Genomic DNA, 57,671 nt, shown 5'->3' with positions numbered 1-57,671 from the left:
ATAATGGTTGCCAACTATGATGTTTATCCCACATTGTTGAGCTATTTGGGAATGCAGGACAAAATTCCCACTCAACCAGTAACTCCCGGTCGAAACTTTGCACCGGTTTTGAAAGGTAAACAGGTTCCCTGGTCTGAAGTCGTCTTTTATGAGTTTGAAAATGTGCGTGCCATCCGTACGAAAGACTGGAAATACATCGAACGTTTTCGCGAGAGTCCTAACGAGCTTTATGATCTGACGCAAGACTCCGGTGAACGAACAAATTTGATTATAAATTCTAAATTCAATAGGACTCGCAACGAACTCAAACAGAGAATGGATCAATTCTTTGCGAAATACGCAAATCCTCAATGGGATATCTGGAATGGCGGCAATTCAAAAACAATACTGATGACCAAAAAATTATTCCCCGAGTCATCTCTGTACCTACCATCCAAAAAGTAATGACCATCGGGATGGCATCAATCCTTCGTACCTGAAGAATGTCATGTCATCATTTCGGTGTTTTAATCACTGAAATCGATATAATCGGCAATCTTTTTGCACGCTCTATTAATTATCTGTTTTGTTTGAGTGTTTCAATTATGCATCACTCCTTTACCGACTTACTTTAGTAGTATCGGGAAGTTTGAGTGAAGAAACTCAAGTCTGGTAAAACTCAATGTGAACCAGGCAAAATGTTGCATTTCCCCTGATGGAACATAGGCTCCCCTTTCCGATACGTATTTTAACGAATCGTTTTGAAAGTTTGAGCACAACCAGGAGGTACGTGCCGTGTCTGTTACTCATTACACCGCCAAAGAGATCAGCGATCTCGAGACGAAGTCAACGACTCCCCGTTTTTTACATTCCTTGTTTGGCAGTGCAGCGATATTAGCATTGGCCTTTCAATGGCCCACTAGTGCCTGGTATTTCCAGATAGGGTGGACGCTTATCGCCGCGTATAGCATGTTTTGCTGGTCGAGCTGTTTTCATGAAACGTCCCATCAGGGAATATGTGGAAAACCCTGGGTTAGCATCTGGTTAGGTCGCGCCATTGGCACCATGCTGTTTGTTTCCTATACCGCTTATCGCGAAGCTCATATTCGTCATCATGCTTACTTGAATAAGCCAGGTGACTGGGAATTATGGCCTTATTCCGACCCTAACACGTCGCTGAACTTCCGTCGTATCTTCTGTTGGATGGAATTTCCGTTTGGGTTTATCACTTCCCCTTTAGTTTACAGTCGCCTATGTTTCAGTAAGAACACACCGGTGAAAAAGCCAGATATCATGAAAGCCATGCGGATGGAATACACTGCCATGGCTGTAGTCTGGGCGTTGATCTTGGGTACGGTTGCCTGGTTCTCTCTCTGGGTTCCTTTTCTCGTTGCCTGGGTCATTCCTCATTGGGTTGCCAGCGTCATTCAGACATTCCGTAAATTCACAGAACACCTGGGAATGCAAAGTTACGATCCTTTGCTGGGAACACGAACCGTCATCGGTTCTAATCTGATTACTCGGGTTTGCACATATATCAACTTCGACATTTTCGTACATGGTCCCCATCATCGACACCCCAAAATTGCTCACAATAAGCTTGTCGAGAAAATGGACTCTTATCAGGATGAGAATCCTGACACAAAGTACCCTGTCTTTACAACCTATATGTCTGCCATTAGACATACCTTGCCCGCGCTCTGGAATCCGGGAGTCGGTATGAATGCGGGAGCTCCTGCTCCCAAAAAAGAGAAATGGTTAGGTGCAGATAACTTTGTGACAGACGTAGCCAGAGAAATTCTTTCTGATCGCGATGTCGCGAAGCCTCATCAGGCATAAGAGTGTGTCTGATATTTGACAAATCAAAACGCCCCATACGAATTAGAATGTATGGGGCGTTTTTAATTCTCTCTATAGACGTCCGAAATCGAGCTGTCTTATCTTCTAAAACGGCGATTGCGGAACAGGCCACGTCTGGTGCGACCACAACATTCTTCCTGCACAGGTTGAGGACAAGGTTCAGCAACCGGCGTCAGTTCATCGCGCACTTTCAACAACAGTTTTTTACTGGCCCTGATTCCCGCGTATTCGTCGAGCTTCCTGCCTTCATACTCAATGCCAACATATCCATGATAACCGGCGTCGAGAACGATTTTCATCATCTTCACATAATCGGTGTTGATCTCATTACCGTCTTTGTCAAAGTCGTGAGTTTTGGCACTGACTGCTTTCGCATAAGGCATCAGTTCTTTGACCCCTTTATAGCGATCATATTCTTCACCGGTTTTGCGGTTGATCACAAAGTTTCCAAAGTCAGGCAGTGTTCCACAGTTGGGAAGATTGACCATTTTCATGACACCCGCCAACCAGGCACCGTTTGATGACAGGCCACCATGATTTTCCACAAGTACATTAATATCATATTGTGTTGCAAATTTAGTGAGGCGACGTAATCCGTCGGCAGCCAGTTTTTGTTGTTCTTTGTAGCTGCCATTACTACGAGCATTCACTCGAATCGAATGGCAACCTAATGTTTTAGCAGCTTTTACCCATTGATGGTGATTTTTAATTGCCTGCGTTCGCTTTTGGGGATCAGGGTCGCCGAGTGCCCCTTCTCCATCGATCATGATTAGTAAATTTTTCACACCTGCATCAGAGGCCCGCTGATTCATCTCGGCGAGATACTTTGCGTCTTTGGCCTTGTCTTTGAAGAACTGATTGACATACTCGACAGCCGAAATTCCAAACTCTTCTTTAGCAACTTTCGCAAATTCCAGGTTGTCCATTTTGCCGCCTTTGAGTGCGCGGTGCAGAGACCATTGCGCCAGAGAAATTTTGAACAACGGCTGATTCAGTGAAGTAGAAGCAAAGGCAGAACCCGCCCAACTGGAAAACGCAAGTCCAGCAGAAAATGCGGTAGTTTGTTTGAGGAAGTCGCGGCGAGAAGAAAAGGGAGTCATAAAAGGATCTTTCTTTGTGATTAATGGAATTGCAGGATAGATGCTCACATCAAAACAGATTTTGGATTATAAAAACTCAATCTTCAGGAAACAATCAAAGTGCTGAAAGCATTAAAAAAACAAAACCTCCGAATTACCAGGATGGCGATTCGGAGGAAATTCAATTCTAAAGCTTACAAAACAGACTCGCTTTTAATAACGATAGTATTCTGGTTTGTAAGGTCCTTCGACGGGAATACCGAGATAATCAGCTTGTTGATCGGAGAGTTTCGACAGCTTTACTCCCAGTTTATCCAGGTGCAAGCGGGCAACCTCTTCATCCAACTGTTTGGGAAGCATGTAAACGCCGACTTCATATTTATCTGATTCGTTCCAGAGTTCAATCTGTCCGATCACCTGATTGGTGAAGCTGTTTGACATAACAAATGAAGGATGGCCGGTCGCACAACCCAAGTTCACCAGACGACCTTCTGCGAGTACGATTAATGCTTTGCCGTCAGGATAAACGAACTTGTCGACTTGTGGTTTGATTTCAATCTGCTTGATATCTTTTCGCTCTTTGAGGTAAGCGATTTGAATTTCCGAATCGAAGTGCCCGATGTTGCAAATGATGGCTTCGTTTTTCATTTGATCCAGATGTTCGCCACAGATCACATCACAGCAACCAGTGGCGGTAACAAAGATATCGCCACGGGCAGCCGCCTCTTCCATTGTGGTGACTTCAAAACCTTCCATCGCGGCTTGCAAAGCACAGATAGGATCGATTTCTGTTACCAGAACACGTGCACCCAGACCTTTCATCGCATCGGCACAACCTTTACCGACATCGCCATAGCCGCAGACCACAACCACTTTCCCGGCGATCATGATATCGGTGGCACGTTTGATTCCGTCTGCCAAAGATTCGCGGCAACCATACAGGTTGTCAAATTTGCTCTTAGTGACTGAGTCATTGACGTTAATGGCGGGGACACCCAATTTCCCTGCTTCGTGCATCTGATGCAGACGATGTACACCGGTAGTTGTTTCTTCGGTGAGGCCTTTAATGCTCTTAAGAAGTTCGGGATACTTCTCATGCACCATGACAGTTAAGTCACCACCATCGTCGAGAATCATATTGAGTGATTCGCCGTTAGGCCAGAAGAGCGTTTGCTCGATACACCAGTCAAACTCTTCTTCATTCATCCCCTTCCAGGCGAAAACCGGTACACCACTTGCGGCAATTGCAGCGGCGGCATGGTCTTGTGTGGAAAAGATGTTACAGCTTGACCAGCGAACTTCAGCTCCCAAGGCGGTCAATGTTTCGATCAATACAGCAGTCTGAATGGTCATATGCAGACAACCGGCAATACGAGTGCCTTTGAGTGGTTGATCTTTGCCATATTTTTCCCGCAACGCCATGAGACCAGGCATTTCGGTTTCTGCGAGTTCAATTTCCTTACGACCCCAGGCAGCTAGTTTTTGGAATTCCTCTTCGCTGTAGTCCTTTACTTTATACGGTAGGGAGTTAGTTTCGGTCGACATTCTCAGTCCTTTTTTTGTTCAATTGGAAAAGGGGGGTTGAATTTAATTCAAGCAGAAAACGACTTGAATCTTGGTATTATAGTTGATTTATATCGGCTGACAAAATTGAGACACAAGAAATACCATGGGATTTACAAAATATCCCAGAAAGCCTTTTCAGTCCTGTAGTTGGTTTTCTCTGATGTTTTACAGCGAACCTAAGGCTTTTGCCTCTCTCAATGATGGTATCAAGCTCTGTTTATCAGCGGGTCTTTGATTTGCTTCGCAATATACCTCAGGCCAAGAGGCTTTACCTATGACAAGTAATCTGGTACCTCTGCTGAATGCAAGATAGGTAAATCGAATCATACTGGCAATAGAAAATCCAGATTTGTTGACCTGCAAAATGCATAATTTATACACTATGTCTGTCTCTTTCACTATGATTCAGCCATGGTTTGCTCATTTCAAACTCTCAATATGAATAAGAAAACAAAATATGACTCGGATCAGTGAATTATATCAGTCAGGAACATTCGACCTGTCTGTGGAAATCTTTCCGCCCAAAAGTGAAAAAGGTGATGCTAATCTCTTCAAGACGCTGGAAGAGTTAATTGGCTATCAACCAGCGTTTGTCTCTTGCACTTATGGTGCGGGTGGATCAACCAGTAAGCGGACCATAGAATTATGTAAAATTATTCAAGATCGCTTCCAAACCCCAGCCACCGCACACTTTACTTGTGTGGTTTCTACGCGTGAAGAACTAATTGAGTGGTTAAAAAATGCTTCTGAAGCCGGTATCAACAACATCATGGCTTTACGTGGCGATCCGCCTGAGGGGCAGGAAACCTTCATCCCCGCAGACGGAGGCTTACGTTATGCAAATGAACTCGTTGCTTTGATTCGGGAGCACTTTCCTAAGATGGGAATAGGTGTCGCCGGCTATCCGGAAGTTCATCCCGATGCAGTAGATGCGAAAACGGATCTAGCAAACTTGAAACGAAAAGTCGATGCGGGAGCAGACGCCGTTTATACACAGCTCTTTTTTAATAATTCCTGTTTTCATGATTTTCGCGAACGATGTGTACAAGCGGGAATTCACTGTCCTATTATTCCCGGTATCATGCCCATCACGGAATTCAAACGAATTCAGCGTATCACGGCGATGTGCAATTCAACGTTACCTGTGGAACTTAAGGGCAAGCTGGAGTCTGTAAAGGACGACGCTACAGCACAATTTGAAATCGGCGTCGAATACGCCATCAAACAGTGCCAGGAGTTAATTGATGATGGCGTGCCCGGAATTCATTTTTATGCTCTGAATCGATCACCCGCCTGCAAACGTATTTTTGAGGCACTCGGTTTCCACAAGCGATAAGAGCAACACTGTTATCAAGTAAGTTAGACTCAATCAAGAAGTAGATAAATAAGGAACAGCATGAGTGAGCCGCTTAATTTCAAACAAGAACTGACTTGTGTATTCGGGCAACCCATAGCAGAAAACCCATCGCAGTGTATGATGGAAGCAGCTTACAAAGACTGTGGTCTGGAGTGGCGTTATCAAACCATTGAAGTCGCACCGGAAAATCTGGAGCAGGCTATCGGCGGTTTAAGAGCGATGGGATTTCGCGGTGCGAATTTAACAATTCCGCACAAAGTCGCTGTGATTCAATATCTGGATGGTGTGAGTGATGCCGCCGCCATGATGGGAGCCGTGAATTGTATCGTGCGAAAAGATGATCAACTCATTGGCGAGAATACGGATGGCAAAGGTTTTGTACAATCGCTAAAAGAACTCACCGATCCGCAAGGCAAAAAAATTCTGATGTTTGGCGCCGGTGGTGCGGCCCGCGCGATCGGCGTCGAAACGGCATTATCGGGAGCCGCTGAAATCACGATCGTGAATCGGAGTACACAGCGAGGGGAAGAACTCGCTGAGCTGTTAAAAGAAAAAACCGGCATACCTGTGACCTTTGTGCCATGGGAAGGAAACTACTCAGTTCCAGAAGATGTTGATGTAGTGATTAACGCTACATCCATCGGCTTGTTTCCTGATGTGGATGCCGTTTTCCCCATCGATTATTCCTCTCTCAAACCAAATATGATAGTTTCAGATGTGATTCCCAATCCACCCCAGACTCATCTGCTCCGCGAAGCCGCCAAAGCAGGCTGCCCTACCCTCGATGGACTGGGCATGCTTGTCAACCAGGGAGTGATCGGTTTCAAGCTTTGGACCGGCGTCGACCCTGACCCACGTGTCATGCGCGCCGCACTCGAAGAGGTTTTTGGAGTTTAACAAAATTTGGCGCGAGAAAATTTCATTCTTGAGTACAAATTTGATGTCTGATATTGTTAAGTTACTGTTTCTTGTGACGATGAGGAATTAGATCAGCACGTTCAAATAAGTCGGGCATCTGTAGAGGGAATGAAGTAATGGCAGACACTACCCGCTTCATAGAAGTGATCGCTCACTCAAAAGTAGTCCGTCATGTTGAATCTTATCAAACGGAAATAGAAATTGTTGTATCTAATCGAAAAAAGAATCAGCATTCTTGTCTTGAAGATTCATTGAAGCTGCGTGATGAAGTTATCGCTGCATTGAGAAAAGCAGGAATCACTGAAGAAAATATACAGGAAGGCGGAGGAGACCGATCTTGGTTCTACAATACAGATTGGAAATCAGTAAGCCATCAATTAAAGGCCAGTCATGCTGATATTTCAACCTTGATTAAAGCAATGGCTAAGATTGAAAAAATCTATACGACAACGAAACAGTCTTTTTTCTCACCTATCAAGAAATCGCTATCATTAAGTGCTCCTCAACCAAAATTCTCAATCAAAGATAATGTAGTAGATCATTCACTCAAAATGGTCATTACTGAGGCGAAAGAAAAAGCAAGCATTCTGGCATCAGAAGCAGGCCTGAAATTATCAGGTGTTTTAACAATCATTGAGGAACCTCAATCGAGTTCTGTTAAGAGTAGAAGTGCAGGTGAAATGCTTTCCGACGTGGTCGATGATGAAATGTTGAGTACCGAAATGGGAGAAAATTATACTACGGTATCACCTCAGCGTAGGTCGACAAGCCGACGATTTCGCGTACGTTTTACTGTTAATGATAGTGAGGCCAGTGAATTCAATTAAAGTTACTGCAGAGGTTAGAGCCAGTGAACTGGAAGCTATTCTCACATGGCTTCGTGATTTCAATTATCAGCAGAATGGTGAATTCATGGAATCACTTGATCGAGGGCAAGAGCTTCCTTTGTTTCTATCTGCACGGGACGTTCACGACGAGGTTATTGGAGGCTTGCAGGGTTCCTTTCTACATCAATGGTTGAGAATAGACGTCATGGCGGTATTGTCCAATTATCGATCAATGGGCGTAGGTTGCCTCCTTGTTACGGAAGCTGAGCGTATGGCCGTTGATCGCGGATGCAGATCCTCCTATGTAGACACCATGTCTTACCAGGCACCCGATTTTTATCGTCGACTTGGATACCGAGAAGTAGGATGTTTGCCCAATTGGGATTCGCACGGACATGACAAGCACTTTTTCATGAAAGATCTTTCATAACGAGAAGGGGTCCAGCGATCATTTTCAAGTTTGGTTCAGTTCAATGTGTTTGACACTTTTACCTTTTTCAGAAGATGATTCCGTTGAAATTGCAAGCTGGCCTCGCGATACCAACGAACTCAAGACATGGGCAGGAGCAGATGCTGTTTTTCCTCTCAAATTGGAGCAATTTCGTATCTGGCATGATGATCCTGAGACGCACACTTTCATTGGCCGACATAAAGGTCAATTAGTCGCATATGGGGAATTATGGATCGATGAATCAGAACAGGAGATCGAACTCGCTAGAATCATTGTACATCCAGCATCTCGGAACAAAGGAATTGGTCAGATGTTTGTGACAGCATTAGTCGCTCAGTCAGAAACATTTGGTTTAGTGGATCGTTTTCTGCGAGTCTTGCCTGAAAATACCATTGCAATTCGTTGCTATCAAAAGTCAGGCTTTAAGGTCCTTCCAGCTGATGTGCAGAAAACATTTAATCAGAGGCAACCGGTAGAATATGTCTGGATGAAGTATCAGTCAATCAGTTAAAATATTGAATAAATATGTTATTGAGGACGAGATGAATGATGAATAATTACCAAATTAATAGTAAGCAGCACTGGGTTTTCCTGATGGTATTCGGTTTCTGTGCCCTGCTTGGTTTTTCCGGAGTGCTTGTCGCAGAGATATTTATGCCAGACAATCCTGGTGGAAACCTTGGTCGATTGGCGATGTATCGATACATGGGAACGACGTCTATTGCCTGGGCTTTGATCGCGCTGTGGTCGGGTTACAAGCTCAGAGTATCGCATTTGACGAATGACAAGTAAGTCAGTACCGGTGCTCAGTCAGCTTCTGACGAGGGGATAGTACTTCGTGTCACCAAAACGTATCACTTCTGGTTTGCTTTCGCTGATTTTGCTTGTCTTGTTCGGTTGGACTTTCGTTGGTGGTGTTGATGACCTTCGCATTCAGGTGATGTTGTGTATTGGTGTTGTGCTGGGAACCGTTTATACGATCTATGGTGAACTCCCTAAATGGCTCATCATTCTCAGTGGTGGAAAGATCGTTGCCGACGAAGATCCCTCAAATATCTCTCCTCGTATCTATATCCCAATTCTGATGGTAGCGATCTTGATTGCCATCGTCGCTTTGATGCTGGTTATTTTCGAAATATGGTAAGCATAAATACTCTGGCGCCTCTCTGAAAACGAACATTTTTTAAGATTTTGTGTCTAAGAGTGATCACATTTGAAAAAGATATGCGAAATCATAGATGTAGTAGTAAGAAAAATGAGTATTACAGTTAGACAAATTGAATTAAAAGATGCAAAAGGTTTCTACAAGGCGCTCTCAAGTGTCGCTGCTGAGAAGAAATACATTTTGACACTTGAACCACCACCTTTTGAAAGCACGCAGACGTTTATAAGATCTAATATTGAAAATAATCATGCCCAGTACGTAGCTGAGTCAAATGAGACTATTGTTGGCTGGGCGGATATTATCCCGTTCACTCGTCAGTCGATGACACATGTTGGTTCACTTGGCATCGGGGTAATCTCAGAATTTCGAGGTCAGGGTATAGGTCAACGACTTTTAGAAAAAACGATTGAGCACGCCTGGCTGCAGGGTTTAAAACGTTTAGAGCTAGAGGTCTTCTCTGACAATGAAGTCGCACTGAATCTTTATAAAAAATATGGATATCAGGTTGAGGGCATCAAAAGATACGCACGATACCTTAATGGAGATTATCAAGACATTGTTGTAATGGCACAGTATCGCATTTGAAAGTGCGCTCAATAGTGATGCCAATAGAAGAAGTCTATTTATGGCTCAATGATTCGCTATAGGGGAGTTCTTCTATGTTCCCCAAACCGAAGACTTGCAGGAAGCGGGCAGTGGTGATGTATTTGACATCTGATTTGCCTTCTGCTTCGCGTTCGATGGCAATGAGCTCGCGCCTTAAAAGTTGGCGTAAAACACCCACAGCTTTCTCCTTGCCGGCTTCGATGATTTGGTCTTTGCTGATAGGTTGGTGATAAGCCACGAGTGCGAGCACTTCTAGTGCATCCTGTGAGAGTTTGACCTCTTTGGGGCCAAAACCAAATACCCGGTTTCGAATGCGTTCGAAGTCGTGACGTAGCACGAGCCGATAGCCACCTTCTTCCATGCGAATTTCATATGGCCGTGCTTCATCAATGTATTGACGATTGAGGTCATCCAGTAAATCGTCAACATAGGAAGAAGAAAATTCACTATTCAGAAGATTGCACAATTTTTTAGTTGTTAATGGTTCTCCTCCCACAAACAAAGCGGCTTCAATGATCTGTCTGGGAGGAACTCGTGCTTCTCTCTGAGACTCGGTTAGAGAACTAGCCTGTTGTTTATTTGCAGATGCCTCTGATTGAAGCGCTTCGTTGTTATCAATACCGTTCTGGACTTCCGGGAGTTCCAGATCGCGTTCAACTGCTTCAAGCGCTTCGATGGCGCGCTCGTAATCGGCATCTAGTTTTTCATCGACTTCGCCGTTCGATGCAAATGCAGCTAGAAAATCATCTTCGTTGAAGATGGTTGTTTCATTGGATTCAGGTGTTTCTTCTTCCGGGGACATTCCCTCAATCCTTTCAGGGAATCAGACATCGAACGGCAAGATGGCTGATGTGCATCATAAAGAAAAAGGCTACTACTGATTTAACGCCAGTAGATAGGCCTCCCATTTAGCCTGCTTCAGTAAGGCGGCTTTCTGGTCGGCTGCGTTATTGTCCATGTTTGCCCTAAGTTGATCAACCTTTTTTTGGCAATGAGGACAATTCACCAGATGAGCTTCGATTTTCTGGGTCAGTTCCTGGTCTAACAGATTTGACACATAATCTTTGGCATGATCGATGACTTCAGGACAGTAAATTCCGCCAGGGCAAAAGTTTTCCGAATCCTCTGTTGAGACTTGAATAGTCTGACTGGAAGGTCCCGAGAGCTGATTCATACCAAAAAAACCAACCATACCTATGATCAGACAAGCAGTTACGATCTCCGCACCAGTAATGAAACGACTGACTTGTTTGCGTTTTTTCATGACTGACACAAATTGGCTTAAATCACCTGAAGCGCAAGGCTGCCACTTAGTTTCAGAATCCTGGTGTTGTTCGGTTGGATTATTTTCGTTCATGTCAAAACCTCCTACCTGAATCAGTAGGAACTGAGCCTTTGTAATATTGGGGATAAAACCCTATTTTAATTATCGAATTCTTCTCTGATGTAGTCTGTGAAATAGCTTACAGTTTGAACATATCTACGTTTTCTGACCCAAAAAACGAAATAATTATGCTTCTGCGCCTCTTAATAAATGTTCTCCTGACTGGTCTGGTTTAGTTAGGAGGGCGGGAGTGAGTTTAAAATCAATCGAATGTGCCAGATGCTGAGCCTTTCGCAAGATAATTTGTCGTTTTTGCACATCGATCGTCCGTTCGTCCTGCATCTCGCCCAGCAGAACAGTCACTGTCTCGCGCGTACTGCCAATGATACTGGCCAGTTCCTGATGAGAAAGTTTGATATTGATTAGAACCCCTTGTGGGGTAAAACGGCCATATTTTTCAGCTAAGTCGAGTAATAAGTGAGTGAGTCGATCACGATTTGAGCGAAACAGTAACGATTTTAATCTTTGCTCGACGCGTTGACGTCGCAGCCCCATCAGTTTTGTTACACCCAGAGAGACACCGGCATGTTGTTCCATCAGATCCTGAATGACCTGTCCGGGAATACGAAGAATTGTGGATTTCAGCATTGCTTCAGCATATTCTTCGCGTTCGCCACCCCCCAGGATGGCTAATTCTCCGAAGAGTTCTCCAGGTTCAATCAACGCCAGAAGTGCCTGTTTTCCTTCACCTGTAATATGATAGAGCTTGATTCTCCCGGTAAGTACGAGGAACACTGAATCGCTACTTTCGGTCGGGAGATACACCAGATTTCCTCGACCGAACTGCCGTACGGAAGAGTGCCTTTCGACATCCGCGATTTGATCCTGGCTCAGCCGTTCAAACAAATCACAGTTCTTCAAGTACCAGAAATTTTTGTCCATACAGCTGAACCTTATCCATATTCCAGAGAAGAAGAATATGAGGTGGCAAGTATTATGTAGTCGGTTGCAACAAATCGAATGCTTGAATGTATTAATAGTACCAAGTGGGATGATAATAATATAGAGGTTCCGAAGTCCATTTGAGAACCCCCATCTCAGGAAATCATCGAATTTTTCCTCTTAAGTGATTGCAGGTAAACCGATTTCGTGCCATATGACTTAATTGAAAATGATCATTTTTCTAGAAGCTCAGTCACTACTTTCCGAGGAGCACCTATGTCCAGAACAGAGATCGTTCCCGTGTATTGCTTCGAGTCTGGTAGAGCGAATCCCTTTTTTTCAGCTACAAACGTTGCAGTATGATTAGCGACGACACAATCTCCCAATGGCAATCCTGAATCACAGTCGAGACCAGAAGGAAGGTCTACCGCTAACTTGTTTCCCTGAGATTGGTTCATAATCTGGATCGCGGTTGTAAATGGCGGGCGAATTGTACCTTGAATGCCGGTTCCTAACAGTGCATCTACGATCCAATCTGCTTCTTCTAGAAATGTCCGAAATTCTTCAGGGTAATCTAAGTTGGGATCACAGTGGATTACTAAACCCATCCTTAAAGCCACTTGATAATTTATCGCAGCATCTCCCTTAAGTTGTTCGGGGTCTGCCAATAGATAAATTTGCACGGGAATACCAGCATTATCCAAATGTCGGGCAATGACAAACCCATCACCGCCATTATTGCCTTTACCAGCACAAATTTTGACGGGTCCTTTTACTTTCAGTGATACGAGCAGTTCAAACACGCCTCGCCCGGCGTTTTCCATGAGTGCAATTCCGGGCAGACCAAATTCTTCGACCGTACGTTGGTCTACACTCCGAACTGCTTTCCGGCTTAGTCGTTCATAATGGGCCATTTTTATTCTCGTTTTGTGAATTCGGGGTATGCAAATAGAGTTAAAAATAGTAAAAAATCGCTCAAAGTAATTTTATAAACAGTGGTTACGGGGTTTTCACCTGATGGAATTTAAATTACGATCTTACATGATGCGGGCATGTTTTCCCGATCTCTTTTCAAAATAGGAAATTCTTAGCCTCCAATAGGATACTTCTGGAGAGTCAGCTGTGATAGATGAATATTCTAACCGATGGGCTCTGGTCACGGGCGCTTCATCAGGGATTGGTTTGGAATTTGCGCACCGACTGGCTGCACGAGGTATGCACTTGGTCCTGACGGCACGTCGCGAGGAGCATCTGGAAAACCTGGCCTCAGAATTATTAACTCGTCACGGAACAAAGACTGAAGTCATCACATTAGATCTCTCTGAGCAGGAAGCTCCTCAGAAGCTATACGATGAGGTCAAGCGGCGTGGCGTCGAGATTGAATTGCTGATTAATAATGCCGGGTTTAGTGTGGTTTCTGATGTTGCCTCTACCGACGCCAAACGAGTGATGCAAATGGTGCGGCTGAATGTGGGAGCATTGACCGAACTGACGTATCTTTATTTGCCTGAAATGATGGAACGCGGGCATGGCGCCATCATCAATATTGCCTCAGTAGCTGCTTTTCAACCAGTGGCCTACATGTCATCATATGCAGCCAGCAAAAGTTACGTATTGCATTTTAGTGAAGGATTATGGGCGGAAGCACGCGACAAAGGAGTGACAGTCACTGCCCTGTGTCCGGGAACGACGCAAACCGAATTTTTTGATGTCGCCGGCGTTGAAGGATGGCTGAAAAAACACCGATTCCAGACTGTGGAACAAGTAGTCAAAACAGGTCTGAAAGCGGTTGAAAAAAAGCGGCAATACGCGGTTTCTGGTTGGGGTAATTATTTCTTATCGTTGTTGGTGCGGATCGCGACTCGTAGGACAGTGGTAGTCGAGTCGATGAAATATTTCCGTCCACAGCCACAAAAAGACAAGAAATAGGGCACAAAAGAACACTTTCTATTGTGCTTCAAATTGAGTTTGCCCTCTGCGATCCGCTTTTTTAGCTGATTTTGTTTTGAACAGAGCTCAGCAAGTTGACGATCTAACGCAAATCGCAGTATAACTGTCGTTCCCATATTTGGAATTTCGAAGAAGGTATATAGATGGCTTCAAAAGCAAAAATTGAAAAGCAAAAGAGAAACGCAAAACTCGTTGCAAAATATGCTGCACAACGCGAAGAGTTGATCGCCAAAGGCGATTACGCTGGACTAGCGAAACTACCTCGTAATTCCAGCAAAACACGTCTTCGTCGTTTATGCCAATTAACGGGCCGTCCCCGTGGTAACTATCGTAAGTTCCAGATCTCTCGTATCGCATTACGAGACATGGCTTTAGATGGTCTGATTCCAGGCATGAAGAAATCAAGCTGGTAGTATCAACAGATTGAAGGTTGGTCTTCGATTTAAGCCAGTACTTTACAAAATAGCGTCGCCCCAATTTGGGTGTCCCCTGTCACGACGCATGAAATAGGAAAAAACAAAATGTCGGTCGGTTTATCTAGAAAAGAAATTGTCAAACGACGGAAAAAACGAGCACGCCTGAAAAAGAAGCTCAAATGTCGGTTCTGTCCGGATGGAAATATTCCGCGTCCTGTTTATGTCGATTATAAGGATCTGAGAACATTGCGTTCCCTTCTGGATCGTGAAGGACGCATTTTACCTCGCCGTCGTACTGGTACCTCTGCTCTTTATCAACGAGCCGTTCGCCGTGCTGTCTTGAGAGCCCGCTTTATCGGTTTGCTGTCGCACGTTTCCGAGGACTAAGCGGCATAGCATAAATCCTGAATTCATATTAAAAAGGCTCTGGATAATATCCAGAGCCTTTTTAATTTCCTTAAAGAAGCACGAGTTCAGAGTTCTTTCGAGAGAGACTGATGGAATGATGAAGTAGAAGTTGTAATTCCAGAAGACGTTTACCAGTTGAGTCCAGTCGGGAAGGAGTCGGTTTGAAATGCATCTAACAGATCATAATCCGATTTGTCTTTTTGATCCAAAGTGGCTTCGGCACAAGATTCTTCTGTTTCCCAGATTACAACTTTCACAGCCTGCACCCCTAATTCGCCTAACAGATTAGGACAGACTTCATCGAGTAAATACTTCGCCATGTTTTCCGCAGTTGGATTGTAAGGAAGTACAAAATATTTGGTAGGTTCCACCATGCGGATGGCTTTCAGGCCATTTTCGTCTTCGATATTGAGTAGAAATCCATGATCCCAGTTTTCATCAATCCAGCCCTTCAGCAGGGATTTGAGATGCGCAAAGTCGATAATTCGTCCCACGGCATCAGTTTCCGGGCCGGTCACATAAAAGTCTGCGACATAATTATGGCCATGAAAAAATTGACATTTCCCTTCATGGCGAAATAATCGGTGTCCTGCATTAAACTTGACCCGACGCATAATTGTCATACCCATAATATCAACTCGTCCTCTTAATTGGCTTTCTCGATAATGCTTCTAAAAACTTGCTCTCTAACTCAGTAGGAATTTCATACCCTGCGTCATGATGGTGTCTACCTTTGGATCACAAAAGGCAACGCTCACTTCATAGCCGCCCGCGGGGTATTCTTCTGCGATCGGAATATACCATGGCCCGCCATCACCATAAGCGGCAGTCGCGATGAATTGATCGGGCTGCATGCTTTGAGCGCGTAACTGGTATTCGATGAAGCTTTCTGCTGGTAAATGAAGCGTTTTGATGTCATTCATTTGCAGAGAACTTAATGTAATCGGAACCTTCTTCTCAACGCGTTCGAGCCAGGCTAGAGTAAAAGAAGGCCGATTTCGATTTACGACTCGATTGGCCTTATTCGAAATCCTCTTCTTTAACTCAGCTGCCTGATAAGTGTTTCTTACCGGTGGTAGAATATCATGTGATTTCCAGGAAACCTGCCCGATGGGTTCGGGCTTTAATTGTTTCTCAGATGCAATCATACCATCATAAATCCGACGTGCCAGAATTTTACGCATTTCGTGAGAGCCGTCATTGTATTTACCAGCTGACACATTGCCTGCACATCCCGTGAAATAAATGTGAGTGCAACCTGGCTCTTCTTCTTGCCGTTGCTTGCGGGCGATGCCGGTGAAGTCACTGCTGACACGTCCATCGCCATAATAACTCATGGGATGCGTTGCATAATAATGACAGGAAACCAGCTTTTTATCTTTATTGTAAAAGGCGATTGTTTTCAGCCAGGGATCAATGATTCCTTCTGTCATGCTTCGAAGTGATTCATCCTTACAACTACTTCCCCGCATACGTTTAATTTTTCCATTCTTGTCCCGGTCAATACGACGGTTGGATGCGACTTTTTCGACTTTACTTTGGCTATGTGCGATGTGTGTCACAGCTTCTGCTTTGGGAAGCGCTGCTGCCACTGCTTTACGGGCTCTCTCCAGACAAGAATTGAAAAAATCCAGTTCGATAACATGTGGCAAATCGCCTTGTTCGAGCACGATCTGCTCGGTATTCAAGCATGCAAATGGAGCATTATGCTGATGGACACATTGTACGGCGACTCGATCGATGGTTGTGCCAGCTGCGTCTGCTAATGCTTTCCGCCAGGCGATATGAGCATCATTTAACAGACCTGTCCAGTCAACCGCACAAACGACGATTGGCTTACCAGCACCCAGTAAAACATATCCAATTGCTTCCAGCGAATCATCATAGCCAACTACCGGCTTAATCCAGCCACCACACAGTGAATGACCTTTCGGAGGTGAAACATCAAAGCGAAATGGAGCAAGGTGCAGATTTGGATTCGCAGACGTTTCTTCATTGTTTGCGAAAGACCACTCACTGAGAGAAAACGTACTACCCGTAGCAGCCAAAGAAGCTGCAAGGAAATCGCGTCGACTGAAATTACTCATGATTCACCTTCAGTTGTATTTACACAGCTTACAGTTTCGTTGGGTTCGGAGCGTCTCCATAGACCTCTTTGGGATCAAATACTTTTTCCGTTTCGGTGAATTGGAGTCCGAGGCCTTTCTCATTCATTTCTTCGCTTACCGGAACACGACGATAAAAGCAGGACCGATAACCTACGTGACAACTGGCGCCCCCTTGAACATCGACTCGTAACCAGATGGTATCCTGGTCATCATCAATCAGAAGCGCTTTCACTTTTTGAACGAGCCCACTCGTGGCACCTTTGTGCCAGAGCACTTGACGGCTTCGGCTCCAATAGACGGCTTCCCCCAATTCGATCGTTTTCTTGAGCGCTTCCTCATTCATATAGGCGTGCATCAACAATTCACCAGAACTAAAATCTGTGGTCACGACAGGAATCAAACCGTCCTGATCAAACTTAGGGGCCAGTTCTGTTCCTTCTTCAACCTGCTCGACTGAAGTCCGTTCAGCGAATTGAATACCATCTGACATGTTTCTCTTACCTCACTTCAATGCAATCTTTATCTAATCTGTGGAGAAGTTCCCCACTTAATACTTTTTATATGGGACTTGAAACTCTAAATGAATCGACCAAATATCGATCTTCTCAGGAAAAGCAATGCGGCTGAGTACATCATAATCAAAGCTTGATGTCAGACACATGATCTGAGGCGTTCTTCAAGCGGAAATCGGGAGATTTCCTGCTCTTAAAATGGTAAACCTAATGGTGTGGCAGGTCAGTAGTTTCAGAGGAGATTTTGAGAGGATTCATAGAATAATCGTCTTTTAGGATAAAAACAGTATACATGCGCAATCTTCAAACAAACTATTAACCGAGTTGTGAGAGAATGTGTAATTTATTACTAGAGAGGATTTTTGCTCTAAAAAGTTCGCGGAATATATCACGAAAGAATTAAAGCTTGATTACGCTGAATAAATCTGAGACATGCGTAAAATTTTCTCTTTTACAAGTTTGCGAAAGGGACGAGGTGAAATAACCTCAGCTTGATCTCCAAAACTCAATACCCAATCGGAAATGCAGTCCAGGCTGTCAACTTGCGCACGAAGTTCAATCGTGCCTCCCTTCAGCTTCTTGATCTCTTGCGATTGATCCCAGCAAACCAGGGAAACTTTTTCACCGGCATTACGTTCAAAGTGAATTTTAACCGATTGCAATTTGCGAGAATGTTTTATGGGGTTCCATGACTTACCAAGGTAACGATTAAGATTAAAACGAGATGGCTTTTTAAATGTTTCATCCAATAGTTCTGATTTTACAATCGTCTGAAGCGGAAATACTTTTATTCCTCTATCAATAGAAGATCGTCCTACAACATACCACTGTTGATTGGAATATAATATATGAAACGGGCTCAACATCGTAGAGATGGTTTTCTGTTCTTTAGGACAAGCATGTTGGATGCGAACATTTCTTTTTTCTATTGCTGCTTTGAACAGATTTTTGTGATGAATTACATTACGTATATGTGGATTTGTAGAAGGGAACCAGATGGAGATCAGTTGTGCTGCGTCGATGACATCTTCACGCAATTGATCTGGCAAGCTACTCAAAACTTTAGTAGACGCTGATCTTGCAAATTGGTGAATCGGAAGTCCGACAATAGTTTTATCAAGGTTCTGGCATAAAACGAGTAATGCGAGAACTTCCTCAAAGGTCAAATCTTTGAAGGGAACGATTGTCCGCCACGGAAGAGAGTATCCTTGCCTTTCTTCGTCATACAGGACATAGATACCTGACTCTTGTAATGTACTTAGATCTCGAAATACCGTCCTGCGACTGACTTCACATTCGGTAGCGAGTTGTGCAGAGTTATAAACTCGCCCCGACTGTAACAAAGCGATCAGCTTTAGGAGACGATGAATTCGTCCAGCTACCATAGATTATCTTTTGAATGCTTTTCCACAAGCCTGATTAGTGGCGGGTTTTCAAACCCGAATACTCAGGTTGAGTTGCACTTGTAGTACCACGATTCATCATAATTGCGGTAACAAGTGATGCAAACCAACACTTGGAAATAACAATCGATGGAGATGGGCATCGATACGAGCGTATTGTGAGCGAAAATGAGCAGCAGTAGGCTTTTCACTCACAAGCTTTGTCTAAATCTAGCTCGTACTTACGACAAAGAGTCTCAGAAATCAAAATCGATTTTAAAAAAAATGAATGAGTAATTCGCTAACCTGCGAAGGCTGTATTATCGGAATAACATGAGTATTGTCCGAGGTGCTTTCATTCCACAAAATTCGAGGCAGGTAATAATTCAAGCTCTTCTATTTGTTCAGTATCTGAAGTTGAAGCTTCATGTTCCGTTGCTGAAACTGGTGTTATGTCATCTAGGGTTTGCGTCTCGTCTGAGCCAAGTATGTACTCGACTGTTCTTTCTGTATCGGATAAAACAAATGGATTTCTTACGTCAATATCAGAACTTTCTAAATGGGCCGCTGGTTCATTTGCCTCTGGAACCGGTGGTGCATAATCGGGAGACGTTTCTGGTTCTGGAACAGGTAAAACGCTTGGCGTCAGGCCATCTTGTTGCTCCATCATCTCTGCTTCTCCCTCATTGGTGGGCATTAAGCCAACTTCGCCCACATACCCTGCCGCAACAAACGGTTCTGGTTTGCTACGCAGTTTATGAGCTTCGATACCATGAGTTCTGGCCCAGGCTCGTCTGATTGCCTGCTGATATGCTACTGGTGACCACTCTCCTTCCATCAAATGGATATTGTTGTGCTTCAGCAAGGTTCCTTTCCATTTGTAGAGGTTTTTAATGGCTACATTGTAAGCGACCAGCGATCGATAATATTCTGTTTCGGCGGCTGCTAGACTGGATTGAGCACGTAACAAGGTATCGAGTGTAGTGGTTCCTGCCTGGACTTCTGCGTCAAATAGTTCGGTTCGTCTTCTAGCTGCACGCCAACGATTGAAATTCGATTGCGCTGTAGCGTAGTTTTTAGCCAGATCCTGGAAGGTAATCGCCAGTTCCTGACTGACGTCCATTTCCTGCGCTTGTAACACACTACGTGCTTTCGAGATTCGAAACTCCAGGTTTTCAACTTGAGCATGAGCTGACCGAAAACCAAGTGGAACACTGAATTCCCAGCCGATCGTCCAGCTATCCTGATCGTTTTGCATCAATGTTCCATAGGCGCTATGTAAGCCTTGAGCGGTAATGCCATCTGTGTTTCTCTGACTCAGCAGTCTATCGCCGAATGCATTCACTTGATAACTGGATACGAGATCCAGTCGCGGTCGGGTCAGGCTGGTAGCAGCTAAACGCTGAAATTCGAGACTTTTAATATTCCATTTTTGTCTTCGAAGTTCAACTCGATGCACCAGCGCCTCAGTCAGACACATACTCCAGTCTGGTGTAAACTCGGCTGAAACAGGGTCATCAATCGGACGAATGATTTTACCATCATTAACGGGTAGTCCAACAAGTCGACGGAAACGGCTTTCAGCGGTATAAATATCACTCCGTGTTGACTGGACTAAAGACTGAGTTTCAAACAAACGATCTTTGGCTTGTGCTTCGTCAGCTGGTTTGAAGTTCCTGGTACCACCGGCTTCTAGCTTTGCATGTGCCTCGCGCCAACTACGTAATGCAGAATTACGGGCCACGACTTGTGTATCATACAATCGATAAGCCAGATAAAGTTGCCAATAGCTCTCTTCAATATCTGAGACCAGGTTGCGAACGTTTCTCTCGAAATCCGCGAGTACTAAATCGTTGTTGATACGTGCGATGACGACCCCCTGGCTAACACCGGTAATGCCAGTGAATCCAGAGCCAATCGGACCTGCAATGCGGGTGTAATCAACCCCGGCTCCTGCCAGGAATGGTTGACGATAGGAAGCACCAAAGTTGCCAGTATAGTTGGAAGGGAATAATTGGCTCGTCGCATTACTACCCTGGTAATTCCAGTTATGATTGATGGAAAATTGTCCGCCGTTTGCAAATGTTTTGGAAAGACCAGATTGAAATTGTCCCGTTTCCTGAGTCAAAGTACCGCCCGGAACTCCACCAAAAAACGGGCTGTTTTGAACCTGTTCTGAGCGGCCCCATAACATATTTGCCGTGAAAGTAGTATCAAAGGCAGAAAGGGCTGCTTCAACGCCACGCGAACCACCCAATAGCACATTGGTTTCCTGAATGGATGGGTCGTAAACAGATGGAGTTCCATCCGGATTATTCAGTAGCCCGTTTCCGTTTGTCCCCAGCGTACCAGCGACACGGATGACTTCACTATTCGACAGACCCAAGTGGATCGCGTCCATCAATGGTAAATCCCAAATTTCATCCTGCGAACGATCTGCCAACGTACGTGGTTTGCCAGAAAACGTAATTTCTTCTGGCGTTTCCTCGAACACAGCCGGATATTCGATTTTTGTGGCGACATCTTCATAATATTGAAGTTCTTTGTCACCGAGGTAATGCAGATCCGTATCGGTACCGAGGCCATGACAACCAACCAATTGGCTGGTAATCAGACAACCACAGAAAAATTGGTGTAACTTCTGACGAAGGTTCATGTATCCATCCTTAAAGACATGAACGTCGATTATGGTTACAAAGTGTTTTTTCATAACCACTTAGGGTTCATAATCGATAGTAATTCTGGGAGAATTCACCAATGCGCGCTGACAACCAATTTTGTATGTGAAACAATGGTTCGGAGCACAAGCTGCCCGTTTGGTAAAATCACTATTTTCGGTATCGGCTGTTTAATCGTTACAACTTGACTTTTTTGACGATTGGTCAAAATTCAAATGTTTTTGTGTGTTTGGCCCGAACTCTGTGTAAGGCTTTCCCAGCATTTTCTTTAGTAGAATGACTTCTCCCGCATCATTCTGTTCAATAAAGTGACCTAAAAACTGTAAAGCGTATCCCGCAAAGAACGCGATTCCGGCCAAAACCCACTGGTTGGCTAATCCAAATCCAATCAATCCTCCGAATGTCAGCGGAACTCCAATCATATGCAGGATTTGATTGAGCCTGTTTTGGTGTCTGAGAAAATAATTGCTGAAAAAGCGTTGAATCATCTGAATTCATCCGATTGGCTTGAAAAGTAAGTACCGTTCATCGCGTATAGTTGAAAAGCGATTTCTGTTTTGATACGGTCACAGCTTGCTTGTGCACTGTCTATTCAGTATCAACCAGTGTGGCCTTTGGTTTCAAGAGTCAGCATACTCCTTTCGGTTTGCTACACGAACTTGAGTTCCCGGTTACATGCCCTTTTTTATCAGAAGTATTTGAGGAAACGATGTATAAAGTCACATTAATTCCGGGAGATGGAGTTGGTCCGGAAATTGCCGAAGCAACACGTAAGTGTGTTGATGCTACTGGCGTGAAAATCGACTGGGACCTTCAGGAATGTGGAATCGAAGTGATAGAGGCTGAAGGTAGCGTCCCTGATCGAGTCATGGAATCTATTCGGGCTAACAAAGTCGCCTTGAAAGCACCTATTACGACTCCGATCGGAAAAGGCTTCCGCAGTGTCAATGTATTTCTGCGACAAGAGTTGGGCTTATATGCCTGCATTCGTCCTTGCAAAACTTACAAAGGGGTGCGGACTTACTTTTCTGAATCTAATGTCGATTTGGTCGTCGTTCGTGAAAATACCGAAGATTTGTACGCGGGTGTTGAATTTCAAGCAGGTGAAGAAAAGACGGCCGCACTAATCAACACGATTAACGAATATGCAACCGGTAAAAAAATTAATACTCCTGTTAATGAGACGGGTGTAAGTATCAAGCCGATGTCGTATCAGGGAACTCGCGATATCTGTAATTACGCATTTAAATATGCTGTCGATAACAAGCGCAAAGCAGTTACTTCAATCTGTAAAGCCAACATTATGAAATTTACAGATGGTCTGTGGTATGACGAAACACGTGCGGTCGCCAAGGCCTACGGTGCCAAATTTGAGTGGGAAGATCTCGCTGAAGGTGTTGAGCCTGACGCAAAACTGGCAGGCCAAGTACCGGACTGTGGTGGCAGTATTGAATACAACGAACGCCTGATTGACAACATGTGCATGCAACTTGTGCAAAAACCAGAGTTATATGATGTACTTGTCACTTCTAATTTGTATGGCGATATTCTGAGCGACTTGTGTGCTGGTCTGGTCGGTGGTTTGGGTGTTGCCCCTGGTTCGAATATTGGGCCTGAGTCGGCTATCTTCGAAGCTACACACGGTTCTGCTCCCAAATACAAAGGACAGAATAAAGTCAATCCCGTTGCCTTGATTCTATCTGGAAAGATGATGCTCGATTATCTGGGTGAACACGATGCGGCAACCAAGCTGGATCAGGCTGTTGCCGATGTGATTGCTGAAGGTAAAGATGTGACTTATGATCTCAAGGACGATCGAAATGATCCTACAGCCGTTGGAACTCAAGAGATGGCTGACGCGATCTGTCGTAAAATGCAATAATCTATTTGCATTTGTTTTATCAAATTGATAACTGCGATTCGACATACTAAAAGTGCCTCGAATCGCAGTTTTTTTGTGCTAGATACACAATAGTAATTTACGTAATCTGTTTATAAATATTTGTAAGAATTGGTTAATCAATATATAAAATTGGTGAAGAGATCAATCAATTTTGATACGATGAAGGCACTTATCCCACCTAAATTGATCCTACTACAGGAGCCTTCCTCATGACGAACCATTTTCTTTCTCGCCGTGAATTGTTGAAAATGAGTGCGGCAACATTTGCTGGTGCTGCCGGTCTGAATTGGCAAAAGCTCGCTTCCGAAGCAGCTGAATCAAGGCGTCCTCAGGTAGCTGCCATTTATACCGAATTTTTTTACATTTCTCATGCCTATCACATTTTGCATCCCTTTTTAGGGCCGTATCTTTTTAATGGGAAGTTGCTACAACCACAGTGTGATGTCGTTTCTTTTTATGGTGATCAGTTTACAGATCGAGATCTTTCGCGGGGTGTTGCAAAAAAATATAATATTCCGATTTATAAGACAATTCGTGAAGCATTATGCCTAGGAGGCAAGGAGTTAGCGGTCGATGCTGTTCTCTCTATCGGTGAGCATGGTACTTATCCTGATACAAAATATGGTCAGACTATGTATCCCCGAAAACGTTTTTTCGATGAGATCGTCGATGTGATGAAACAATCGAAACGATTTGTACCTGTTTTCAGTGATAAACATTATTCTTATCGTTGGGATTGGGCGCGCGAGATGTATGACACCTCTCAAAAATATGAGTTTCCGATGATGGTTGGTAGCTCGGTTCCTCTGGCAGTACGAACCATTCCATTGGAAATACCTTATGGTACGGAATTAGAAGATGCAGTCTCAATTCATGGCGGACCCATTGAAAAATATGATATTCATGGGTTAGAAGTTTTGCAGTCAATGGTGGAATTTCGCAAAGGGGGAGAGACTGGAGTTTCATCTGTTCAATTTTTGAAGGGAGATGAATTGATCAAGGCGGGCCGTGAAGGACGTTGGTCAATGAAGCTCGCTGAGGCAGCGATGCAGGCGGAGCTAGGAAGTAAGAAGCGGTCTCTCTTTGATAGGGTTGGGAAAGAGGGTACGTCAGAGCCTCATGGAATCCTATTGGAATATAAAGATGGTTTTCGTGCGACGATGCTTAAGATTGGTTCAAATGGCGTTCGCTGGAATTTTGCTTGTCGTGTGAAAGGTGAATCAAAGCCCAAGGCGACTACGTTTTTCCCTGGTCCCTGGGGAAATCGCAATCTGTTCCGGGCATTTTCAAACGCGATTCAATATTTGTTCGTGCATAAGAAGGAACCATATCCCTGCGAAAGAACATTATTGATGACTGGAGTGTTGGATGCTGCCATGCATTCCTATTTCGAAAAAGGACAAGCGAAGATGAAAACTCCACAATTAGAGTTTTCATATAAACCTAAGAATTTTAATCAATTCCGCGAAATGGGTGCTTCGTGGAACGTCATTACAAAAGATATGCCTATGCCTCGCGATTTTGTTGAGTCTGATCCTCAACCCAAATAAGCGTAGGTTTCTGCTCCAGATCAACTACGACACTTCTTGAAAAGGAGCATGACACAATTTCCTAACTCAAGTTACTTGCAGGAAGATCCTAAATTCAGGATAGTAAACAGGTAGCTGGCCTTTCGTTTTTCGTTCCCTGATCCTACCTGAGAGTAAATGTCAATAAGATGAAATATGTTCTCGTAATCCCAGATGGTTGTGCGGATGAGCCACAAGAAACATTAGGTGGCAAGACGCCTTTGCAGGCGGCCCAGGTTTCCCATATGGATGCCATTGTTTCTCAAGGGATTCTCGGGAGAACTGATACCGTGCCTGCATCAATGCCCTCCGGCAGTGATGTGGGAACAATGAGTCTTTTTGGATACGATCCTCTGACTTATCATACTGGTCGCGCTCCTCTTGAAGCGGCCGCACAGGGAATCGAGTTAGGCGCTCATGACTGGGCCATCCGTTGTAATTTTGTCACGATTGCTGAGGGGAACATGGCGAGTTTCACAGCATCTCAACTTCCCAATGATGTTGGTGAAGAATTAGTTGGTTTGCTTCAAGAGGAAACTGCCGATGATCTGCAATGGGAATTTCATCAAGGCGTCAGCTATCGCAATTTATTGATCTATCGAGGGCAGAGTGGAGATGATCCCCCTTTTGATTCAGGGACACTCACAGTACCTCCTCATGATTTAACCGACCAACCAATTCAGCATGACCTTCCCTCAGGCAGAGGAAGTGAGTTAATGCTCGACCTGATGGAACGCAGCAAGAAACTGTTTTCAAAATCATCAAAAAATCAAAATCGATCTGACAAACAACCAGCGGCAACGCAGATCTGGTTATGGGGACAGGGAAGCAGACCTGCGCTCAAACCCTTTCATGAACAATTCGGTAAAACAGGGGCCGTGATCACAGCAGTAGATTTGTTGAGAGGTTTGGGGCGTTTACTCGGCTGGGAAGTAATCGAAGTCGAAGGGGCCACTGGTTATACTGATACCGATTACGCAGCTAAAGGCCGTGCTGCAATGGAAACTCTGAAGAAGACAGATTTTGTCGTCGTGCATGTAGAGGCCACAGATGAAGCTTCGCATGAAGGTGAGGTACAGGAAAAAATCAAAGCCCTGGAAATGATCGATGAGCACATCGTAGGGCCTGTGCATGATTACTTAAAAAAGCAAGGCGAGTACCGTTTCTTAGTTTGCCCTGATCATCCCACATTTTTGAGAACGAAAACTCATAGCCATGGCTATGTGCCTTTTGGAATTTGTGGCACGCATGTACGTCCCGATCAGGCTACCAGTTATGATGAAGTTGCGGCGGGAAAGAGCAATTTACTGCTTCCCAAAGGCCATCAACTCATGCCCTTCTTTTTTGGGACATTGACGAACTAGCCTGAATTCGATGCAGGCTAGCTCTCTTTACTTCAGTAAATCCGATTTCTTACAAAGGCCAGTCGCGGAGAATTCGTTCTACCTCTTCTGCGTGGCCACTTTCATCTCGAACCATATCTTCCAATTGAACGGCCATGCCTTTATCACCGAACTCCTCTGCTTCTTTAGCACGTTGGGTATAACCTACGGTTGCCGCTTGTTCTGCCGCTAACACGGCTTCCAGCATTTCTCGATTGGTGTGTGCTTCGGCAACTTTTGTGGGAACGGTCGTTGGTTCCCCACCTAATGCTACGATTTTGTTAGCCAGATATTGGGCGTGTAATTGTTCGTCGGGTACTTCTGCCAGGAAAAACTGTGTCAATTGTGGTCGATAAGGTCCCGTTGCTTTCGCAGCATATGTAGTATATTGAATGATCGCTGAAAGCTCGTTTGCTAAATCCTGATTCAGATGAGTGATCATCGCTTGCTTGTCCATGTTTCGCTCCTGAAGAATGAATTGGCTGGATCATCTAGTGATCCTCTCACCAATGGGTTGGGTATTACTTTTATAGAATAGCACTCACACTTTGCAACTATATGCGAATGAAGGCGAAATGAAAATACCTTGGTGTTCTGTGCTAATTAAAAGAATTTCGGTAATGAGGGGAACGCCTGAATTGTTGAACCTGTCAGGATTAAGAGTAATTGAAATTGCCATTATTCGGAGAAATAAGTCATCTGATTCAACTTTTGAGATTCAAATTCGGGGTTCTTTTCTTGATGGTCATGGACTATGATTGTCAATAGCCCCTAATTTTGGCTATTTTGTTAAATTGCGTTGTGTTGTATTTTTGGTAGAGAATTGGGAGATTTAAGTGTCAAACTGGGTTGAACCTCTGGGAATGAGGATTCTCATTCGTAAAGATGAGAGTCGACATACTACGCGCGGGGGTATTGTACTTCCCGATAAGGCAGAAATTCCGAATATTACCGGTCGTGTTGTTGAAATCAGCGTGCAGATCGAGCGGGATGATGACTTTCCAATTAAGAAGTACGATAAAGTGCTTTTCAACCCGAGTGATGCGATTCCCGTGGATTTCGAACCGGACAATGTTTTATTCGTTGTGCCTATCGAAGATGTCGTTGCTGTATTCCGGCGTGGCGAATCGAAAATCGATGAAATCCGGTCAGCTGAAGAAATGGACGCAGATGATCCAGAAGAATGGGACGACTAAATGGTGGTCGAAAGCGTCCTGTTCACAGGCTATTCATTTCATTTTACAGCCTTAATTTCTTCGACCAGACTTGAGCGTTGATAGCCTGTTGGAATGGTATCCAGATTTCGATAGGCGACCAGTTCCGCGACAATACTCAGCGCAATTTCCGGAACAGTCTGGGAGCCAATGTCAAAACCAAGTGGAGCATGAACTTTCGCAAGTGCCTCACGGGGTGTGCCGGTTCGTAGCAAGTCTTCAAAGATCAGTTTTACTTTTCGCTTGCTGCCGATCATACCGATGTAACGCGCTGGTGACTCTGCTAAATGTCCCAAGGCTTCTTCGTCATGATTATGACCACGGGTGACGATGATGATAAACGTATCCCTGGTGATGGAAAGATCTGAAAGAGCCGTATCAAAGTTGCCAACAATTAACTGTTTTGCAGTGGGGAATCGTTCGACATTACAATATTCCTGACGATCATCGGCGGCAATAATTTCGAATCCGACATCGCTGGCCAATTCTGCCACTTTCTGACCAATATGACCACAGCCCACGATCACAAGCTCACATGTCTGATGGAAGGTAAGATATGCAATACCCGCTTTAAGATAGGGTCGAGGTCGATTCTGAATCGGCTTCAAACTCATTAGTAATTGAGCCGGCGGTTCTTGCTGACCACGTTGGGCAATAATTTTTGAGTTCGCATCTATCAGAAAGCGATCTGTTTCACTTCCGCCTTCTGCTGATTCAGGGCTAATCACAATTGCTTCGGTGCAACCCTGATCACTTGCCAACAGTTGAGCCATGGATTGGAAGTAACATAAATCTTCTTCAGTATTGATCGGATCGACGAGAACTTTCATCCGCCCTCCACAAATCAGTCCGTCATCCCAGCCATAATCACTGTCGAGTTGAAATGTCATAATTTCAGGTGTAGCAGCATCGATCAATCTTAATGCGCGGCGTTTCACTTCCGCTTCCACGCAACCGCCCCCGAGAGTTCCGATTTGAGAGCCATCTCGAAAGATGAGCATAGCGGCTCCCGGTTTTTGTGGAGTGGATCCGCGGGTTTCAACCAGACAGGTATAACAAACGGGTTTCTTTTGCTGGACTGCTTTTTCCAGTTCGACTAACAAATCACGCATGGTCGTTTACTTTGATCGATTATTTAAAGTGTATCTAATAGACTACGGGCAGCTTGAAGTTCGCGCGTCAATCCGTCGACCAGACCCAGCTTCTGATCACCAGGTAAGACTTCCCAGGTGTACGTTTCAACTTCCAGATGTGGTGCGTAGTCGAGCTCTTTCACAGTTGCTAAAGCGTGCTTCAATTCCTGGTAGGTGGTTCCTAATGGCCCGAGTGTTTGGGCGTCAATGGGGACATGAAAATGAACCCGGAGCTTTTCCGTTTCCTTAATACGTGGATCTGGTGCCAGTAAAAACTTCTTCGTGAGATCCACGATCCGATAAAGATCGCCTGATGCTAAGTTTCCGATTGTCTGATGTAGATAACGGGGTTCAGCGTATTCTGCAAGCTGAGTGCGACCAGCCTCATTTTCCCACGGATTCACAAGTTCGATGGCATTCGAAATATGAATTTTATTGATCCGGATCTCAGCGTGTGTGATTTGCCGAATCGAACCGGGTATATCTTCAAACTCAACAGCCTGATGACAAATGTCGTAACAGGCTCCCAGAAATTCTTTTACTATTCCCAGCAATTGTTTTGCCGCAGCCCGTTGATAAAGCCGTTCGAAGAAGACAATCAACTCGTGTGTAAATTCAATAACACAAAATGGCTCTGGTTCAATTGCCAGCCGAATCGTTTTACCTGTTTCTTCTTTCAGCTGTTTCAGATAGATTGCCAGTTCGATTAATTGTTCGATGCATGTGTCACCAAAATCAGCGGCATGCTCAAACTGTTTGAATCCTAAAGGGACTGTGGAGATACTACCTTCTGCACCATCGGGTAGTAATGCGGAGAGTACTCGGGCACAGCCTTTCGTATATTCGAGTCGCTCTGGCTGAGACCAGTCGGGTAAATAAACATTTTCTTTAACGCGATCATTGTGAAAATTTCCATAGGGAAATGCATTCAGTGTGTAACAGATTAGATTTCTTTTCCGAACCTCTTCGGCAAAATGGATGTGCCCTGTATCAGTTACCAGAATCTCCTGAATCACCGGTTCAGCCAGCCAGAGTCCGGCAGCAAGTGGCGCTGCATACTGTTCTTGAATGGGAACCGTAAATTCATCGAGCTTTTGCAAAATCTCCGCAACAGTTAATCCTGGATGCACGTTGGTGCAATAACTCAATGGCAGAGAACTTAGCGTCATGGAACTTCCTCAGAGGCGATTCAGGTTGGCAGTCAATAGAAAAAAATGTGAAGCAGAGACTTCTCATCTAATACTATCATAACTAAGTCTAACCAGCGGACTACCTCCCAACAGAATACGCTGGTGAGATTGTGGTTTTGGGATGATTTTTCTGTCAAATACAACTTGTGTTAACTTGTAAGTTTAGCGACGATAACGGTTAGCATCTTGTATGAAAACAGACAAAAAGTGAGTTTCTCACAAACTCTGGCAGAAACTTTCTGGTATGCTGAGTGTTTAGTCATTGTGGAAAATTCACCCTGAAACACGGGAGTCTGCAGTCAATCGTGGTTACGACTCAAATCTTCAATTCGCCTTATTTGCGAGATCCTGACGTGCAATTGATGTTACGCGCTAAGGAAGGCGATGAAGGTGCGTTCACTGAATTAGTTGCTAATTACCAGGATCGAATCGTAGGGATTTTTTGTCATTTACTGGGAAATCAGGAAGCGGCAGAAGATTTGGCTCAAGAAGTATTTTTACGTATTTATCGCTCACGAGCGAATTATCAAGCCAAGGCGAAATTTTCAACATGGTTATTTCGGATTGCCAATAATCTGGCTAGTAATTCACGTAGAAATAAAGGACGACGCAAAGAGGTCAATCTGAATCCACAAGACTCCGGTCCACTTGGGATCAGACCGGAAGAGCAGTTACTAGTGGAAAAGTCAGGATTAATGCCGACTCGACAGATCGGTTTGAAGGAAACACAAGCCATTGTACGTGAGGCATTGGGAACATTGAATGAACGCCAGCAAATGGCAGTGTTATTACACAAGTTTGAAGGAATGAGTTACGCTGATATTGGAGCAGCCATGAAGCTATCAGAAGCGGCTGTGAAATCACTGTTATCTCGTGCCCGAGAAAATTTACGCGTTCAACTCGAAAAGCATATTTGTAGTTAAATAAAAAAACAAAAATCGTTGTAGAGTCTCACAATGAAAAAAGAGAGCAAAGAACAAGAACTCGAAAAGCTGGTTGCTTATCTCGATGGAGAGGTGAGTGATCAGGAAGCGATCGAGGTCGAGCAATCTCTCTCAACTGATGAAAAGACACGCGCTCATGTGGATGGTCTGGAGCGCACCTGGGAATTGTTAGACAAACTACCGATTACCAAAGCATCTGATGAATTTACGAACAAAACTCTCTCGACGATCAAAACTGTTCAGTTGGAAGCACAAGCGAATGAATCACAGGATCGATCTGGTCTGGGATTGAGTAAGCAATCGCAACAGCAGATTTGGAAAGTGGTGGTCGCGGGTGGCTGGATGATCGGTCTGGCATGTTCCATATTCCTCGGATACGTTTTTACAAACCAGTGGCTGCCTGACGAGTCAGAGCCTCTACTCAAGGAATTGTCATTTATTGAAAACCTTGATACCTACTCTGAAGTGCAAAGCCTGGAATTTCTGAAAGATTTGCAGCAATCGGGAACATTTGATGAAACCGCGCAGCAGCAAAAATAATCGGAGGCGGTCCAAAGAACCCTCTCAATCTGCAAGCCGGCAACCGGCTTTGTGGTCTCGGTCGTTGCGCGCTGTTGGTTTTGGAATTGGGACCGTTATCTGTGTAATGGTTCTGTTGGGAGCCAGTGGTCAGAATGAAGACCAGGAAACAGAAAATCGCAAGAAAATAGAAGCGATGACGCCAGCAGAGCGTGCACAATTAAAACGCAATTATGAAAAATTCCAAAAACTCTCTGCGAAAGAAAAGCAGAGATTTCGAGAGCTTCATAGTGCAACACGCAGCCAGCCAGAACTAAATCGTGTCATGCGCTCTTATTGCGATTGGGTCAAAACATTAACGCCTTGGGAACAGGAAGACTTGCGAAACGAAACTGACCCGAAAGAACGACTGAAACTGATCCGTAAATTTCGTTCTCAACAGATCGACCCCAAACGCCGAAGTGACCTCCGTAGTTACATTGCAATGTCCAAATTCTTGAATCTCGATTCGCGAGACCCCCGCCGTATGGGGTTGATGTGGGTTCAGCCACCGCCACCCGAGTTGTTTGAGGAAGTGATCGGTATTATCGATCAAAATTTAACTGGAGCTGAGAAAAAGCCTAAGGTGAAAAAACAGTCAACCGATTTTGCATATTCTGTAGCTGTCTTAGAAAGGACGCTGCGATTAAAACATCAAAAGGGGGATTCAGGCGGTGTTGAGTGGTCCCACCCGGAAGTCTTAAACCAAATTCATCAGTTATTTGAAGCCCATCATTATTCTATCCGTGATCCTAAGTTACAACATGGATTCAAACTTCAACTCCGCGGAAATCGAAATGATCTGCGTAAAACTCAGGTTTCGCTCTTTTTAATTAGAGGGCTGACAGACCAATTATTTAGTTTGGTGAAGCAGGAGCTGACGCAACATAATCCTGCTGATGAAGAATTACATAAGTTCTTTGAGAATCTAGATGCCAAGAGTAAAGATAGTTTGATGAAGTACCCGCCAGACGAAATGCAGGAAAAACTAAAGTATATGTTCCTGCAGAAACATTTTTCGGAAGAAATCAGAAAAAAATTAAACCGTCAGCTTGTGGAATTCAAAAACCTGCGTGCTCAATTATTTCGAGGTATCGACTTAAAGCCGTTCATGTTTGAAAGCCGAATACGGCATGGAGTGAAAGGCCACGTGCCGGATACAAAAGACGGCCGAAATAAAGGTCCCAAAGGGGGTGGAGATCGCACTTTCCGTGGTCGGAAACCAGAACGAAGACCAGGAGTTCAGAGGCGAGACAGGCCTGATGCTTGATAATCAGGCCGAAATGCTGTCTCATAGATTCTGTACCAAGATCAGAATCTCACATTTCAGCCAAATATTTCTACGCATCTTTTGATGTAAAGAAGTTTCACGGCTGGGATTTTCCATTGAAACAGGAGCAATCCCATGTTGCGTTCACTTATCTCAGCATGCCTGATGACAGGGCTTATGTTGTTTACTTCAACAGACTTCAGTATTGTTGAGGCCAAAGAACCAGCGCCTTTGAAAACGCTTGATAAAAGCGAGATTCCCCAAAGTATGCAGGGCCTGCCCTTGCTGTTTCATGAGAATTTTGAGGCTGGAAACTCAAAACATTGGGAACCGACGGATGACAAAGCCTGGAAAATCATCCATCAGGGAGACAATCACGCCTTTAGTCTCATTAAGAAAAAAAGTAATTATGAGCCACCGGTTCGCTCGCCTTATAATCGCGCCTTATTGAAAAACATATCAGTCAGCGATTTTATTTTCGATGTCAAATTGCAATCTACGATTCCCGATTATGGACACCGGTCACTGTGCCTGTTTTTTGGATACCAGGATGACGCACATTTTTATTATGTGCATTTCGGTAAGAAGATGGATGATCATGCCAACCAGATTTTTATCGTTAATAATAAACCGCGTACCAAAATTTCCACAAAAACAACACCTGGTACCAACTGGGATGATGAGTGGCACCACGCACGTGTTGTGCGCAATACGGAATCTGGCTCGATCAAAATCTATTTTGATAATATGAAAGAGCCGGTTATGACAGCCAACGACAAAACTTTTTTATCGGGTCGAGTCGGGATTGGCTCATTTGACGATACAGGTAACTTTGATGAGATTCTCCTGTTCGGTAAGAAAGTAAAGTAGTAACGGATTCTTACCAGAGTTCTTGCTAAGTCCTGCCAACTTCTTTTCATCAACATAGGAATAAACGATGCGATTCCTGTCCTCCTTATGCCTCGTAAGTTTGTTTATTAGTTTTCCTTCCTTAGTTTCGGCTCAGACTCTGGAGTTTCCCGAAGTCTTACCGGGAACAACTAACTTGAAACTAACTATGCCTCTCGACGTACATATGGTCGCGGGTATTGATCGTTATGCTCTAAAAGCATTGGCCATGTCTCCGGAACTACGTCCACAAAAATGGAACTATGATTTTGGCAGCCATGCTGCTTATATTGAAAGTATCAAGGAGAATCGAAAGCGATTCAAAACAATTATTGGTGTCGTTGATCCTCGTGTTGCCGGCCCCGGTTTTGAGTTATTGACGACCACAGAGAACCAGTCTGTCATTGCAGAATGTCCTCAATTTAAAGTCCACGTTGTAGAGTGGCAGGTATTAGAGGGCATGACAGCTGCAGGACTATTATTACAACCAACGGGACAGATCAAGGCGCGCGTGGTCGCTTTACCCGATGCAGATTGGACTCCGGAGATGTTTATCGGTTTGAAGCCGGGTGTTCCCGAGTCCGCTCAGATTCCTTTGAAACTTGCTGCCTCAGGAGTGCAGGTGTTGATTCCGACTCTCATTAGTCGGGAGTCCGGATTTTCGGGACATCCGAAAGTTTTTTTTACGAATCAGCCACATCGTGAATACATCTATCGTATGGCGTTTGAAATGGGGCGTCATATCATTGGCTATGAAGTGCAGAAAGTCATGGCTGCCGTAGACCAGTTTGAACGATTGAACAAAAAAGATCAGCGAATTTTACCGATCGGAGTAGTAGGTGTCGGCGAAGGAGGACTGTTGGCTCTATTTAGTGGAGCCTCTGACCATCGAATCAATTCCACTTGGGTTGCGGGCTACTTTCAAAGGAGGGAAGATGTTTGGCAGGAGCCCATTTATCGTAATGTCTGGAGTCAGTTAACCGAATTTGGCGATGCAGAAATCGCTTCAATGATTGCTCCGCGTGCCTGTGTGATCGAAGCATGCTCTGTGCCTACAGTCGATGGCCCCCCTCGAGCGAAATCGGGCAGAAGAGCTTCGGCTGCACCCGGCGTGATCAAGATCGCGGCTCCTGAATCCGTACGTGCTGAATACCAACGCGTAGCCCCGGTATTTGATCAATTAGGTCTCAAGGAGAATCTTTCACTTGTGTTAAATGGTGATGGGACCAATCCTGCGGGTTCAGACAAAGCGCGTCAACAGTTCCTATCTGGCTTAAGAGTCAGAATGAATAAAAAACGTCTACCGGCTGTCGAATTACAATTGGTTGCCAATGGAGTCGTGGTTGATCCCAGTTCAAGACAAGAGCAGCAGTTTGATGAAATGAATGAGTTTACCCAGGAGTTGCTGAATAAGTCGTCTCGCTATCGTGATGAAGAATGGCAGCCTGGCAACTATAAATCGGTTGAACTTTGGGAAAAAGTATCTGATGGTCTGCGAACGAAAGTTTATAACGAATTGATTGGCCGACTTCCCGAACCTGAGAAATCAGTTCCCTTGAATGTCCGGTCACGTAAGGTGATTGATCACGAACAATATCAGGGATACGAAGTCATGCTGGATGTAATGCCGGACATTGTAGCCGGTGGAATTTTATTGATCCCTTCCGACATGAAACCGGGAGAAAAACGTCCGGTGATTGTCTGCCAGCATGGTTTAGAAGGCACACCCATGGATACGATTGATCCAAAATCTAAAGGGTTTCGTGCTTACAAAGCATTTAGTGAGCAGTTGGTGAAGCTGGGTTTAATCGTCTATGCACCGCAGAATCCGTACCGTGGCCGAGACCGCTTTCGTACTTTGCAGCGTAAATCGAACCCGATGAAGCGGTCACTTTACAGCTACATCATCCCACAGCATGAGCGTACCTTGGATTGGCTCGATTCACTTTCTTTTGTAGATGGAAATCGTATTGGTTTCTACGGCCTTTCCTACGGAGGTAAGACGGCAGTGCGGGTCCCTCCTTTTGTGAAAAAATATGTCTTTTCGATTTGCTCAGGTGACTTCAACGAATGGGTGCGAAAAAATGCGGACAGTGCCCATCGTTATAGTTATGTGTTTCACGGTGAGTATGAAATTTTCGAATGGAATATGGGGCATGTTGCCAATTATGCAGAGTTATCTTATTTAATGGCACCACGTCCTTTCATGGTTGAACGGGGCCATAATGATGGTGTAGCCCCCGACGAATGGGTCGCTGCAGAATACGCAAAAGTACGACGGTTTTACGTGCAAATGGGGATTGGGGACAGGACTGAAATTGAATATTTCGATGGACCACATACCATTAATGGGAAAGACACATTTGCCTTTATTCTTCGAAACTTGAATTGGTCTCCACCAAAAAATAAGTGATATCCCCTGTTTCTGCCGGTTAGAAATTCCAGAATAAAAAGCGTTCGTTCACATGCGAATTGCGTAATTAATCTGTATATTACAATTGCGGATTATTATAAGTAAATGCGGGGCTCTATACACATGGATAGACGTAGAGGCTTCGCATTTCAGTTTATGTGGAAAACGAACCTTGAGTTCAGCTTGGTGATGGATGGGCCTTCATCATGTCAGACCATGCTATTCCTAATTAGGTTATTGAAATGAGTAAAGCTGCCACGGATTCAGAGGAAGAAGTTCCCCAGGAATCGACGTTGGAAACGGATATCAAAGCGCTAAAGGAGATTAGTGCTAATTTGAAAATGGACTACAACGGTAATATCTCGCAAGTGTCATTTTCAGGTTCGAAGTTAGTGGATGCCGGGTTAGTCTATCTCGGTCGCCTGACAAAATTGAGAAAGTTAGATCTTTCAGGCTCAAAAGTGACTGATGAGGGGATGGTTCATATCAAACCCTTGAAGAGCTTGCGCGAAATTACACTACACGGGATCCCGATTTCTGATGTAGGCTTGGCAGAGTTCAAAAAATTGACCAACCTGGAAGTTCTCAATCTTTCACGTACCAAGATCACTGATGTTGGGTTAAAGCACTTGAAAGGTTTAGAAAATCTAAAAGAGCTTTTTCTGACAGGCCTGGAAATAACTGATGAGGGGCTCGCTCACATTTCCGGTTTGAAGAGTCTGGAAACACTCGGATTATCCGAAACACAGATTACTGATGAAGCGCTGGCCCACATTAAGGGTCTGAAAAAACTACGAGTCCTTTTATTGCGTGATACACATATTTCTGATGATGGGTTAAAACACATTAAGGGACTGACTCGCTTGCAGCGACTATGGTTGCGGAATACGGAAGTGACAGACGCCGGTATGAAGTATCTGGTAAAAATGAAAGATATGGAATGGCTGGAACTGAATGATACCGAGGTTAGCAATGCAGGAATCACGGAGCTTAAGGCTCTTGAGAACATCGTGGATATGAACCTGCGAAATACCGGTGTGACCGATAAGTGCATCCCTTCTCTCAAAAAGATGAAAAATCTCAGTACACTTTACATTGATGGGACTGAAATCACGGAAGAGGGTGTTGCCAAACTCGAAAAAGGGCTTCCGTATTGCCGTATCGAGAGATAATCGATATCTGATTTTCCTCAATACGACGAAATTCGTTTTTGTCTACGGTGCGAATCTATTTAGGAATAAGCTGATTCGTCAGGAATGGGTTCATCCTCGCTGCCTAATTGAAATCCCAATTCTTCGGGAAGCATAGTGGGTTGATACCCCAGTATTTCTTGCGCTTTTTTTAGATCCCAGCGACGTTTCGAACTCTCTCCCACGATCGTGATAACTTCGCAACCATCAATTGGTGCTCTCAGTGATTTCTGGTACGCCTGCATCAGGTCGGGGAATGGAACCCACTGTGGTCGGAGTGGGTGTGTTTTCCAGAGAGGGTGTTCGAGGTCAATCGGTTTGGGAATTCGCAGGCAGACAATAGACATTCCATATTCACGCGCATAATGGGCACACATGACTTCACAAAGTTGTTTTGTGAGTGCATACGATCCTACAGGCCGCGGTTCGGCGTCAGATTCAACCTGCTGTGGAGCCTGATAGCCTTGAACGGTCATAATGCTGCTCGTAAAGACGAATCGTTTCACATTGGCGTCACGTGCGGCTTCCAATAAATTGAACGTTCCTTTTACATTGACATCAAACCGTTTTCCATTGAGTTCATCACCTTCCATTGGGCCTTCATCTGCCTGTTTTGCCAAGTGGACAACGGCATCAATGCCCTGCAACGCAGCACGCGTTTGTTTGGAGTCAGTAATATCGAGTGGAATAAATCGGGAATCATTTCGAGCTGGATGAATGTCTCCCAGAATCAGTTCGTCATTGGTCTGCCAGTGGCGCGCGAAGTATCTGCCAACATAACCGGCGGCGCCTGTGATTAACACTCTCATTTCAGGGTACTCATTTAGAGAAAGAGGGTTCAGGATTGGTTTCAGGAAAATGACTGCTGGCAAACTCTCAGGATATTGCCTCCAATGATTTTTTGTACGTCGGTATCGGAGTAGCCCCGCTGCACGAGACCTACAGTAAACAGAGGCCAGTTCGTCCAGGCGATGCTGGTCCGCATTTCAGGGGTTTCTACAAACGGATCCGCAGGCCACAAACTGCGCCATGGTTTTCGAGAGCGTGGTGTGCGGGGTACTTTTTTGTTTTCCAAAGCACTGTTGCGCGATGTGTATGAAACATCAGTCCCGATTGCCACATGGTCGATACCAAATTTTTTCACAACATAATCGATCTGATCCAGTAACGCACTGATATCTCCCTTCCCACCCAGATAACGGGGAATACAACAGATTCCAATTAATCCTCCCGTATCAGTGATGGCTTTAATGACATGATCCGGTTTGCTGCGAATATGGTGGTGCAGTGTATTACAGGTGGTGTGACTGGCGACAACGGGCCGCTTTGAGACCTGAGCAGTTTCCAGGCTCGTTTGCCAGCCGGAGTGTGCGACATCCGGAATAATTCCCAACCGGTTCATCTCAGCGACCACTTCCCGACCAAAGTCACTCAAACCGGCGTTAGCGGGTTCTGCACAGCCATCGCCGAGCATATTACGGCGATTGTAAGTCATGTGCATCATGCGAATTCCCAACTGATAAAAGATTCGCATATATTTCATTTCATCGGTGGTTGTTACCCATTGCTGAGTTAAAGGAACACCATTGCCTGTCAGATATAAACAATGACGTCCGTCTTGTTTTGCCTGCAAAATGTCATCTGGGGTGACTGCCTTGGAAACAAAATCGGAGAGCATGTCTGTTGTATAAGTGAACCGAGCTAGTCGTTTGATGAGTCGCAAGGGGTCCTGCCCTTCCTCGCCAGCATTTTGGAAGACACAGGTTACTCCGGCCGCGTCGAATGCCTCTTTGAATTCCCGTTGCTCTGCTGGGTCGGTGACGCAGCGCGTCATTGACATATCTTCTCTTAAATCCTTGAGTTCAGCTGATGAAGCATGTTCTTTAATCGCCGCTGCTAACCGGTCGCCATCAACGGCGGCCCGCGGTGCAAATCCGTAAGCATCGAACACTAGTGAATCCGCATGGAGTTTTAGCCCATGTTCCAATTGCTTTGGTGTCGGTTTCAATATCTCCAATGCGACTTTTCGTGCATGGAGAATGGTTTCATTTTGAATGGGCTTGGGTTTCACTGGTGTCTTTGTCGCAGTTACTTCTTTTTCTGCCGCGGTTAGAATAGATGTTTTCGCTGCGCCCAGACTTGTGGCGGCGATACCTAGTGAAGTACCCAGGAACGAACGGCGGTTAACGGGGTTTTTCATGTTGAATTCCATTGGTGAGGAAGGTTGGTGTGGTAGGTTATCAGATACGATTATGCAGGTCCGCTCATTTTTGATCGCAGCCACAACCGCCACTTGAACAGCCCGACGGTGCGGGGGCTTCGTCAACGGGATGGAAAACAATCCGCCAGGCATAATTGGCATTAAGCTCTTGAGCGAGTATTTCTAAAGCAGGCATACGATTCCCCAGATAGTACAATACGACCGTTTGTTGATCGAATAATTGCTCGCAGTCAATGATTTCGGTGGGCATTCCGCGTTCTTGTATCAAACTTTGACAATCTTCTAAGACGTGTGTTGTAATATCTTCCTGCTGTAATAACTTTTGCTGGTCTGTAGGAGTAAACATGCGCAGAATCGACCCGGCAGGAGTGATCGAGTTATTCTGATTGATAGCCTTCGAAAGAATCTCTCCGATTTCTTCACCTCGGCTTGTATTTAAAATAATACGATCGCGGTGTGAAAAAGCAGCATCTTCTTCTGCCGAGAAGTGATCAATCCAGCCCATCGCTCCATATCGTACCAGGAAAAGATGATCGTGAATGTCTAGTTCTTCAAATGCGGATGCCTCGATCAGAATATTGCCGTTTTCTACTTTGAGTTCATAGCGAGTCAAAGGAAACTCTGGAAAGTCATGGCACTCTCCCGAAGCAACATCAAAAGTCCAGTCATGAAGCGGACAAGCGATTTCCGTTCCCGTGCCCTCTCCTTCGACCAGAGAAGCTCCCTGGTGTGGACAACAGTCATGAATGGCGTAAAATTGCCCTGGCTGTCCTTTGTTGGCGACATGGAAAATTGCGATCTCAGTTCCCTTAAGCGAATATACTTTACGATTACCTGGAGGAATTTCTGAAGCACTTCCCAGTGGAATCCAGTTCGTCATTTGCATTGGTCCATGGTCAAAATGAGACATTGCGGCTAAGCTTGTCTATACAATTTTATGAGAGACACAACTGGTAATTATACTGTTTTATCACCAAAGTTTCTGTATGTAGAGAAAAAATCAATGGCTGTACGACATATATTATTAGACATGGATGGGGTGATCGCCGATTTTATGGGTTCGATCCTGGAGCTACATGGTCAGGAACATCTGGCCGATCATTGGCCCGAGGGAGAAGCCGATTATGCAGGTGTTGTAGGTATGACGAAAGATGAATTCTGGAAACCCGTCGATGCTTTGGGGGGCCAATTTTGGAAAAATTTTCCTCCTTACCCCTGGCTCAAAGAGTTACTGGCTGTGCTGAGAGCAACGGCTCCATTTACCATCAGTACTTCACCAAGTCGTAGTGCGGCTTGTGCTTCGGCCAAAGTCGAATGGTTGCGACATCATTTCGATGAGCCACACTTCATGGATTTTATGATTGGTACGCAAAAGTACCTTCTGGCAAAACCAGATGTAGTGCTCGTGGACGATCAGCATAAAAATATCGATCTGTTTCGTGAGCATGGTGGTCAGGCAATTCTTTTCCCACAGCCTTGGAATGCGAATTTCGCGATCAAGGATAAGATCAGTTACCTCAAATCAGAGCTTCAAAAACTGGTTTGAGTGCAACGATCATTAGAAGAAGATCCAAGGAATGTGTACAGATGGATTGTTTTTTGAAAGAAAAGGTAGTTTTTACTATTCAGATAAGGTATCCTAAAAAGGGTTTCATAAATAAAGTTGTCAAATGAAAGTTGACGAATACGATATATAAGAGAGAATATATAAGTAGGCACACAGAAGATCGAAATACAGTGCTATTGGGACTGCTTTTGTGTTTTTAGTGTCTGCGGTTACTACCTTCCCAACTTTCCCCGTAGCACTGCTACCACCAAACCTCACAGCGTATCCTTCCTTTTGATTTTGGGATAGAACCTCGAGATGAAGTCTCTACTCTATCAATGCCTTGGTTGCATGATTTTACTTTCTGCTCTTTCTGCAAAAGCAGCGGAAGTACGACCAAAGGCAGCTTCACTTTCTGTTCATCCCGAAAAGGTCGTGCTTATCGGCAAACGATCTCGCCAGCAGTTACTCGTTTCTCGTATCAAGAATGATCAGACTGTTGACCGAACACGAGACGTACGGTTTCAATCTGATCAGACCAATGTCATTCAGGTATCTACAGCGGGAGTGATTCAGCCTCTTTCCAACGGCTCTGCCACAGTCACAATTTTTGATGGCGATCAACAGATCAAAGTGCCTGTTGAAGTAAAAGAGTTTGATAAACAAACTTTGATCGACTTTGAGCGTGATGTGCACCCACTATTTTCCCGTTTTCACTGTAATGGTGGTTCGTGTCACGGAAAGCAACGCGGTCAGGGTGGATTTCAATTATCCATGTTCGCCTTCGATCCAGAATTTGATTTTAACGCACTGACTAAAGAATCGCGTGGACGACGCGCGTTTCCCCTGGCGCCCGAACAGAGCCTGGTGTTGCAGAAGGGAGCTGGGAAAATTCCCCATGGTGGTGGCAAGCGACTACTGGCAGGCACTCCTTACTTTGAGCTTATGCAACAATGGATCACAGAAGGAGCCACCCGATCAGTCGCGGATGCACCGAAACTCGTTAAGATTTCGGCACAGCCCACTGAGCGCATCATGCAGCCTAAAACCAAACAACAAATGGTAGTCACTGCCTATTATAGCGATGGCTCCACACGCGATGTCACCGATCTTGCAGAATACATGTCGAGTGACAGTGTCTATGTTTCGGTGAATGAAGAAGGGCTGGTGACCGCTGGTTCGTTGATGGGTGAAGCCTCCATTATGGCCCGCTATATGGGGAACTTTGCTTCACTGAGTGTCACAGTTCCCTCAAAGAATTCTGTACCCGATAGTTACTATACAAAGTTGCCGCGACTTAATTTTATTGATGGTCTGGTTTGGGATAAACTCAAGAAATATGGACTCAAACCTTCTGAGCCTGTGAATGATGCCACATTTTTACGGCGGGTGGCTCTTGATACCATAGGTAGAACTCCCACCGCAGAAGAAGCACGGGCATTTCTACAAGACCCCTCTCCCAAAAAACGAGAGCGATTGATTGATTATTATTTGGAGCAACCAGAGTTTGGCGATCATTGGGCCAACAAATGGGCTGATATGTTGCGACCGAACCCTTACCGAGTTGGTATCAAAACCGTGCTGAACTTCGATGCCTGGATTCGAGAGTCGTTTCACCAGAATAAGCCTCTGGATCAATTTACGCGTGAATTACTAACAGCTCGCGGGGGAACCTGGCACAATGGCGCGGTAACATTATTTCGCGATCGACGTGAGCCAAAGGAGCTAACGACAGCGGTCAGTCAGATCTTTCTTGGAATCCGATTAAGTTGTGCTCAATGTCATCACCATCCTTCAGAAATCTGGGGGCAGGATGATTTCTACAGCTTCGCTGCCTACTTTGCAAAGGTAGGTCGCAAAGGCCGTGGAATCTCAACTCCGATTTCGGGATCAGAAGAAATTGTGTTTACTGCGAATTCAGGAAGTGTCAAACATCCACTTACCAACGCAGTACTTGAGCCACGCCCCTTGTTCGGAGAAGTTCCTAAAATAAAACCGGATCAGGATCCTAGAGAAGTGCTGGCTGACTGGATCACTTCGCCACAGAATCATTTCTTTGCAGAAGTGAGTGCGAATCGTATCTGGGCCGATCTGATGGGTCGCGGAATTGTAGAACCTATCGATGATTTCAGAGAAAGTAATCCTCCCTCTAATGCACCACTGGTAAAGGCGTTGGGGCAGTATTTCCGAGATCAGAAATTTGATCAAAAAAAATACATTAAAGCGATTCTTAGTTCGTACGTTTACAGTTTGAGTTCGCTACCCAATGAAACCAATGTAGGCGATGGACGCAATTATTCGCGATATTACCGTCAACGTCTGCGAGCAGAAGTTTTGCTGGATAGCATCAGTGAACTGATCGGTGTTCCTGATTCATTTGTCGCGATGCCCGCCAATTCAACGGCTAAGCAGCTTTGGACGCATCGTGTGAGTTCAGTATTCCTGGATTCGTTTGGACGGCCCGATCCCAATCAGGATCCTCCCTGTGAACGGACTACGGAAACAACAGTGGTGCAGGTATTGCATATGATGAATTCACGCGAGTTATATTCTCGCATTCAGTCATCAACAGGAAATTGTGCCAAGTGGGCCAAGAGCAAAATGACTCCCGATCAAATTATGGAAGAGTTATATTTAACGGCCTATTCGCGCTATCCGACATTAGAAGAAAAACGACTCGGACGCTCCCTTTTTGAAAAAGAAGGGGCGAATCGTCAGCAAGTAATTGAAGATTTGATGTGGGCTTTATTGAATACTCCGGAGTACCTTTTCAAAAACTAGAGTCCCCTACTCTTACAGTGAATGGTTGACTTACAACAAAAGTAACAGGACCAGAAATGAAAAACGTTTCAAAAAATTGTAATGGAATCACTAGACGGAATTGTTTGCAACTGGGCTTGGGTGCGCTAACAGGTTTGGGAATGGTCGATCTCTTGCGTTTGCAGTCACTCGCCAAAGGGACTACTGCTCAACAACCGAAGGCGAAAGCCAAGAGTGTGATTCTAATTTGGATGGACGGCGGTCCGACTCATTATGAGACGTTTGACCCTAAGCCAGAGGCTCCCGTGGAAATCCGTGGTGAATTTAATCCGATTGCGACCAAAGTTCCCGGAGTTCAGTTTTCGCAACATATGACGCGATTGGCTTCTATCTTTGATAAATATACAGTGATTCGTTCGATCCGTCACAATCAGGGAAATCATGGTGCCGGTAATCACTATATGATGACCGGTGCACCACCACGTATTCCAGTGGGCTGTGGTTCTTATGTGAGTTTTCATCCCAGTATGGGCTCGGTCGTCGCACATCAAAAACCGACGACGAATAATTTGCCTGCGTATTTCTCTATGCCGCGTATGTCGCGTTCCGGTGGACCCAATTTCCTGGGTGCTAAATATGCACCCTTTGTCGTTTCTGACAATCCTAATAGCAAAGGCTTCCGTGTGCGTGATCTGGCGCTTCCCAGTGGTTTGACCGATGCGCGTTATCAAGGCCGTCGCAATTTAAGGGAACAGGTAGATCAACTTAAACGTATCAAAGACAAAGTTGCCGGTGATCCGGTTGCGAATTTGGATGAATATTACGAGCAGGGTTATAGCCTGGTTGCATCGACTGAAGCACAAAAAGCGTTTCAAATTGAGAGTGAGCCAGGCAAACTGCGTGACAAATATGGACGCACTTCTTTTGGTCAGCGTGCTCTCCTAGCCCGTCGGCTTTCAGAAGCGGGTGTGCCCTTCATCACCCTGTATGAGGGTGGTTGGGACCATCATGGTAGTTTGTTTAAGACATTCAATTCAAGAATGCCTGCCTTCGAAAATACCATCGCAACGCTGATTGAAGATCTCGACGAGCGTGGTTTATTGGAAACGACCATGGTGCTGGCGTTAGGTGAATTCGGGCGTACTCCCAAAATCAATCCAGGCGGCGGTCGCGATCACTGGTCGAATGCGATGTCAGTTTTGATGGCGGGTGGCGGTGTTCCCGGTGGCTTGGCACTTGGGGCAACCGACAAAGCCGGTTACTCTGCAGTCGAACGCGTACTCTCCCCTGAAAACTTTGTCTCAACCATTTACACTAAGATGGGCATCGATCCTGACAAAGTCCTGTATACACCGGAGGGACGTCCGTCGCACTTGGTGAGCGACCCGACTCCGATTCCCGAGCTATTCGTATAAAAATTTTGAACCTGACTGAGAATGATCTTACCGATGTCATCTACCGCGCGGATTTTGCCTGTTGTCCTTTCGATATCATGTGTTCTCGGTCTGTTTTCTTCTTCTATGGCAGCACCGCCTGACATTCGTTATTTGAATCCGGCAGGAGGCCAAGTCGGTCAGAAAGTAGATGTGACCATTGACAAAAACCTGGGAACGTTACCGGTTTCGGTTTGGACTTCTGCTCCTGGCTTAATGGTGATGATTCCGAAGAAACCGGCCAAAGGCAAAGAAAAACAGATTACGATTCAAATTGATGCTTCTGCAAAGCCCGGATTGTATTGGTTACGATTTCATAATGCAGAGGGGGCTTCAGGAATTCGACCGTTCCTTGTGGGCACACTTCCCGAACAATCAGAAACCGAGCCTAACAATGATCTGGCTCATGCACAAAAATGCCCACAGCCGGCTGTTACCATCAACGGAGTATTATCGAAAAGTGGAGACGTTGATACTTATTCCGTTGCATTGAAAAAAGGACAAACTTTGGTGGTTTCTCAAACCGCCAATGAACAGCTTGGTTCACCAATGGATGGAGTATTGCAGATTCTCAATCATCGCGGGACTGTGCTGTCTTTGATTGATGATACACTTTGGTTTGATCCGCGAATTGTGTTTACTGCTCCTGAAGAGGGAACCTATTATATCAGGACGTTTGCGTTTCCCGCTGATCCTAACAGTACCATTCGTTTTGCAGGCAGTGGTTCTTACATCTATCGCCTTACTTTTTCGACTGGTCCTTTTGTCGATCATAGTTTGCCACTTGCCTATCATAAGTCAGCTTCCAAACCAGTGAGACTGGAAGGCTGGAATCTTCCCGACCATCTCAGGTCACATCAACCTAACAAAGATGAAACCAATTCAACTGCTTTGATCAGCAATCCTCAGTTAGCGAATTGGTTAAAAATTCCTATGAGCACAACGCCGACTCTACTGGAGTCAAACGAGAGCCAACAGGAAAAAGGGCAGCCGCTTTCCATTCCCACAAGTATCACTGGGAAAATATCGAAACCAGAAGAAATCGATGTTTATCACTTCACTGCTAAGAAAGGTGAGAAGCTAACATTCAAAGTAGACTCGCATACAATGGGTTATCCTCTGGATGCCCATTTGAAACTGTTTGATGCCAAAGGCAAGCTTTTGAAAGAAGTTGACGATCCCGTGCGAAATCATTTTGACGCGCGATTCGACTATAGCATTCCCGCAGATGGTGAATATCGTCTGCAAGTGACTGATCGTTATCAACATGGTGGGTTTCGCCACGTCTACTTGTTATCGATTCACCCGACCGAGGCCAATTTCGAACTGCAAACGCCTGAAGAACAATACACTTTAACGACGGGCGAAAAACCTTTAGAGATTGAAGTCACGATCAATCGTCTGAGCCCCCGCTTTAACGATGATATTGAAATCAGCCTGGCTGGTTTACCAAAAGGGGCGACTTGTAAAACAATCGTTTCTAAAGTCAAAGAAAAGACGGGGAAATCAGTCAAACTGAAACTGGAAGCCAAACCCGATGTGGTCTTTCAAGGACCCATCGAAATCAAAGGTATCAGCCTGAAAGACAAAACAAAAGTGCGCACCGCGAGTGCTGTCATCAAAGGCATCAGCCCCAAACGCAACACAGCCCGCCCGAAACCCGATCTCAAACTGCCTTATCTATGGTTGACCCTTAAGAAGAAGTAAGTAAATTTGTCAGAGCAGAACCTTTTTATAAAGTCTGATTTGCTTTCCAGTGTACTTGTTTCTGCCTGAAAATTTCTGTGGGGCGATGGGGAATCTCTTTTGAACTTGAAAAAGTATTGTCCCAATCCAGGTTCAATGTGTCTGAACCTGGAGCAGTACCTGCTCGGGCGCTTAATGAAGGGGTGCGTTCGAATTGGATCGGTGGTGCCACCCGCGTAAGCAGACCGAGGCGACTATCCTGATCGATCAGATATGTTTCAAGGTCTTCCTGGCTGATCGGCACAGGGGTCTCGGTATTATTGTGGTATCGGGTTGCCAGCATTGCGGTCTTGGCGAGAGCCACACGGACGAGCCAGCTTCCTCCCTCTGTAGCACGACGTATGAGTGCCGCCGTCACACCCAGAGCTCCCAAAATTCCCGTGCCGTAATCGTTAAAATAAGCTGGAATCAGACTAAGTCGTTCTTTTCCTGCACTGTGGATTTTGGCGAGGCCGGTACAACTCTGTGCCAGTTGTTCCCAGCCGCGGCGCTCTGCCCACGGTCCTTGAAATCCATAACAGTCCAGTTGTACTATGATCAAATTCTTTTTTCGTTGTATCAATTCCTCAATCGTAAAGCCTGCCTGCTTCATTGCGCCATGTCGAAGACCATCAATGAATACATCCGCGGTTTCGAGTAATTGGAAAATATGGTTACGGTCGCGCTGGGACTGATAATCCAAGTACGCGGATTTCTTACCCCAACCGGTTTCTATTTCAAATGGGAAAATGTGATCCAGATAAGGATGGCGTCCGTGAATGACGTCCGCTCCTTGTTCGGCCAGACTACGGCCTATAGTTGGTCCTGCAAGCACTCGTGCGAATTCAAGTACTCTCGTTTTTTCGAGCGGACGAATGGCATCTTCTGTAAATGGTTCCGGTTGACCATCGGCAATTTTCGTCAATTCAATCACAGGTCTCGTTGCAATGGCTTTACCTTGTGGATGGGCCAGCCATTCTTCCTTGTCTCGGACGATGGAAGTGCAAAGCCCTAGTTCGGAAAGTTGGTCTTCTAGGTCTTGCGCGTCATATTGTAAGGTTGCCTGCGCAATCGCGTCATGCGTTCCCACACAGTTCAGAAACTTGAGAATCCCTTCCCGTAAGTGAGTGTAGGCTCCGTTATACATCACATGCCGACGATCCTTAGTTTGGAAAAAGTTATTCACAGGCGTGTGTACGGGAGAAATATCGAGCTGCCAACCCTCTTGAAAATGATAGGCAACCGAATTTAATATCAATCCTGCATGCCGACGATCGACACGAATCGCTTGTGAGCCCAGTCCTCTCATCTGGCCGACCGTAGCGGTTGCTTTTCCAAATGCTCCTAGTGCTGCCGCTGCGAAATCATGTGTCGCAACCGGAGAATCGATATATCCCGGTTTCTGGATAATTTCGAGGGGACTTTCCGTATCAAAATCGATTTCCAATGGTTCAACGATTTCATTAAAAATGCGTTGTTGTGTTTCGGTTCCATGCATTTTGAATTGTGCCTGATCTCTAAGGTATTCATTCCTGATTCATCTTTCTGACCTGAGAGATAATAGCGGATTGAACGTGGTAGCACAAATTTCGTTTTTAAGTAGAAGAGATACTACTTGTTAGCTCTTTCTTTGGGCTCTAAGACAACCCAGTCAGGAAGTGGAATCGACTTGCTGCGGGCGATTAACAGCAGGCAGCCGACTACGATGACAAGAATAGGTACCTCGACGTCTAATGTGATTCGCCCTGTTTGACGTAGAACGGAAAGGCAACTGGCGATGAGAAAAAAGGGACCGATAACCACCGTTGATTTATCGATACCACTGACGGCAAAGGAAAGCAGGCCTACCACTGCTAGACCGAGCGTCCAGATCCAATTGATACCGGGAACGATTCCTAGTGTTGTTAACAACCAACCGCTGCCAATACTGATGATGAGCAGTGGTAGAATGAGTGTTTTCTTGTCTGTTTTTTTAGTGGTTGCGGATGGTTGGCTCATATGACTGACTTTCTGTGTTGTGTGAGCGTTAAAATGTTCTAATTACCTGATAGGCGGATTGAATGAAACAATATCACGCCAATTTGAAAAATAAATCCCAAAAGGCTCAAAGTGTAAACACTCTCAACGAATAGAATCAGTCAAATACGAACCACTCATTTCTTTCCTTCACACAGTGTGGACTGGCTAAGCTTTACGGCCAGAAGTAACCAAATTGAAGTCTCTTTACTGGTTTCGAGCTACTTCGTTCCAGGTTAGCGTAAAATATTTCTACGAAGGAAAAACGTATCTTTTTTTGATCGACCTAAATTATCGAGGGCCGGTAACCTCAGATCAATTCCATGCTGAGCTGAATTGAATGCAGAGCTGCGGAAAAATCCGAGACCTTCGGCTTCGTTCACAATAATTTGCAACTGCAGGTCAACAATATTGTCCTTTGCGTCGGCTCGTTTCTGGAGTCCCGTCTGCATCTTTTTGAGTCCTGCGTTAATTTTATCAATTTCCTTTTGTCGAGCTTTCAGATCCAAGTCGAAATAATTGCTGAGTGCTTTGCGCAATTCGCTCGTTGTTTTGGTCCGACCTTCATCCGACTTCTCACTTCGTAGTTTCTGAAGCATTGTATTTACAGCGTTCATAGCTGTCTTTAATGGGTCAATTTTCGGTTTTGCTGCTTCCAAGTATAGATCTTCGCTGTCAAACGAATTCACGATAGTGTAAGTGGGGTAAGCACGTGTTGATGACTTCCACTGGGAAGTCATCCCCTGTTTTGGAAATAAGCCCAGTCCATCCACTTCATATTTGAAAGACTTGAGTTGCAAATTGACAAGTTGTTCTTTTGCCGCGGCGCGCTTTTCAAGTGCTGCTGACATCTTGGAACTGCGTAACATTAATTTCTCCAGTTCTGCTTCACGATGTTTCATGTCCTTGTTAAAGTATTCAAGGAGCGCTTCTCGCACTGATTTTTCTACTTCTTCTTTCTGTTCATTTGATTTTGCATTCTTGAGTTCTTGGCGAAGTTTTTGGAGTTTCTGCGAGATGGTATGTTCAAACAAATGTCCAATATAACGGGAGTTTGAACGAGCCGGATTGCTGAGGTTTGGACGATATTGCTGAATAGGGACTGGTTGAAGCGACTGACCAAATGGGTCGGTTGTATTTTGTTGCGCCTTTGTTGTTGATCGTTGTGCAAAACCGATATTGCCGAACAACACTGTGGAAAGAACAGCTACGATTCCACAAGAGAGTTTAATTCTAAGTGAGCTTGATTTTATCATTGTTCTTCCTTTATTGAAGAGTTAAAAGGACCGCGGAATGCATCACGTTCTAGTTGGTCTAAATGTGCGTTAATCGATTCTGAGCTTTGCCAGAATTCATCATTTACTGGTAGTGCAAACTGTCCTGCATTCGAGGTGATTTCGAGTTGCCGAAGGCGTTCTGAAATGTCATGGGCTGCTGCGGAATATGCAGCGGACTCTGCGGCGATCGCTTGATCTTGCTGAGCCAGTGTAATGTCACTCTCTGATACAACGGTCTCTGGTGGCGGTGTCGAAGATCTTTCTGTGCGTACCACTTTTGGTGACACAAACACCGACGCTATAGCGATGACTGAGATCAGACAGAAGAATGCTCCGCTGGTAAGAAACGGACGCCTTCGGATCAATCTCATGACTTGACTACGGTGACGTGGTCCATACCGCTGTATTCTGGCAAGCAATCGAACCAGCGATTCCCGGACTTCAATGGCACTCTCAAATCGGCGCGACGCCTTTTTCTCCAGCAGTCGGTCGATGATGTCCGATAAGTCGTCGGGAATGTCACTATTGACCTGCCATACCGGACGATGCGTGTCATGACAAACTCGATTGAGTACACCCATTGCTCGTTCGGCCCTAAACGGTGGCCGACCTGTGGCCATGAAGTAGAGTACTGACCCAAGACTGAAGAGATCCGTACGATGGTCAATTGTGTCGCCGTTTGCCTGCTCAGGTGACATATAGTGAGGTGTGCCGGCGATGATGCCTGTGTGAGTGAGGCTGGCATCATCGACGGTTCTTGCTAATCCGAAGTCGGTGAGTAGAATGCGTTCAATACCCTGCTCCAGTAGGATATTCGCAGGTTTGACATCACGGTGAATCACCCCCTGTTCGTGTGCCGCTGCGAGTCCGGATGCGGCCTGAATCCCAATGCGCATGATTTCTTTTGCGTCGAGCGGTCCCTCCCGGTCAACACGCGCCTGCAACGACTCGCCCGCAACATACTGCATCACGAGGAACGGGCTCTCATCGTCGGCTTCCACGTTATGAATCGCGACGACGTGTTCATGGACCACGGCTGCAGCCGCCCGTGATTCTCTGGCGAAACGTTGTCGCGCGGCTCCGCTATGTGCCAGATGCTGCGCCAGCACTTTGATGGCCACTGGGCGATTTAATTCAGAGTCAAAGGCCTTTAACACAAGCCCCATCCCACCGGAACCAATCACGCGCTCAATCTCGTATCGCCCAAGACGGCCGAGCATCTCAGGATGATTCGGTGGATTGAGAAAGGTCAGGTGTTCTGATTGGTTGTGTGTTCCATCGATGCTTTGAAAACCTGTGCGACTGTTTGATAACTCTTCCCAGGGATAATCACTGAGTAACTCTCTGGTTTCCACATCAAGTTGTGCCGGTCCTGCAGCTGTGTTGAGTCGCTTTTGACATACTTCACAGTTCTCTACATGCGCTGCCGCTGTGCGATATTCGTTGCTGTCTTCGTCTCCATAGAGCAATATTTGCAGCTCTGCATCGTCAGCATGTTTTAGATGACTCGTCACGGTCTTTACCTCGCGTGGTGTGATGAGAATTTTCTTCTTCGTTCTGTTCCAGTGTTTTGATCGTTTCCCGCAAAAGATTTCGAATGCGGCTGCGTGCAATGTGAACCGCACCCACGCTCATTTCGAGTTTTTGTGCGACCTCTGTTGTCTCTTGCTCTTCAATGCTCGACAGCCAAAACGCCTGCCAGGTACGCTCCTTTACCTGTTCCCGGACCTGTTCCGCCGCCCAACGAAACACTTCACGTCGATATTCCAAATCAAAATGAGTTGACTCTTCTTCTTCACTGACTGAGTCGGCTTGCTGTTCCAGGAATTGCGCCATGCCTGAGTCCCCAGTACCAATTGAGCGATACTTCCGACGAGTCAAATACTTGATCATTAAATTGCGGGCGATACGAAACAGCCAGTCACGAAATCGACCGCGTTCCGGTTCAAACTCCCATCGTTCAATCGCACGCGAAACCGATACAAGGACTTCCTGCACAACTTCCCGCGCATCCGCATCCTGCAAACCTTTTGCCCGCGCCAGTCGGTACACCAGAGGTTCATAAATCGATACAAACTGATCCCATGCCTCGACATCTCGTTTGTCAGGTAGTCGCAGAATCAGGCTGTTTCGAGTATCAGGGACTGGTGATTCCATACATTTATTCTCGTTCCTTACCAGTAAATATCCACCACAAAAGGAAACCTTTCACACGACAAGAAAAAAAGGTGGAGTGGAATTTTTAACAGAGACGTAAGTTGTTATCTCAATACCGCTTCGAACTTGAGTAATTCTATTTTTTGATCAAAAAAATTCTCAACCAGTGGTCATTCGAAATGTTCTCGATATGCTAAGTAAAGTGGTTTTAGAACTTGATGCAGGCACTCTGCTATTTTTGAATTGAAGTTTGATGACAAAAGTACTTGTAACCGGCTTTGACGCCTTTGGAACGACTCCTGTGAATCCTGCGGGAAGTGTTGCCAGAAAACTGGACGGAATGACGATCAACGGGGCGACTGTGATAGCCAAAATCGCTCCCGCGGCCTTTTTTAAATCGATTGAATATGTCAAAGAAGTGATTGCAGATGTTCAGCCGGACGTCGTCATAATGCTGGGAGAGTACGGCGGTCGATCCATGATCACAGTGGAGCGGATCGCGAATAACTTTAACGATGCCACACGTTACCAACTTGTTGATAATGAAGGTTGCGCACTTCAAGATCAGCCGACCGATCCTGAAGGTCCCGTTGGTTATTATACGACGCTGCCCATTCGCGCAATGGTGAAAGCAATGCGGGCTGCAGGAATTCCCGCTGACATTTCAGATACGCCGGGAACCTTTGTCTGTAATCATTTGATGTATGGAATCCTACACCACATTGCGACGGAGAATCTTAATATCCGAGCCGGTTGGATTCACCTGCCACATCTTCCCAGTGTTGCCGCTATGGAATGTCATCTGGGTGCTCCAAGTATGTCCGAAGAAACGGCGGTCGCTGGTATGACAGCTGGCATTGAGGCGATCTTGGAACATACAGAAGATATTCACGATCCGATTCGATCCCTGTGGCAGATCTGATTTTTCAAACTGGTTAAACGCCTCAATCACCCACATATAAAAACTGGACTGCGTCGGCGATGACATATTTCCCGTCTGTGCCCTCATTGGAAATTTTGACCCAGCCTGAGTTTCCCGCTCTGAATCGAAAGACTCCCAACTTGCGGAACAGTTTTTTATGTTCGGGAATTTTTTGTTGATTGATGCGTATTGTTTTTTCTCCGTCAGCATGATGTATGGTAATCGGAGTATTCGTTGATCTGCGGATGTTATAACAATGCGAGAGCCGTACTTCGTAGCGGCCTGATTTGGGAAGTTTAGGCGTATAAACGACTGCTTTCTTCCCTTTGCCTTTCTTCTGGTCGTGTAGATAACCGAGTCCTACATAGGGGGGAGTATGAGTTGAATACTGCCAGGTTCCGATTAATTGGGCCTCTGTTTCATCGACAACGATTCCAGGTAATTTTGCGGGATCAGATACGATGAACGGAACGAGTTCCGGCTTATCGACTTCGCCGGGCGCGTGCGAGTTGGCGACAGCATCGGGATGCGGTTGTTGTTGAGTGGTAGAATCCTTTGCGGGCGTTGGTGCTTGTGAGATCAGGATGACTGCCAACGAGATCATCCATCGCTGAATTTGACCCATGATTCAAATTTCCTTTTGATTAAATAAGAAACTTCAATGATTTTGAAAATGATTGATTACAGAATGAAACTTTCGTGCCTGGAATTCTATTATTTTCTCTCCTATTCTGTGCTTTTGCAGCTACCAAGTTAGCTCATCTTCGTCTTTTTTACGATAATTTGTTCGTGTTTTCTTACTTAATCTCGATTCGAGCTGGCATCTAAAGAACGTGACTGAAAAAGTCTGATTATTTTAAAAGCATGTTATCATGAGAAAAGATTTGGAGTCTCGGTCAAAAGATCAACTGGGATGGGGCTACGATCGCCCCTATGGTCTGCCACAGCAAAGCCGGTCTACAACTGTTGCCCGACATGGCATGGTGGCAACCAGCCAACCTTTGGCTGCCCAGATAGGGTTGGATGTATTGAAATCAGGTGGCAACGCCGTTGATGCTGCGATTGCCGTGAATGCGATGCTTGGCGTTGTCGAGCCGATGAGTTGTGGGATTGGCGGCGATCTTTTTGCCATTTATTGGGATGCAAAATCAGAACAACTGTTGGGGCTGAATGCGAGTGGCCGAAGCCCCTCCAGTTTATCGCGAGATGAATTTTCGAAGCGCGAATTAAAATCCATTCCGGATCACGGGTTATTAAGCTGGTCCGTACCCGGTTGTGTCAGTGGCTGGGAAACATTACATACGCGATTCGGGACACAGTCCCTGGCGGACTTACTGAGTCCTTCGATCAAGACGGCCGAAGAAGGATTTCCGGTTACTGAAATCATTGCCGGTTATTGGAAGAACTCAGAAAAAAAGCTTTCTGTCTGGCCCGATTCGGCAGAGACATTTTTGATTGATGATCGCCGTGCACCATGTGAGGGAGAGTTATTTCGTAATCCGCGTCTCGCTCACACATATCAGTTGATCGCAGACAAAGGTAAGCAGGAGTTTTACCAGGGATCTATCGCCGAACGTCTGGTTGAATTCAGTCAAAATCATGGAGGGTTCTTTTCTCTACAAGATCTGGCGGACCATCGTGATGACTGGATTGACCCTGTATCTACCAGCTATCGAGGTTATGACATCTGGGAGTTACCTCCCAGTGGGCAGGGCATTGCGGTCCTGGAAATGTTAAATCTGTTGGAGGAATACGATCTCGCCTCAATGGGTCTGGGGAGTGCCGAGTATTTGCATTTATTGGTGGAAGCAAAAAAACTGGCGTATGCTGATCGGGCGCAGTTTTATGCGGATCCTGATTTTGAGAAGTTACCAGTAGATGAACTGATATCAAAAGCATATGCCGATCGACAACGAAAGCGAATCAATCTAGATCGAGCGGCGGCCAATGTTCCTGCAGGAGATCCTAAGTTAAAACATGGGGATACCGTTTATTTATCTGTTGTTGACAAAGACCGAAACTGTTGTTCGTTGATTCAAAGTAATTATTTCGGCTTTGGTTCGCAGGTAACACCGGGCGATCTAGGATTCGCAATGCAAAATCGTGGCTCCTTATTTGCGCTCGATGAACATCATTTAAACCGTCTGGAACCAAACAAACGTCCTTTCCATACGATCATTCCCGCGATGGTGACACAAGGTGGTCGTCCCTGGTTTTGTTTTGGTGTAATGGGAGGCGACATGCAACCGCAGGGGCATGTACAAGTACTGGTTAACCTGATCGATTTCAAAATGAACGTGCAGGCAGCCGGTGATGCAGCCCGGGTGCGACATTTCGGAGATGCAACTCCTACGGGTGAACCGCCACAAGGTGTTGGAACGGTCGTGGTGGAGTCAGGGATTGCAGATAAGACGATCAAAGCGTTACATGACAAGGGGCATCATGTGTTGCGTTCGAAGGGTGAGTTCGGTGGCTATCAAGGTATTTTGATTGATTGGGAAGCGGGTGTCTTGAAAGGAGCGACAGAATCACGCAAAGATGGGGTTGCCATCGGTTATTAGCAGTGTAGCTTGTTTTAGGACATTGTTGAATTTATGAAAGAGGAATCCGGATCCCAACCAGCACAGGACACATTGGATTCGCAATACGTCCGTGATTTAAAATGGGCGGTAACCAGTCCTTCATTGATCACAGAATCCAACGTTGAAGCCAAGATGTCCCGTTTTATCGACGAGACGCCCATTGATGAACAAGATCTGGCGGCCTTTCTGGAACAGTATTCAAGTTTCCGAGTGGGCACCTACTTTGAGGGACTGGTTTTGTATTGGCTGGAAGCGATTTGCAAATTAAAAATCGTTAAACAGCAACAGCAAATCTTTGAGGAAAACCGAACGGTCGGCGAGATTGACTTTCTTTTTGAAGACAAAACAGGCGTTCTCACTCACTGGGAAACCGCAGTCAAATTCTATTTACATTTTCCTGAAGACAATGAAACAGGCAGCCACTTCATTGGCCCCAATGCCGTAGATACGTTCGAAAAGAAGATCAAACGTTTATTGGAGCACCAGCTGCCATTCAGCCAAAAATACTTTCCGGAAGTGACTCAGCGTCAGGCATTTGTGAAAGGCTATATTTTTTATCATCCACACGCAGCCCGTCCGCACCAATTGCCTGAGAATATGTCGGACTCGCATTTAAAAGGGACCTGGATACGCCATTCAGAAGTTCCCTGGCTCAATGACCAGAACAGTCATCTCATGTTTCGCGTGTTGCATAAACCGTATTGGTTGTCTCCTGAAGTGAGTCATTCTCAAAGTGGAGATTTAAACTCGTTTGAAGAGTTAAAAAGCAAGCTTGATGCGCACTTTTTGAATGAAGAGCGACCTCTGCTCGTCAGTGTCCTGTCATGCCAAGGCATGATTTGCCATGAAATCAATCGCACTTTCATTGTCCCTGAATCCTGGCCACAAATTTAGTGATTCAAGGGTACTTTGGAACTTAGCTGGAACATGATCAAAGTCCGAATCAAAGGGGTTATTGTTGATTCTTATTCAATGCATCTACCAGCGTGGTGATGTCTGTGGGAGTCAGTCGAATGGCAGTTTTTTCCAGCATTGTACGAAAATGAGTTCGTCCATTTTGATCGCTGGGGAAACCGATGTTTGTACCGTCCTTGTCGTTTGATGTCACGAGTACTTTACTAGAATTGTCTAAGATAGCCCACCAAGGGATGCCACCATCGGCTCCGTCGCGCATTTTTAGCATTATTTCTCTGGCACCTGTCCAGCGATGATCCATCTTGATCCAGATATAATCGCGTTCCCATTGGTTACGTTCTTTTTCTAAAAATCTGGAGAGTAATCGGCAGGGGCCGCACCAGGTAGCTGTTTCCTGGATGATGATGCGTTTATTTTCTTTTTTTGCTTTTTGAATTGCTGTTGCCAATAGCTCTTGTGCGTCGAGTGGTTGTATGGTGTGCTCATTAAGAAAAGAGATCAATTTCTCTTTGTTGATCTTACCGTCAGCCGAAAGTGCGAGGATATCAGCATCTGCCATGCGTTTTCCTTGTTCATTTGATACAACTATGAAAAAGTCACCACGTACTCCGTTCAAATTTTCATTAATCGCTTTCGCAAGCACTTTTGAGGTGTCTCGATTACCGGAAGTTGTGTTGATGGCCATCACGATGAACGATTCCAATGCCTTTCGGACCTCCTGATCTTCGTAGCGCATAGTCATCAACTCTTGGATTGCTTTTCCTTTCGGATCACCGAACAGAATCAGTAAGCGTTGCATAGTAATTTTTGCATCACGCTTTGATCGTGTAAAGCGATCGAGAGGCGTCCCCTTCACTTTGAATGCGGCTGCAATCCGTTCCTCTGTTGTGGGGGGTTTATAGGGAGGCTTTGGAGGAGACACTTCCAGAGTACCGA

General features: G+C 45.3%; 55 protein-coding genes (2 of these 55 running past the window's edge). 30 read left to right on the top strand and 25 right to left on the bottom strand.

Going from position 1 to position 57,671, the window contains the following annotated elements; genetic code table 11:
• Nucleotides 1-444: the end of a sulfatase gene (locus V202x_RS27140; RefSeq protein ID WP_145180209.1), read on the top strand. The gene continues 1,035 nt to the left of window position 1, outside the view; the window shows 444 of its 1,479 coding nt (coding positions 1,036-1,479); the start codon falls outside the window, past its left edge; it ends in the stop codon at nt 442-444.
• Between the two features lie 330 nt (nt 445-774).
• Complete coding sequence (locus V202x_RS27135) at nt 775-1,818, top strand: fatty acid desaturase family protein (RefSeq protein ID WP_145180207.1); 1,044 nt, start codon at nt 775-777, stop codon at nt 1,816-1,818.
• Nucleotides 1,819-1,916: 98 nt separating this feature from the next.
• Here the strand turns inward: V202x_RS27135 and V202x_RS27130 are convergent, their stop codons facing one another.
• Entirely contained in the window at nt 1,917-2,939 is a 1,023-nt protein-coding gene (locus V202x_RS27130; RefSeq protein ID WP_145180205.1) for a sugar phosphate isomerase/epimerase family protein, read from the bottom strand.
• A 192-nt stretch (nt 2,940-3,131) separates the two neighbouring features.
• Entirely contained in the window at nt 3,132-4,463 is a 1,332-nt protein-coding gene (gene ahcY / locus V202x_RS27125; protein WP_145180203.1) for an adenosylhomocysteinase, read from the bottom strand.
• Nucleotides 4,464-4,941: 478 nt separating this feature from the next.
• Here ahcY and metF point away from each other — a divergent pair, with 478 nt between their 5' ends.
• From metF to V202x_RS27085, 8 genes are all read left to right on the top strand, one after another.
• Complete coding sequence (gene metF / locus V202x_RS27120; RefSeq protein ID WP_145180201.1) at nt 4,942-5,820, top strand: methylenetetrahydrofolate reductase [NAD(P)H]; 879 nt, start codon at nt 4,942-4,944, stop codon at nt 5,818-5,820.
• A gap of 60 nt (nt 5,821-5,880) precedes the next feature.
• Nucleotides 5,881-6,738: a shikimate dehydrogenase gene (locus V202x_RS27115; protein WP_145180199.1), complete on the top strand. Its 858-nt coding sequence runs from the start codon at nt 5,881-5,883 to the stop codon at nt 6,736-6,738.
• Nucleotides 6,739-6,902: 164 nt separating this feature from the next.
• Nucleotides 6,903-7,586 (top strand): SIMPL domain-containing protein, encoded by a 684-nt coding sequence (locus V202x_RS27110; RefSeq protein WP_197993128.1) that lies wholly within the window; start codon nt 6,903-6,905, stop codon nt 7,584-7,586.
• Nucleotides 7,573-8,016 (top strand): GNAT family N-acetyltransferase, encoded by a 444-nt coding sequence (locus tag V202x_RS27105; protein WP_197993127.1) that lies wholly within the window; start codon nt 7,573-7,575, stop codon nt 8,014-8,016. The genes V202x_RS27110 and V202x_RS27105 overlap by 14 nt, the downstream gene beginning before the upstream one ends.
• Nucleotides 8,017-8,059: 43 nt before the next feature.
• Nucleotides 8,060-8,548, top strand: coding sequence for a GNAT family N-acetyltransferase (locus tag V202x_RS27100; protein WP_145180193.1), 489 nt, complete (start codon nt 8,060-8,062; stop codon nt 8,546-8,548).
• Nucleotides 8,549-8,583: 35 nt separating this feature from the next.
• The gene (locus V202x_RS27095; RefSeq protein WP_145180191.1) at nt 8,584-8,829 is read left to right on the top strand and encodes a hypothetical protein; all 246 of its coding nucleotides are present in this window, start codon (nt 8,584-8,586) and stop codon (nt 8,827-8,829) included.
• 46 nt (nt 8,830-8,875) lie between these two features.
• Nucleotides 8,876-9,181: a hypothetical protein gene (locus V202x_RS27090; RefSeq protein ID WP_197993126.1), complete on the top strand. Its 306-nt coding sequence runs from the start codon at nt 8,876-8,878 to the stop codon at nt 9,179-9,181.
• A gap of 111 nt (nt 9,182-9,292) precedes the next feature.
• Complete coding sequence (locus V202x_RS27085; RefSeq protein WP_145180189.1) at nt 9,293-9,787, top strand: GNAT family N-acetyltransferase; 495 nt, start codon at nt 9,293-9,295, stop codon at nt 9,785-9,787.
• Nucleotides 9,788-9,821: 34 nt separating this feature from the next.
• Here V202x_RS27085 and V202x_RS27080 read toward each other — a convergent pair whose 3' ends face one another.
• The 4 genes from V202x_RS27080 to V202x_RS27065 form a co-directional block, all read right to left on the bottom strand.
• The gene (locus tag V202x_RS27080; protein WP_145180187.1) at nt 9,822-10,610 is read right to left on the bottom strand and encodes an SMC-Scp complex subunit ScpB; all 789 of its coding nucleotides are present in this window, start codon (nt 10,608-10,610) and stop codon (nt 9,822-9,824) included.
• A 72-nt stretch (nt 10,611-10,682) separates the two neighbouring features.
• Nucleotides 10,683-11,165: an anti-sigma factor family protein gene (locus V202x_RS27075; protein WP_145180185.1), complete on the bottom strand. Its 483-nt coding sequence runs from the start codon at nt 11,163-11,165 to the stop codon at nt 10,683-10,685.
• A gap of 153 nt (nt 11,166-11,318) precedes the next feature.
• The gene (locus V202x_RS27070) at nt 11,319-12,074 is read right to left on the bottom strand and encodes a Crp/Fnr family transcriptional regulator (protein WP_145180183.1); all 756 of its coding nucleotides are present in this window, start codon (nt 12,072-12,074) and stop codon (nt 11,319-11,321) included.
• 233 nt (nt 12,075-12,307) lie between these two features.
• Nucleotides 12,308-12,988, bottom strand: coding sequence for an NAD(P)H-hydrate epimerase (locus V202x_RS27065; RefSeq protein ID WP_145180181.1), 681 nt, complete (start codon nt 12,986-12,988; stop codon nt 12,308-12,310).
• 208 nt (nt 12,989-13,196) lie between these two features.
• On the opposite strand from V202x_RS27065, the gene V202x_RS27060 reads away from it, so the two are divergent.
• From V202x_RS27060 to rpsR, 3 genes are all read left to right on the top strand, one after another.
• Nucleotides 13,197-14,003, top strand: coding sequence for an SDR family NAD(P)-dependent oxidoreductase (locus V202x_RS27060; RefSeq protein WP_145180179.1), 807 nt, complete (start codon nt 13,197-13,199; stop codon nt 14,001-14,003).
• 164 nt (nt 14,004-14,167) lie between these two features.
• The gene (rpsN, locus tag V202x_RS27055; protein ID WP_144990500.1) at nt 14,168-14,437 is read left to right on the top strand and encodes a 30S ribosomal protein S14; all 270 of its coding nucleotides are present in this window, start codon (nt 14,168-14,170) and stop codon (nt 14,435-14,437) included.
• 108 nt (nt 14,438-14,545) lie between these two features.
• Nucleotides 14,546-14,827, top strand: a complete 282-nt coding sequence (rpsR, locus tag V202x_RS27050; RefSeq protein WP_144990498.1) for a 30S ribosomal protein S18 — start codon at nt 14,546-14,548, stop codon at nt 14,825-14,827.
• A 149-nt stretch (nt 14,828-14,976) separates the two neighbouring features.
• On the opposite strand, the gene V202x_RS27045 is transcribed toward rpsR, so the two are convergent.
• From V202x_RS27045 to V202x_RS27020, 6 genes are all read right to left on the bottom strand, one after another.
• Nucleotides 14,977-15,477, bottom strand: a complete 501-nt coding sequence (locus V202x_RS27045; RefSeq protein ID WP_145180177.1) for a 6-pyruvoyl trahydropterin synthase family protein — start codon at nt 15,475-15,477, stop codon at nt 14,977-14,979.
• Nucleotides 15,478-15,534: 57 nt separating this feature from the next.
• The gene (locus V202x_RS27040; RefSeq protein ID WP_145180175.1) at nt 15,535-16,935 is read right to left on the bottom strand and encodes a hypothetical protein; all 1,401 of its coding nucleotides are present in this window, start codon (nt 16,933-16,935) and stop codon (nt 15,535-15,537) included.
• 28 nt (nt 16,936-16,963) lie between these two features.
• Complete coding sequence (gene hisI, locus V202x_RS27035; protein ID WP_144990492.1) at nt 16,964-17,446, bottom strand: phosphoribosyl-AMP cyclohydrolase; 483 nt, start codon at nt 17,444-17,446, stop codon at nt 16,964-16,966.
• A 432-nt stretch (nt 17,447-17,878) separates the two neighbouring features.
• Nucleotides 17,879-18,853 carry a helix-turn-helix transcriptional regulator gene (locus V202x_RS27030; protein WP_145180173.1) on the bottom strand — a complete coding sequence of 325 codons (975 nt, stop codon included), beginning with the start codon at nt 18,851-18,853 and terminating at the stop codon, nt 17,879-17,881.
• Between the two features lie 352 nt (nt 18,854-19,205).
• On the bottom strand, nt 19,206-21,506 hold the full coding sequence (locus tag V202x_RS27025; protein ID WP_197993125.1) for a TolC family protein: 2,301 nt from the start codon (nt 21,504-21,506) through the stop codon (nt 19,206-19,208).
• 192 nt (nt 21,507-21,698) lie between these two features.
• Complete coding sequence (locus V202x_RS27020; protein WP_145180169.1) at nt 21,699-22,016, bottom strand: Mpo1-like protein; 318 nt, start codon at nt 22,014-22,016, stop codon at nt 21,699-21,701.
• 221 nt (nt 22,017-22,237) lie between these two features.
• Here V202x_RS27020 and V202x_RS27015 point away from each other — a divergent pair, with 221 nt between their 5' ends.
• The 3 genes from V202x_RS27015 to V202x_RS27005 all read left to right on the top strand — a co-directional run bounded on the left by V202x_RS27015 (nt 22,238) and on the right by V202x_RS27005 (nt 26,363).
• On the top strand, nt 22,238-23,410 hold the full coding sequence (locus V202x_RS27015; protein WP_145180167.1) for an isocitrate/isopropylmalate dehydrogenase family protein: 1,173 nt from the start codon (nt 22,238-22,240) through the stop codon (nt 23,408-23,410).
• A 230-nt stretch (nt 23,411-23,640) separates the two neighbouring features.
• Entirely contained in the window at nt 23,641-24,981 is a 1,341-nt protein-coding gene (locus tag V202x_RS27010) for a hypothetical protein (protein WP_145180165.1), read from the top strand.
• Between the two features lie 167 nt (nt 24,982-25,148).
• The gene (locus tag V202x_RS27005) at nt 25,149-26,363 is read left to right on the top strand and encodes a cofactor-independent phosphoglycerate mutase (protein WP_145180163.1); all 1,215 of its coding nucleotides are present in this window, start codon (nt 25,149-25,151) and stop codon (nt 26,361-26,363) included.
• A gap of 49 nt (nt 26,364-26,412) precedes the next feature.
• Here the strand turns inward: V202x_RS27005 and V202x_RS27000 are convergent, their stop codons facing one another.
• Nucleotides 26,413-26,838 (bottom strand): bacterioferritin, encoded by a 426-nt coding sequence (locus V202x_RS27000; protein ID WP_144990478.1) that lies wholly within the window; start codon nt 26,836-26,838, stop codon nt 26,413-26,415.
• Between the two features lie 379 nt (nt 26,839-27,217).
• Between V202x_RS27000 and V202x_RS26995 the strand changes: the two genes are divergently transcribed.
• Complete coding sequence (locus tag V202x_RS26995) at nt 27,218-27,577, top strand: co-chaperone GroES (protein ID WP_197993124.1); 360 nt, start codon at nt 27,218-27,220, stop codon at nt 27,575-27,577.
• Nucleotides 27,578-27,615: 38 nt separating this feature from the next.
• On the opposite strand, the gene V202x_RS26990 is transcribed toward V202x_RS26995, so the two are convergent.
• Nucleotides 27,616-28,707 carry an XdhC family protein gene (locus tag V202x_RS26990; RefSeq protein WP_145180161.1) on the bottom strand — a complete coding sequence of 364 codons (1,092 nt, stop codon included), beginning with the start codon at nt 28,705-28,707 and terminating at the stop codon, nt 27,616-27,618.
• Between the two features lie 23 nt (nt 28,708-28,730).
• Nucleotides 28,731-29,897 carry a metabolite traffic protein EboE gene (eboE, locus tag V202x_RS26985; RefSeq protein WP_145180159.1) on the bottom strand — a complete coding sequence of 389 codons (1,167 nt, stop codon included), beginning with the start codon at nt 29,895-29,897 and terminating at the stop codon, nt 28,731-28,733.
• Nucleotides 29,898-30,223: 326 nt separating this feature from the next.
• Here eboE and V202x_RS26980 point away from each other — a divergent pair, with 326 nt between their 5' ends.
• From V202x_RS26980 to V202x_RS26955, 6 genes are all read left to right on the top strand, one after another.
• Nucleotides 30,224-30,841, top strand: coding sequence for an RNA polymerase sigma factor (locus V202x_RS26980; RefSeq protein WP_232098736.1), 618 nt, complete (start codon nt 30,224-30,226; stop codon nt 30,839-30,841).
• Nucleotides 30,842-30,874: 33 nt separating this feature from the next.
• Nucleotides 30,875-31,402 carry an anti-sigma factor family protein gene (locus V202x_RS26975; RefSeq protein ID WP_145180157.1) on the top strand — a complete coding sequence of 176 codons (528 nt, stop codon included), beginning with the start codon at nt 30,875-30,877 and terminating at the stop codon, nt 31,400-31,402.
• On the top strand, nt 31,377-32,690 hold the full coding sequence (locus V202x_RS26970) for a hypothetical protein (protein WP_145180155.1): 1,314 nt from the start codon (nt 31,377-31,379) through the stop codon (nt 32,688-32,690). The genes V202x_RS26975 and V202x_RS26970 overlap by 26 nt, the downstream gene beginning before the upstream one ends.
• Before the next feature lie 135 nt (nt 32,691-32,825).
• Nucleotides 32,826-33,560: a hypothetical protein gene (locus V202x_RS26965; RefSeq protein WP_145180154.1), complete on the top strand. Its 735-nt coding sequence runs from the start codon at nt 32,826-32,828 to the stop codon at nt 33,558-33,560.
• 67 nt (nt 33,561-33,627) lie between these two features.
• On the top strand, nt 33,628-35,991 hold the full coding sequence (locus V202x_RS26960) for an alpha/beta hydrolase family protein (RefSeq protein ID WP_145180152.1): 2,364 nt from the start codon (nt 33,628-33,630) through the stop codon (nt 35,989-35,991).
• Nucleotides 35,992-36,233: 242 nt separating this feature from the next.
• Nucleotides 36,234-37,163, top strand: coding sequence for a leucine-rich repeat domain-containing protein (locus V202x_RS26955; RefSeq protein WP_145180150.1), 930 nt, complete (start codon nt 36,234-36,236; stop codon nt 37,161-37,163).
• Nucleotides 37,164-37,222: 59 nt separating this feature from the next.
• Here V202x_RS26955 and V202x_RS26950 read toward each other — a convergent pair whose 3' ends face one another.
• From V202x_RS26950 to V202x_RS26940, 3 genes are all read right to left on the bottom strand, one after another.
• A complete protein-coding gene (locus V202x_RS26950) occupies nt 37,223-37,990 on the bottom strand; it encodes an NAD-dependent epimerase/dehydratase family protein (RefSeq protein WP_145180148.1) in 768 nt (255 codons plus the stop codon).
• A 41-nt stretch (nt 37,991-38,031) separates the two neighbouring features.
• Nucleotides 38,032-39,381 carry a dipeptidase gene (locus V202x_RS26945; protein WP_145180146.1) on the bottom strand — a complete coding sequence of 450 codons (1,350 nt, stop codon included), beginning with the start codon at nt 39,379-39,381 and terminating at the stop codon, nt 38,032-38,034.
• Between the two features lie 64 nt (nt 39,382-39,445).
• The gene (locus V202x_RS26940) at nt 39,446-40,282 is read right to left on the bottom strand and encodes a Rieske 2Fe-2S domain-containing protein (protein ID WP_197993123.1); all 837 of its coding nucleotides are present in this window, start codon (nt 40,280-40,282) and stop codon (nt 39,446-39,448) included.
• Between the two features lie 123 nt (nt 40,283-40,405).
• On the opposite strand from V202x_RS26940, the gene V202x_RS26935 reads away from it, so the two are divergent.
• From V202x_RS26935 to V202x_RS26920, 4 genes are all read left to right on the top strand, one after another.
• Nucleotides 40,406-40,948 carry a 5' nucleotidase, NT5C type gene (locus V202x_RS26935; protein ID WP_197993122.1) on the top strand — a complete coding sequence of 181 codons (543 nt, stop codon included), beginning with the start codon at nt 40,406-40,408 and terminating at the stop codon, nt 40,946-40,948.
• 318 nt (nt 40,949-41,266) lie between these two features.
• Nucleotides 41,267-43,729 carry a DUF1549 domain-containing protein gene (locus tag V202x_RS26930; protein WP_145180140.1) on the top strand — a complete coding sequence of 821 codons (2,463 nt, stop codon included), beginning with the start codon at nt 41,267-41,269 and terminating at the stop codon, nt 43,727-43,729.
• A 56-nt stretch (nt 43,730-43,785) separates the two neighbouring features.
• Nucleotides 43,786-45,123, top strand: coding sequence for a DUF1501 domain-containing protein (locus V202x_RS26925; protein ID WP_145180138.1), 1,338 nt, complete (start codon nt 43,786-43,788; stop codon nt 45,121-45,123).
• Between the two features lie 33 nt (nt 45,124-45,156).
• Complete coding sequence (locus V202x_RS26920) at nt 45,157-46,848, top strand: PPC domain-containing protein (RefSeq protein WP_197993121.1); 1,692 nt, start codon at nt 45,157-45,159, stop codon at nt 46,846-46,848.
• A 25-nt stretch (nt 46,849-46,873) separates the two neighbouring features.
• Here the strand turns inward: V202x_RS26920 and V202x_RS26915 are convergent, their stop codons facing one another.
• From V202x_RS26915 to V202x_RS26895, 5 genes are all read right to left on the bottom strand, one after another.
• Nucleotides 46,874-48,364 carry a CoA transferase gene (locus V202x_RS26915; RefSeq protein WP_145180135.1) on the bottom strand — a complete coding sequence of 497 codons (1,491 nt, stop codon included), beginning with the start codon at nt 48,362-48,364 and terminating at the stop codon, nt 46,874-46,876.
• Between the two features lie 113 nt (nt 48,365-48,477).
• The gene (locus V202x_RS26910) at nt 48,478-48,864 is read right to left on the bottom strand and encodes a hypothetical protein (protein ID WP_145180133.1); all 387 of its coding nucleotides are present in this window, start codon (nt 48,862-48,864) and stop codon (nt 48,478-48,480) included.
• A gap of 254 nt (nt 48,865-49,118) precedes the next feature.
• Nucleotides 49,119-50,138, bottom strand: a complete 1,020-nt coding sequence (locus V202x_RS26905) for a hypothetical protein (RefSeq protein ID WP_145180131.1) — start codon at nt 50,136-50,138, stop codon at nt 49,119-49,121.
• Nucleotides 50,135-51,673, bottom strand: a complete 1,539-nt coding sequence (locus V202x_RS26900; protein WP_232098734.1) for a serine/threonine-protein kinase — start codon at nt 51,671-51,673, stop codon at nt 50,135-50,137. Before V202x_RS26900 ends, V202x_RS26905 begins: the two co-directional genes overlap by 4 nt.
• Nucleotides 51,648-52,316, bottom strand: coding sequence for an RNA polymerase sigma factor (locus tag V202x_RS26895; RefSeq protein ID WP_145180129.1), 669 nt, complete (start codon nt 52,314-52,316; stop codon nt 51,648-51,650). Before V202x_RS26895 ends, V202x_RS26900 begins: the two co-directional genes overlap by 26 nt.
• Nucleotides 52,317-52,569: 253 nt before the next feature.
• On the opposite strand from V202x_RS26895, the gene pcp reads away from it, so the two are divergent.
• Nucleotides 52,570-53,238, top strand: coding sequence for a pyroglutamyl-peptidase I (gene pcp, locus V202x_RS26890; protein WP_145180127.1), 669 nt, complete (start codon nt 52,570-52,572; stop codon nt 53,236-53,238).
• 22 nt (nt 53,239-53,260) lie between these two features.
• Here pcp and V202x_RS26885 read toward each other — a convergent pair whose 3' ends face one another.
• Entirely contained in the window at nt 53,261-53,863 is a 603-nt protein-coding gene (locus V202x_RS26885; protein WP_197993120.1) for a xanthan lyase, read from the bottom strand.
• A gap of 247 nt (nt 53,864-54,110) precedes the next feature.
• Here V202x_RS26885 and ggt point away from each other — a divergent pair, with 247 nt between their 5' ends.
• Together ggt and V202x_RS26875 are read left to right on the top strand one after the other, a co-directional pair.
• Nucleotides 54,111-55,799 carry a gamma-glutamyltransferase gene (gene ggt, locus V202x_RS26880; protein WP_145180125.1) on the top strand — a complete coding sequence of 563 codons (1,689 nt, stop codon included), beginning with the start codon at nt 54,111-54,113 and terminating at the stop codon, nt 55,797-55,799.
• Between the two features lie 33 nt (nt 55,800-55,832).
• Nucleotides 55,833-56,714: a DUF1853 family protein gene (locus V202x_RS26875; RefSeq protein ID WP_145180123.1), complete on the top strand. Its 882-nt coding sequence runs from the start codon at nt 55,833-55,835 to the stop codon at nt 56,712-56,714.
• Nucleotides 56,715-56,772: 58 nt separating this feature from the next.
• Here the strand turns inward: V202x_RS26875 and V202x_RS26870 are convergent, their stop codons facing one another.
• Nucleotides 56,773-57,671, bottom strand: the 3' portion of a protein-coding gene (locus tag V202x_RS26870; protein ID WP_197993119.1) for a hypothetical protein. Its footprint extends 2,164 nt past the window's final position; the window shows 899 of its 3,063 coding nt (coding positions 2,165-3,063); its start codon lies beyond the right edge, outside the window; the stop codon is at nt 56,773-56,775.

The organism is Gimesia aquarii, assembly GCF_007748175.1.
GTDB classification, from domain to species: domain Bacteria; phylum Planctomycetota; class Planctomycetia; order Planctomycetales; family Planctomycetaceae; genus Gimesia; species Gimesia aquarii_A.
This window is presented reverse-complemented; position numbering and strand designations above follow the sequence as displayed.

Excerpts from the sequence above, each read along its gene's own strand:
- V202x_RS27130 (WP_145180205.1), bottom strand. The coding sequence starts at position 2,939 with ATGACTCCCTTTTCTTCTCGCCGCGACTTCCTCAAACAAACTACCGCA.
- ahcY (WP_145180203.1), bottom strand. The coding sequence starts at position 4,463 with ATGTCGACCGAAACTAACTCCCTACCGTATAAAGTAAAGGACTACAGC.
- metF (WP_145180201.1), top strand. The coding sequence starts at position 4,942 with ATGACTCGGATCAGTGAATTATATCAGTCAGGAACATTCGACCTGTCT.
- V202x_RS27115 (WP_145180199.1), top strand. The coding sequence starts at position 5,881 with ATGAGTGAGCCGCTTAATTTCAAACAAGAACTGACTTGTGTATTCGGG.
- V202x_RS27100 (WP_145180193.1), top strand. The coding sequence starts at position 8,060 with ATGTGTTTGACACTTTTACCTTTTTCAGAAGATGATTCCGTTGAAATT.
- V202x_RS27095 (WP_145180191.1), top strand. The coding sequence starts at position 8,584 with ATGATGAATAATTACCAAATTAATAGTAAGCAGCACTGGGTTTTCCTG.
- V202x_RS27085 (WP_145180189.1), top strand. The coding sequence starts at position 9,293 with ATGAGTATTACAGTTAGACAAATTGAATTAAAAGATGCAAAAGGTTTC.
- V202x_RS27080 (WP_145180187.1), bottom strand. The coding sequence starts at position 10,610 with ATGTCCCCGGAAGAAGAAACACCTGAATCCAATGAAACAACCATCTTC.
- V202x_RS27075 (WP_145180185.1), bottom strand. The coding sequence starts at position 11,165 with ATGAACGAAAATAATCCAACCGAACAACACCAGGATTCTGAAACTAAG.
- V202x_RS27070 (WP_145180183.1), bottom strand. The coding sequence starts at position 12,074 with ATGGACAAAAATTTCTGGTACTTGAAGAACTGTGATTTGTTTGAACGG.
- V202x_RS27065 (WP_145180181.1), bottom strand. The coding sequence starts at position 12,988 with ATGGCCCATTATGAACGACTAAGCCGGAAAGCAGTTCGGAGTGTAGAC.
- rpsN (WP_144990500.1), top strand. The coding sequence starts at position 14,168 with ATGGCTTCAAAAGCAAAAATTGAAAAGCAAAAGAGAAACGCAAAACTC.
- rpsR (WP_144990498.1), top strand. The coding sequence starts at position 14,546 with ATGTCGGTCGGTTTATCTAGAAAAGAAATTGTCAAACGACGGAAAAAA.
- V202x_RS27045 (WP_145180177.1), bottom strand. The coding sequence starts at position 15,477 with ATGGGTATGACAATTATGCGTCGGGTCAAGTTTAATGCAGGACACCGA.
- V202x_RS27040 (WP_145180175.1), bottom strand. The coding sequence starts at position 16,935 with ATGAGTAATTTCAGTCGACGCGATTTCCTTGCAGCTTCTTTGGCTGCT.
- hisI (WP_144990492.1), bottom strand. The coding sequence starts at position 17,446 with ATGTCAGATGGTATTCAATTCGCTGAACGGACTTCAGTCGAGCAGGTT.
- V202x_RS27030 (WP_145180173.1), bottom strand. The coding sequence starts at position 18,853 with ATGGTAGCTGGACGAATTCATCGTCTCCTAAAGCTGATCGCTTTGTTA.
- V202x_RS27025 (WP_197993125.1), bottom strand. The coding sequence starts at position 21,506 with ATGAACCTTCGTCAGAAGTTACACCAATTTTTCTGTGGTTGTCTGATT.
- V202x_RS27020 (WP_145180169.1), bottom strand. The coding sequence starts at position 22,016 with ATGATTCAACGCTTTTTCAGCAATTATTTTCTCAGACACCAAAACAGG.
- V202x_RS27015 (WP_145180167.1), top strand. The coding sequence starts at position 22,238 with ATGTATAAAGTCACATTAATTCCGGGAGATGGAGTTGGTCCGGAAATT.
- V202x_RS27010 (WP_145180165.1), top strand. The coding sequence starts at position 23,641 with ATGACGAACCATTTTCTTTCTCGCCGTGAATTGTTGAAAATGAGTGCG.
- V202x_RS27005 (WP_145180163.1), top strand. The coding sequence starts at position 25,149 with ATGAAATATGTTCTCGTAATCCCAGATGGTTGTGCGGATGAGCCACAA.
- V202x_RS27000 (WP_144990478.1), bottom strand. The coding sequence starts at position 26,838 with ATGGACAAGCAAGCGATGATCACTCATCTGAATCAGGATTTAGCAAAC.
- V202x_RS26990 (WP_145180161.1), bottom strand. The coding sequence starts at position 28,707 with ATGCGTGATTTGTTAGTCGAACTGGAAAAAGCAGTCCAGCAAAAGAAA.
- eboE (WP_145180159.1), bottom strand. The coding sequence starts at position 29,897 with ATGACGCTAAGTTCTCTGCCATTGAGTTATTGCACCAACGTGCATCCA.
- V202x_RS26975 (WP_145180157.1), top strand. The coding sequence starts at position 30,875 with ATGAAAAAAGAGAGCAAAGAACAAGAACTCGAAAAGCTGGTTGCTTAT.
- V202x_RS26970 (WP_145180155.1), top strand. The coding sequence starts at position 31,377 with ATGAAACCGCGCAGCAGCAAAAATAATCGGAGGCGGTCCAAAGAACCC.
- V202x_RS26965 (WP_145180154.1), top strand. The coding sequence starts at position 32,826 with ATGTTGCGTTCACTTATCTCAGCATGCCTGATGACAGGGCTTATGTTG.
- V202x_RS26960 (WP_145180152.1), top strand. The coding sequence starts at position 33,628 with ATGCGATTCCTGTCCTCCTTATGCCTCGTAAGTTTGTTTATTAGTTTT.
- V202x_RS26955 (WP_145180150.1), top strand. The coding sequence starts at position 36,234 with ATGAGTAAAGCTGCCACGGATTCAGAGGAAGAAGTTCCCCAGGAATCG.
- V202x_RS26950 (WP_145180148.1), bottom strand. The coding sequence starts at position 37,990 with ATGAGAGTGTTAATCACAGGCGCCGCCGGTTATGTTGGCAGATACTTC.
- V202x_RS26945 (WP_145180146.1), bottom strand. The coding sequence starts at position 39,381 with ATGAAAAACCCCGTTAACCGCCGTTCGTTCCTGGGTACTTCACTAGGT.
- V202x_RS26940 (WP_197993123.1), bottom strand. The coding sequence starts at position 40,282 with ATGACGAACTGGATTCCACTGGGAAGTGCTTCAGAAATTCCTCCAGGT.
- V202x_RS26935 (WP_197993122.1), top strand. The coding sequence starts at position 40,406 with ATGGCTGTACGACATATATTATTAGACATGGATGGGGTGATCGCCGAT.
- V202x_RS26930 (WP_145180140.1), top strand. The coding sequence starts at position 41,267 with ATGAAGTCTCTACTCTATCAATGCCTTGGTTGCATGATTTTACTTTCT.
- V202x_RS26925 (WP_145180138.1), top strand. The coding sequence starts at position 43,786 with ATGAAAAACGTTTCAAAAAATTGTAATGGAATCACTAGACGGAATTGT.
- V202x_RS26920 (WP_197993121.1), top strand. The coding sequence starts at position 45,157 with ATGTCATCTACCGCGCGGATTTTGCCTGTTGTCCTTTCGATATCATGT.
- V202x_RS26915 (WP_145180135.1), bottom strand. The coding sequence starts at position 48,364 with ATGCATGGAACCGAAACACAACAACGCATTTTTAATGAAATCGTTGAA.
- V202x_RS26910 (WP_145180133.1), bottom strand. The coding sequence starts at position 48,864 with ATGAGCCAACCATCCGCAACCACTAAAAAAACAGACAAGAAAACACTC.
- V202x_RS26905 (WP_145180131.1), bottom strand. The coding sequence starts at position 50,138 with ATGATAAAATCAAGCTCACTTAGAATTAAACTCTCTTGTGGAATCGTA.
- V202x_RS26895 (WP_145180129.1), bottom strand. The coding sequence starts at position 52,316 with ATGGAATCACCAGTCCCTGATACTCGAAACAGCCTGATTCTGCGACTA.
- pcp (WP_145180127.1), top strand. The coding sequence starts at position 52,570 with ATGACAAAAGTACTTGTAACCGGCTTTGACGCCTTTGGAACGACTCCT.
- V202x_RS26885 (WP_197993120.1), bottom strand. The coding sequence starts at position 53,863 with ATGGGTCAAATTCAGCGATGGATGATCTCGTTGGCAGTCATCCTGATC.
- ggt (WP_145180125.1), top strand. The coding sequence starts at position 54,111 with ATGAGAAAAGATTTGGAGTCTCGGTCAAAAGATCAACTGGGATGGGGC.
- V202x_RS26875 (WP_145180123.1), top strand. The coding sequence starts at position 55,833 with ATGAAAGAGGAATCCGGATCCCAACCAGCACAGGACACATTGGATTCG.